This is a genomic window from Bacillus sp. AFS037270, assembly GCF_002585305.1.
Genome location: NZ_NUNF01000021.1, coordinates 1 through 57671 on the forward strand (window position 1 = coordinate 1; position 57671 = coordinate 57671).

Consider the following 57671-nt stretch of genomic DNA (forward strand, 5'->3'; position numbering starts at 1 on the left):
GGTCAACGTGGAGCTCAAGCAGCTAACGTGCGTAAAGCTTAATAATATGAACAAACAAAAGCAGACTCTTTTATAGAGTCTGTTTTTTTATTTGTTCCTTTTAAAAAAACAAGGAGCCCCACTCACGAATGAGTAGGGCACATGTAAACAAGTAAATCAAATGGTAAACAAATTGTATCACATAATCACAAATTCTCCTAATGACCTATGAATGATCTTCAATGCAAAAAGGGAAACACGATTTGCGAATCCGAAGATTTTATTTATTTGCTTCGTTTAGGGCACTAAGTGAATTATTAAGCGCAGATTTGCACTTGCTTGCATCGGGGGTTGATGATCGAACTGCTGATAAAACAATGTCAATTGTTCCATCGATTTTTGTCCAAGTTGTACCATCGATTTTCCTGAGTTTCGCTTCCGAAGTATCCCATTGATGTTCCACATTATCTGCTCCTTTTTTCGCAGAAGTAAAGTTATGGGAATTTACATCGTTTAGCAAGTTATTTTCAATTTTAATAAAATCTGTTAATTGTCCGCTTAATGTCGCTTGTGAAGAATTGGTTTGCGATGCGATTGTTTGACTCCGCCAAATATAACCGCCTACACCAGCAACTAAGAAAATACATAGTACCAGAATCGTTTGTGTCAAAACATACTTCTTATTTCCATTTGCTTGGTTTGTCTCTGTTCTTTCACTTTTGGCATTTAGATCAATTTTTGAAACAGCAAGGAAAACAATTATCGTTAAAATAGCGACAAGGAAAATGACGCTCGTGATGGTTGTCCCCAAACCCAATCCGCCATTCACTTTTGATTGAGATAAGTAATCCCCTAATGATGCTCCAAGTGGACGAGTCAAAATATACGCAATCCAAAACGCTAATACTCCATCCAATTTCACTTTCCATGCCAAGAATATACAAGCAATGATAATAATCACGGTTATTCCTGTTTTAAGATAGCCAAAACCAAGTTGTTCGGAGTATAAATCACCGACTGCCGTTCCAAGTGCAAAGGTGAATAGAATAGTGAGCCAATAGAAAACTTCTCTTTTGATTGTAAAAATCGAGTGGATCGAAAGTGTTTTTTCACTTAGATACCAAAACAGAAAAGTCAATCCTAACAGAACAGAGAAAACTGCTGTGCTAAGTTCCAAGGGGACTCCGATGCCATCTGTCAAGTTATCGGTTACCAATGTACCAAATACGCTAATAAGAACAACCGTTACCCAATAAATGCCTGGAACATATTTAGAAGCTTTGAATTGAAAAAACAATACAATGAAAAACGCAACTCCCATAATGATGGTCGTTTTAGTTAACCCAAATCCAAGATTGAAATTCAGGAAATCGGCAAACGTTTCCCCGACAGTTGTACATAAAATCTTGATGATCCAGAAGAATATAGTAACTTCTGGTACCTTGCTTAACATTTGCAGTTTTGAAGGTTGTACCATTTCAGTTTGTTCAGAAACTGATAAGTTTTTTTTCAAAGAACTCATCTCCTATTTTTTAGTCCATTGTTACTATGCAATTTCATCCCTTATTCCTTTGAGATGACGCTCGTTTCTACTATAGTAGAAATCGGAGAGTTATTTATTAAAACCCAATTAAAATTAACTTAAGTGTTTATTAAGTATAGGCAGTATTTCTAATAGAATAATTGAATAGCGAAAAGAAGAGTTAAAGAAGGGGGGAGCGCTGAGGCGACTTAGTAAGTAAGATTACTTCTACCTGTTTTGGATGATGTGATTTGTGGAAAACATACAAAAAGGAGAGGAGATGATCTCATGGAAGATTCAAAACACAGTTATTATATTAACATTCAATCTCACGAGATTTTTAGTGAACCTTATGGAGCAGAATGGGATTTTAAAATTGAAGCAACGGCAAGTCAAGCTGCTGTTCTGGAACGGTTGTTTGATAAAACCGATGAAACGGATTGGGAAAGTTATGTCCGAGCCCACATTCCCTATCTTGAATATCATCATCAACCCCAAAACAAAGAATATGATCTACGAATGATATTGATCTATAACCTACTATATTATTTGGGTGATGAAAAATCCCGTCACCATATTCGCGATATGGGGATATTAAATGAAGATTTAGTAAACGAACAAGCCATACTCGGGTACCGAGAATTTTGACCCAAAAAATAAATATTACTTAAAAGTAATGGGTGGCTGGCGCCCCTTACCGAAGGACCAGGAAATATTGAATAAATTATGGGCTGGGATCATATAGGTAGTAGATATAAAATCAGCAAAAAGAGACTCCAGTCGAGGCTCTTTTTGTATTTTTATTAAAAAACAAGATGATCTTATGAGAGGTCATCCTGTTTTGTTTGTTTTTATTTATTAAGTGATTTAGTTATATCTAAGTCATGATGTAATTTTTCAGACGGAATACTTGGATTAGGTACTTGTCCTTTTGCGTTTGGCTCTTCAATATATACAAAATCTCCAGAACCATCTGGTGCACTTCCTGTAGCCCAAAGACCTTCAGAAGATTCACTGCCTTCTGAAAGATTCCAAAATTCATAGCCCTGAGGTTGGGCTTCCTTTTCCGCTTCAGCAGGGAAAGAAGCAGGGACTACAACACCGTTTTTCTCTTCAAGCTCTGCAATTGCAGCCATCCATTGATTTTGATGGTATCGGTCACGAGCAAGCATTTTTCGAAATGTCGCACGTACACCTTCATCCGTTGTCATATGGTATAGACGAGCTACTTGAAGTCTACCCTGGCTTTCTGCGTGTAAATTAGAACGCATATCTGCTAATAAATTTCCGCTTGCTACAATGAAAGCGCCGTTCCAAGGTACTCCATTTGCATTAGTAGGCAACGCGCCAAGACCGCTTACGAGTAAATGCTGTGGATTGATCCCGCCCATTATGGCAGCAATAGCAGGGTCTTTTGCCGCTTCAGCCTGATCTTCTGGAGAAGCACCATCAAGCAATTGACTGATTAGTAAGCAAAGTATCTCCACATGCCCTATTTCCTCTGTACCTATATCCATTAACATGTCTTTATACTTTTCTTCACCACGACAATTAAAACCTTGAAATAAGTACTGCATCATAACAGTCATTTCTCCAAATTGACCCCCAAGTACCTCTTGGACTTGTCGGGCGAGCATAGGATCTGGTCGGTCTACTTTTACCTCAAACTGTAATTGCTATTGGTGACGAAACATAAAAGGCCTCCTTTATTAACTGAATTTCTATACTTAATTACCCATCGACCCTTTACATAAATCATTTTTTATTTCAAGAAACATATTTTTCCAAAAAGGAAACCCTCTAGCATAGGAGTGAATAGTCTACGAACGCATTTAACATGAAAAAAAGCCTCAGAAAAAACAGAGACTTTATGGAGTCTCTGTTTTCTTATCATCTTGTTGATCGTCTATATAACTATCTCTCTTTTTATATGGAATATCGCCAATTTTAGATTCAATTCCTTTACTATCTAGCAGTTCTTCGTACTCTTCCAACTTTCTGGAAGGTAGAACGTTCTTTTCCTCACCAGTGATGTCTGTGGCAGAATAAGTTTCGTAATCCTCCGGAAGGGAATCTTCGTTTCTTCCACGGTTATACAGCTCACTATAGTTATTATAATCTCCAACGAGGTCGGCAGGAGTTTCCGAGGTTCCAAACCTGGCGACCTCCCTAAAACTATCTTGCGTATCGACAATGCCATGTTCCGGTTCATGCATGAAGGAATTCACCTCGGACCGTACTAAGATGTGTTCCTTAACTGGACTATATTCTCCGCTAGATGTTTCTGGAGAGTGATTTACACAATGTAAGGTGGAAGGAAGAACTTCCAGCCGCTCGAAAGGTATTTCGTCTCCGCAAACCTGGCACTTTCCATAGGTTCCTTTATCAATGGCCTTTAGTGCAGTATTTATTTTTTTTAGCTCTTTATCCTGGTGGCCCTCTATTGCAAAGTCTCGTTCACGCTCAAATAATTCTGTACCCAGGTCAGCAGGATGATTGTCATAAGCAGATAATTCACCGACTGTTTCCCGTATGCTCGAATCCATATTACTGTTAACATTTATATGGATTTTAATTGCCTGTTTATCCTCCTCGAGACTCTTTTTTAAGCTTTTAAGCTGGTTTGTAGACAGCATTATGGTCACATCCTCTTTTAAATTTACTATTAATCTTGTAGTGTAAATACCCTTTTTGTTTTTATAAAAACCTGACGCAATGATGACGGCTGAGTATGTATTGATAGAGGAAGGGCGGTTGTCATTCGAATGGAGGAGGACTGGGTGGGATTTTTGATTTTATTGTTCCAATGTGTATACACTCATGATTAAGGGGCTGAATTCAGGGCAATGTTTCATTCCTCTTTAGGAAGGGTAGTTTTAATTAAGACTACGAAATCCAAAGGAGGAATTTCAATGTACGAACATGAAAAGCATTTGGTAGGAGTTTACGAGACTGAACATGAGGTTATTCAGGCAGTTGAAGATTTAAAACGGCAGGGCTATGCTTCCGAGGATATTTCAGTAATCGGGAAAAACAAAGATGACGTAAACGAAATTAATGATGCCACTGGAACGACGACGGAAAAAAGCGCTATGGCTGGAGCTGCAACAGGCGGTGCACTTGGTGGGATATTAGGACTGCTTGCAGGCGTAGGTGCCCTCGCAATACCAGGCATTGGACCTCTTGTAGCGGCTGGACCAATAGCTGCTACCCTGACTGGGGCTGCTGCCGGCGCAGGCGTAGGTGGATTGGCAGGAGTTTTAATTGGATTAGGAATTCCTGAAGAAGAGGCTGACCGTTATGAAGACCTTGTCAAAGAAGGTAAATTCCTTGTTGTTGTGGAACGCCGAGAAAACCGTATAGGAGAGGGACAACCAGTCGATACAAGTGGAACGATAGTATCAAATGATCCCTACAATACTCCGGTCACTTCCTTGAATCAAACTAATACGAACAAAGGTAACAACAGAGACTTTTAATAATCGAAAGTGATAAGGGTACCTTTCCCCAATTAGGGAAAGGTACCCTTTTTTACTAAACTGTCCTTATAATATAATCTAAAAGAAATGATGAAAAATAGACATAATCAACCTCCCTAAAAATTGAAAAAAACCTACAACTAACCTCCATAACAGACCCAATATTCCATCAATAATAAATTCGATGATTTCCTCAAAAAGATAATGACGTATTTTTTTCTTGTGTTTTTCCTTTTCTTTAAATGGTTTCATCTGTGGTAACCTCTATTGAACTCTAGGTATTTTCAAAATATATCCGTTTTCTCTTTTTATAGTGTTAATGTTAACTGAAAAATATTCGTAGAAGGTTTTTAACTAATTCTCGGGTTTGGATGTAGGTCGGGAAACTCCTTATATGCTTCGAACGGAGCCATTAGTTCAAATACAAAATTGGCTTAGCTTTTTTGAACATTTTTGGGAGGATAAACTCTCTGCTCTTAAAAAATTTTTAGAGGAAGATGGCCATTAGTTATAAGAGAACCGAGATAGTGTTATCTAAGACACTATGGTTCTCTTATTTTGCTTTTCGTAATTTTGGTGTTAATTAGGCCTTGTTAATGAAGGTAAATTCCTTGTTGTTATGAAACCGCTGAGAAAACAAAATTAACTATTGCTTGAATAATGAAGAACTATTCTTTACCGTCAATGATTAAGTGGAAAGATGATCCATGATGAGTGATACCAATAGACCCAAGGCAGCAATCAATCCAGTTACAGTTCCGCTTTCTTCGTATGCTTCCGGCATCATGGTTGAGGTGATCATAGCAATGATTCCTCCCCCTGCAAAAGCGGCTATTCCTGCCATAAGATAGTCAGGAGCGTTGGATAGGAAGAAGAATCCTCCCCAGGCACTAAAAGAAGAAATGACCAAAACTGATAACCACAACATAAATATTTTCCTCTTCTGGTAACCACTGTTTTTTAAACCCACGGTACTTGAGAGTCCTTCAGGAATGTTACTAAGGAATATCGCCGCAACTAACAACCAACTGACAGACTGTTTTTCCAACAGACTGGCTCCTACCATGATGGATTCAGGAATCGCATCCATCACTGTTCCAATAAAAATGGCAAGCCCCGCACCTTTGGCATTCTGGGTTGAACGTTTTCTTTGATCTGCGCCTTTTTTAGAAACGAAATAGTTTAGGATCGTAAATATAAGGGCACCTAAAGAAAATCCTATAGCAGTCGCTTTTAATCCTCCATTGTGCACTGAATCCTCGAGCAATTCATAGGAAGCCGCACCAATCAAGATCCCTGTTCCAAATGCCATTATGTCACCTATGATTCTTTTCTTAACGTGAAAAAATAAAGCGGCAAGGGCACCTAGGAAAACCGCAGAACCTGAAATGGCTCCCCACATGGCAGCATACCACATAGTATTTCCTCCTTCCAAAAAGTTACAATACTAGTTAAAATGAATAACTATCTCTTAAACATAAATAGGACATCATTCAGAGGAGGATTTCCCGAAGCTCGTATCAAGATGACTGTTAACATATATTTGGACTTTAATGGACTATTTATCCCTCCTCAATCCTCCTTTATGATGGCTATTAATCTCTTAAGAGATTACCCTTTTTGTGTATGATAAAAACCCAACACTGTAAGGTAGGCGGGGGATGTATGGTTAGAAGAAGTGTTGGAGGAGTTATTTTGATTGACCCGCATTTCCGTTTTCCAAACAATCCGGTTGATGAGTGGTAGATCGTTTATAGTTACTTTGAAAAACAAGTTTTAACCGCAGATGATTACGATATCCAAAACGGGGTACCTTACTAGAAAGATAAATTGACATAGAATGAAGCACTATTCGGATATCTTCATGGGTGAGAAATCCTTTTACCGGAACAGTTTCCTCATTGTCACTTTGCCAAAAACAATTTTGAGCACTTGGCCTAGGAACCTATTACATTCTCGAATGGGAGAAAAAAACAGGCAGGGAGCCTTCCTGCTCTTCAGCACATAAGGAGGAGTCATTATGTTCAATTTTATGATTGGATTCATCCGAGGAATCACTTTCATGTCCCCGTTTTGGTTTATGATTTTTTTAGGTGTATGGGGCAAAAGAGAAAGGCAAGCAGAATGAAGCTTCCGTTGAAGTATTTCATTCATTACCTGTAAATTTATATGATTCATATAATGTTTTTTGGGTATATAAATGATAGTAATGAATACCTACTGTTAATCAGGTTCAGCAATTAGTAGGAGTGAAATGGAAAATTTGATAGGAAAGAGGGGAGTTTAGTTGGAGTTTTTAGATTTAGGTACTTGGTTTCAATATTTCTTGTTGATCATTAGCGGATGTCTAGTTTTGTTACTTTTATTGTTGTTATATTCCAATAGGTATACACGTGAGAAAATAAATCAAATCGAGCAAAATGATGAAAGTGTTGAGTCTTATAGGGATTTTCACTAACTGTGCAAGAGTTGAACATCCAGCTGCCTTTTGGCGGTTTTTTTTTCTAAGCTTACGGGGAAGTTTTGCTTACTAGCTATAGTGAAATCCCTTCATTATTAACAAAGGTACCACTGTTTGTTTTATAAAAGCAATAACAATAAATGTTTCATCATCTTCAAATATAAAGTACATCTTCTACAGGAGGTATATTATGACAGCTAAACAATGTATCGCGATGCTTTTAGCTGGGGGAAGAGGCAGCCGTTTAAAAGAGTTAACTCAATATATTGCTAAACCAGCCGTCCCATTTGGAGGAAAATATAGAATCATTGACTTTACCCTAAGCAATTGCCGCAATTCCGGGATCGATACAGTCGGTGTCTTAACACAATATCAACCTCATACCCTTCAAAATTATATTGGCGATGGTAAGCACTGGGACTTAAATAGAAAAAATGGGGGGGTAACCATTCTTCCTCCATATCAATGTGAGCAGGGGGAAAGATGGTATGAAGGGACGGCCCACGCGGTTTATCAAAACCTCCGTTATATCGAAAGTTACAATCCTGAATATGTACTAATTATTTCAGGTGACCACATTTACAAAATGGATTACAGTAAAATGCTCGAGCAGCATATTCAAACGAAAGCGGATGCAACGATTTCTGTCATCCATGTACCATGGAAGGAAGCCAATCGGTTTGGCATTATGAGTGTAGATTCTGAGTCCAATAGAATAGCGGAATTTGAAGAAAAACCGAAACAACCAAAATCAAATTTAGCTTCTATGGGAATCTACATTTTTAATTGGAAGTTGTTAAAAAAATATTTGGAAACACAAGAAAAGAACCCATATTCATCAAAGGATTTTGGCAAGGACATCATCCCCGCGATGATTGAAAATAACCAGCAATTGTATGCCTATCAGTTCAAAGGGTATTGGAAGGATGTCGGAACCATTCAAAGCCTTTGGGAAGCAAATATGGATTTGCTCTCATATCAAACCAATCCTCTTTTACAGAATGAAGAGTGGGAGATCTATACCTATGAAACATCTTGGACACCGTTGTATTTGGATGGGAAAGCTAGCATTCACCAATCTCTAGTGAGTGACGGATGTAAAGTGTTTGGGACCGTTCAGAATTCAGTTCTTTTTCACGGAGTTACAGTAGGGAAAGGTGCCGTTATTAGGGACTCGGTTATTTTACCAAATACGGTAATAGGTCAAAATGCAATCATTAATCGAACGGTCGTTGGTAGTGGTACGGTGATTGAATCGAATGTTCAAATGGGGGAAGCTAACCCATTTAGCGAGATTACTTTAATAGGGGATAACCATTTAATAATAGGGGATAAATCTAAAAAGATCAAAAACCACATAGTGTAGAAAATAACAGGCTAGAAATTTTTTTGTGAATCTTTACAAGATTTGTGAGAAGTACCAAAACATATCTTTATACCCTAGAATCCCGAGGAAATAATGCGGACATTGATACAAAGGAACGTATATAGAAATCTTACCATGATTAATTGCTGTTAGTTCCCGCAAACGGTAGAAATCTCCTAACCATCTTTGGGTGGTGCAGGCACATTCATAATGTCTAATAAATCTTTTCTTTTTTTCAGAGCTGTTTGTAGGTTTTCTCCATACTTTTTGTATAAAATAGGAATAGAAAATCTAACAGAAAAGGTGAGAACATGAAACAGTTAACAGAGTTTTTATCCAATCAACATGATCAAAATGTTGAAGAATTAAAAGAATTGCTCCGTATTCCTAGCATAAGTTCCTTATCCGAGAATAAAGAGGACATCCAACAAGCAGCTTCATGGATTGCCAATAAATTAGAAAGCATTGGAATGGAACATGTTGAAATCGTCCAGACAGAAGGTCATCCGATTATCTATGCGGACTGGCTTTATCAGGAAAATGCCCCAACAGTCTTAGTATACGGCCATTATGACGTACAGCCTGTTGACCCTGTTCATTTATGGGAAACTCCTCCGTTTGAACCAACGATCCGTGATGAAAAGATCTTTGCCAGAGGGGCAACCGACGACAAAGGGCAGACGTTCTTACATATTAAAGCAGTAGAAACACTATTGAAATTAGAAGGTGAATTACCAGTAAACGTTAAATTTTGCATTGAAGGAGAAGAAGAAATCGGAAGTCCTAATCTTCCGGCATTTTTATCCGATAATAAAGAAAAATTAGCATGTGATGTGGTTGTTATATCTGATTCTGATATGTGGGACAGAGGCGTCCCAGCCATCACCTATTCTTTAAGAGGTCTATGTGCACTGGAATTTTCCCTTAAAACTGCTAATTCTGATTTGCACTCGGGCATGTTTGGCGGAGGAGTCCAGAACGCCAACCATCTCTTGGTTCAGCTTCTTTCTACCCTTCATGATGCAAACGGAAAAGTTAATGTGGACCATTTTTATGATGATGTCGTGCTACTGACGGAATTTGAAAAGGAACAGATCAAAGCATTAGGGTTCGATGAAGAAAAGCTAAAAAAATCATTAGGGTTGACGGAATTAATGGGAGGGGAAAACAATTTTCCTTACCCTGAGAGAATCAGTTCCCGGCCAACATTAGAAATCAACGGCCTATGGGGCGGATTTCAGGGGGAAGGAACCAAAACCGTGATTCCGAACGAGGCACATGCCAAAATCACATGCCGTTTAGTTCATAATCAAAACCCTGAAAAGATTCAACAATTAATCAAAAAACATTTAGAAGAGCAAGCACCAAAAGGATGCACGGTAAAAGTATCTTTACAAGATACGGGTAATCCATTTTTAACGCCAATCGACAGTCCGATGATCCAAAAAGCCGCCGAAGCCTATGAAAACGTCTATGGAAAAGCACCAGTTTATAAAAGAGAAGGCGGTTCGATTCCGATTGTATCTGACTTTAACCAATCCCTAAATGCGCCTGTTGTCTTAATGGGATTCGGTTTGCCAGATGAAAATCTTCATGCACCAAACGAACACTTTAACTTGGAAAATTTTGATAAGGGCATCCTAACCATTTGTTCCTTTTTCGAACTTCTTAATCAGTAAAATGGTGCCTGTCACCACCTACGGGTGGTGACAGGCATTTTATTAGGTTCTCGTGTTTGAATTTCAAGCTGAGTGTGTAGTATCGTATACACGAGGAGTGATTGTATGAACGAAACGATTGATTTATTAAGAAATCATCGCTCAGTTAGGGAATTCAAAACTGAAAAAGATGTGAGCGAAGCCCAGATCCAAACGATTATTGAGGCAGCTCTGGCTGGTCCGAATTGGATTAATGGCCAGCAAGTGAGCGTGATCGAAGTAAGAGAGTCTGAAAGGAAAGCCGCATTGGCGAAAGCTGCCGGCAACCAAAGATGGATTGAGGAGGCTCCCGTTTTTCTTGTGTTTTGCATCGATTTTTATCGGGCGAAGCTAGCAGCTGAAAAAAATGGGACAGATTTTAAAATCGTCGAGGATTTAGAAGCGATTATGATCGGTTCAACAGATGTTGGAATCGCACTAGGAAGCTCGGTCGTAGCAGCTGAGTCGATGGGTCTTGGGATCGTTCCAATCGGAGGATTAAGGAGAAATCCCCAAACCTTTGTTGATCTTTTGAAGCTTCCGGAATATGTTTTTCCCATTTCAGGTCTTGTCGTTGGACATCCACGAACGGTTCCAGGTCAAAAACCAAGGCTGCCGCTTCAGGCAACCCACCAGAAAGAACAGTATGATGCTAAAATTCAAATGGAAATTATTGAACAATATGATCAAACGATATCTTCCTATATGTCTGAACGGACGAATGGAAAAGATACCAGTGACTGGTCGAGTAAAGTCGCTCAATTTTATGATAACGGATTTGAACAATACGCAAAAAACTCCAGCCCAACGGTGAAAAAACAAAGATTTCAATACAAGTAGAAAAAGTGAGACTTAACCTATAAAGTTGAGGCGGGATTATGTTTGTTTTAACAACAGATAGCTTTATTTAAGTTGAAAACCAACAATCTAACTCCGTTCGTCCATCCTACAAATGATTTTTATGTTAATGTTGTCCACACCTTATTAAAAAACCAATCATATTTTATCTAAAAGAGCATGAAGGGAAGAAGAGTGTGATTGGTGGAAGATGAAAATAGATCAAAAAAGGAACCTAATGGAGAATTGGATCGGTTTTCGAGTTTCATGTTTGGAGCCAATAAGCGTAAAGAAGGAAAAAAAAACAACGAAAGTATTTCACAAGAAATTCCGGAACAAAAAGAGGCACCACATTCCAATCGCAAGACCCATCAGTTTAATAACTGGTTTCTTGGCTCTAGGAGAGAAGAAGCGGAGTCCAGTGCCCCAACTCCACAAAATCAAATAGAACAACAAGTAGGCAATCTTCTTAACAAAGTGGATGTGGTATTGCTTATGGAAACGATTGATATGCTGGTCGAAACCACTAAACAATATAAACCATTGCTGAAAGAAATCTCTCCAATGTTTAAACAATTGAAAAAGAAATTCAAATCCAAATAGACTATCGAATAGGTACATTGTTAAAAAGAAAAATATTAAAAATTCTTACTAATAAAAAATGACAGGTATGAATCTAAGTAGTTCAGTTTTGGAGTACAAAATGTAAAATAACACTCCAAAACGAACTACTTTTTTATATGCTTTCCGCAATATGAATCGTATGCTAATTCGTATAATTTTGAAGAGTAGATTGGAACAAAAATTACGGAGGACTTTAACAAACAACAGGCATTTTAACGGGTTACCTTTTGAGGTGCAAACATTGCTAATCACATCATATTTTTTGTCACTAATATCAATGCAATTCTCAATGGAATTCTCTAAGTGAATAACATCAATAAACGCAAAGAAGGGATAGCTTAATGACTATCCCTTAAATTCTCTATCCACTCCCGTTAAATAAATTTGTTGTCTGTTTTTATTGAGTGTCTTCGTCGCTTTTGTACTCCAAAATATCACCTGGCTGACAATCCAAAGTCTTACATATCGCTTCTAATGTTGAAAAACGAACCGCTTTTGCTTTCCCATTCTTCAGAATAGAAAGATTCGCCATCGTAATTCCAACCCTCTCTGAAAGCTCCGTTACGCTCATTTTTCGTTTTGCTAACATCACATCAATATTAATAATAATTGCCATATCCTCCACCTCAGACCGTCAAATCATTTTCTGATTTTATGTTAATCGCTTCTTGTAGAAGCCGTTGGAGGATAGCAGCAAAAACGGCGATAACCAACGAAGCAAAAATGATGATGAGTCCCATTAATCCAATAGGAGGGTCAACGTTCTTCGCTATAAAATGAAAGAGTGGCAAACCTAATACATACAAACCACTGATTGTAATCGCACAGCACTTTATGTTCTTTAACGCCTTTACAGATAATTCCGAGAACGCTGTGTTCTCGTCAATGTACCGTAAAAGGTTGATAGCCTGATAGAGAGCAAAGTAAAAAGGCACAGCCGCTCCATACATCACGATGAAAATGAGATATTTCATTGGGGCAATATTTGGATACAATTTTGCTGCAAAATTTGCCATATGAGGCACTAAAAATATACATAAAGCAAGCACTGCAATTCCAGCCAGAAAAATAATTACCTTTAAGAAAGTGGTTGAACCTCGTTTACCATTCATTTAAAACACCTCACTTATTTAATGACAACACGATTTTAGCACAGGTTTTATCGTTTTACAATAAATTAATATTGTTTTTTATTATATTATTATTGTTAACGGAATATCCTTTTTATTTAAAGTAAATAATATCGTTTAAATCAAATTCTTTACTTGATTAATGAAATGATGTGCATCGCTTAACTGAATTTCCCTCGTAAATACACGGTAGAAGGCATTCCTTATTGATTTATCATCATCGCTAATCATTCTCCATTCTCTTGCGTTTATTAGCGCTTTATCAACCAATAATATGCATTCGTATATCCCGCATTAACGTTAATCCATCTAAATATTGGCTACGCTTGCTGATTTTATCTAGCTGGTATTGATAATGACCTAAATCTTCAGTGTCTTCGTCAGTCGGTTCCTGGGGATAATAAGACCATTCTAACCTGTCATTCTTTCGGCAAAAGGTATTAAGGTGGTCATCCTTATACACCTTCGTATCACTTTCTAATTGTTTAAGGGTGACATCCCAATCAAACGCAATATCTGAACGAAATACATATCGTGATAATGCTTCCGCAGTCACAACGAGATAAGTTTGCAACTGCCTACTATCTATACCATCGAAATTCTTAGAACTTTGCCCTTTTTTTCTAACATTGTTTAGGTAATAGTGCATCTGGTCGGTATTCAGCCATATTTCACCGAATTTCATTGATTTATATGCTTTTGTTTCATATCGTTCCAGAAACTCCAAGCATCGCCTGTAAACCCATTCTAGCTTATGATAGTAACGTTCCAACGCTTATTTGTAAAATTTCGCAGGTGCGCTAACACTTACTTTTCCTACTAGCATTCGTATAAAAATAGGGAGGATGTCATTTTTCTTTTGGTGATAGGTTGTGGAGCTTTCTCTAGTAGGTAAAACATTGGTAAACTTCTTACAAGTTTTACATTGATACCTTTGGGAGTTAGCTTTGCTTTATAAATCATCTTGCTATTATCATTTGAGGTGCCACTTAGTTTATAACGGCTGGGCTTTCCTTTCACTTTATCGAAGCGAGTTTGCTCCTTTCCAAAGTTATGACAAAAAGGATTAATGCAAGAATTATATTGGATTGAAGGACTTAAACCGCTAAATGTGAATGTGGTTGGCAAAAACAGCATATGGTTGTAACTAAAGGCAAATTTCCTTGGGTTTAATGACTTGTAATCCTTTTGTCTGCTTTCAATTTCTTCATTTTAAATAGGTATATTTACATCCACAATTAAGTCATCTTTTGTAGCCAATCTTTTTTGCTTCGCCACTATTTATCCCTCAATTCGAATTTATCTTGACTTTACCTTCCAGCCCCATCTTTTGAACTATCCCTTTGTTATTCCGCTTAGTCCCATTCCACTCAAGAAACTTTTTGTCAGTAAGAATGTTAGTTAAAAATAAATCAACAGTTTCGCTTTCTGTTCTTTCGGCTTACTCCGAATATTGCTTAACAATTTCCCTTGTTTGCTCTGAAATTTCCCAGTTAACCTTTTTGGCGTTTTGACCTTTTGGCTCCAAATTTCGCATCACAATCACCAAACTTCCGTTCTTATATTCACCCTTATTTTTGCACTAAAAATCGTAAGACTCCAATGGAAATTTCAGTTTTACGAAATGGCATACGAATTAATATACGAATTACAGATGAAAATTAGTTAAAGTATTGATATATCAACAAAAAAAGACATTCGAAATCATTTACGATTTCATATGTCTTTTCAAGTGATTTATTATTGTTTGTACTCCAAAAGTGAAACACTTTGTATGAATCATACCTGCCATTTTTTTATCAAAAAAGTCATATTAAAAAGCTCTAAATCGCATATGATTCATATGATTTAAGAAGATAACGTTCTATAAACTCCGCTAATCCATCATTTTCGTGGTGCCCTGTAACAAAATCAGCAGCAGCTTTAACCTCTTCGCTAGCGTTCCCCATTGCCACACCAGTACCGACAGACCTAAGCATCTCTATATCATTGGGTCCGTCTCCAATGGCTACGACTTCATTTGGACTAAATCGAAATTCGGTAAGCAAGCTTTTTATAGCAGACCATTTGGAAACATTAGGAGCAACCAACTCAAACCCGTCATTCCAATCAATGACTTCTGCTTCTTTTTTGAACAAAGCGGATATTTCAGGACTTGGTGCACCTGTGCGTACACTATATTTCAGAACATCTTGATAACTGGCTTGTCTTAAATCTCCAATATACCGTGGCGGCATTTGCCCAACTTTTGTCCAATAATCGATTTCATCATTTGTCTCGTTACAATAAAGACCATTTGCTGTATGGATAATAACATTAAAAGGATTTTCAGCGGTTAGATGGTGGAATCGTTCTTCGTTCAATCGGACGGTTTTCATTTGTTTAGCTCTTCCTGTCTCTGCATCGTGAATAGCGGCACCATTCAAACAGATCATCGGAGTTCTTAATCCAATTTCTTTATGGTAGGGAGCGGTTACTTCGTAGTGTCGACCAGTGGCAAGAAAAACTTTGACTCCCTGATTAATGAGCCCATAAATGGCTTCCATATTTCGACGGGAAATGTAGTTTGAGGCTTTTAGTAGTGTACCATCCATATCTATAAATATTGCACGCACATTCATTTAAACTGCCTCCTCATTCGTTGGTAAACCAATCATATCATCCGAATATTAAAGCCTTGTAAACATAGTGTACAGATTACATAAAGTTTATTGGAAAGCATATAGTATCGAGGGAGGGCTTTCATTTATAAAAGGCTGTTCACTTTATTCAAGTTGATTATGAAGTAATTCTGGAATTTCGAGGTCGAGTTTATTGAATATGATGGAGATTTTCTTCCCCGGGACATTGGATCTGTACGATGTACACCATGTCCCAGGGAGTAGATTAATCAAAGCGTACTTGTTCTTCCCCTTCAATGATCAGCTCAAGTTCTGTATAAAAATTGAGTTCAAGCGGTGCAGGTAATCGTTCAATTAATTCTTTAATTTCGATAAGATTTTCTGCTTCTTCGATTGTAGATGGAGGTTGGTCTAAATGCTGATACCAATTCTTTAACTCGTCAATAAACTCATAAAAATGCCTCTCAAACCTTTCTGCACATTCTTCGGCTTCGTCCTCAGAGGCTTTCTTCATTAATTCCCAGTCTTCTAGGGCAGTTTCCAATCTTTCTTTAACACGATTTATCATAAAATCACCCCTCGACTATTAGTATAATATGGTTCTGCACAATCTTTAAACAAAAAATCTTAGGAACTTATAGCTATGTGGATTAGATACAGATAAATTTACATTGTTTTCAAAAATTTTATATGATATGTTATCTTTAACTTATTAAAGAACTTTAATAAGTAATTTAATAAGTACTTTTAGGTGGTGAATTTAGTGAATGAATTATTAGCTACTCCAAAATCGATGAAGAAGATTATCCTTCGTGGCATTCGTACAACTCTTTTAGAGCTGGGAAGTGCAACGAAACTTGATCTCAGCCATACATTAGAAATTAGTCTCCCAACAATTAGTAAGTTCCTAGCACAGATGGAGAAGGATGGGGAAATTATTTTAGTCGGTCTAGATGATTCTAGTGGTGGAAGAAGAGCAAAAAGATATACATATAATCCTGAGTATGTGTTAGGTCTGGCCATATTTTTAGAGAAAACAGAGACGAATTATACAATTTTTAATTGTGTAGGAGAAGTAAAGGAACAGGGGAAAGCTCCAAGTGTATTAATTGATGATGGTTTAAATTTATTAACAGAGTGCATTGAAAGCCTAATGACTAAATATCCCAAAATCGGTTCTATGGCAATTGGCGTTCCTGGTTCGGTTGATAATGGACGAATATTTTATATACCAGGATACGAGCAGTTTCAAAATTTTGATTTAAAAGGATACTACGAGGAACATTTTTCTTTACCTGTTGTAGTCGAGAACGATATGAATGCGGCTGTCCTTGGATATCACAATACGAGAGGAATTAAGGACAAGCAATCGCTTATCTATTTGTATTCTGGTCAAAATGGCCCGGGGGCAGGAATTATGATAAATGGAGATGTAGTGCGTGGAAGTACTTTTTTCTCAGGAGAGGTTTCATTCGTCCCGCAGTATAATGACCGAAATTTTCGGCAGGCTTTAGAAAATGGCAGTGGACCGAAAAAAATAAGGATCAGTGAGGATTATGAGATTGATGCATTTAGCAGATTAGTTGCCTCGTTTGTAGCGATCATTAACCCTCATACCATCATTTTTTGTAAAGATGATATTGAAAAAGTGGTATTAGACAAAATTGCCATTTGCAGCTCAAAATATATCCCTTCAGAACATCTTCCAGAGCTTACAATAAGTGATTGGGAACAAGATTATTTATATGGATTACAGAGTCTTGGACTTGATCTTATGATGAATGGAGCAAGCAAGTAACATAAATCAAAAAGGACAACTAAATAATTAAAGGTGAGGTTTAACTATGACAACATTCCTTTTAGTCATCATCTATTTGGCTTTTATCAGCTTAGGTTTACCTGATTCATTGTTGGGGGCCGCGTGGCCTGTCATGCAATCGGACTTTGGGGCCCCACTTGAGACTGCCGGATTCCTTTTTATGACGATTGCAGGTGGTACAATTATCTCCAGTTTAGCCAGCGGAAAGGTACTAAATAAGTTCGGGACTAGCAAAGTCACAACTGTCAGTGTCTTAATGACTGCTGGTGCTTTGCTAGGATTTCATTTTGCTCCATCGGTTGTTTGGTTATTTGTATGTGCCATACCACTTGGATTAGGTGCGGGAGCTGTCGATGCTGGATTAAATGATTATGTTGCTACACATTATAAGGCACACCATATGAGTTGGTTACATTGTTTTTGGGGAGTCGGAGCCACTCTTGGTCCGATCATTATGGCTCAGTTTATTTCGGAACAAAATTCTTGGAGAAACGGATATTTTGCTATTTCTGGAATTCAGTTCGCGTTAGTTATCATCCTTTTCATCACACTGCCCCTCTGGAATAGAGTGACAAGTAACAGCAATATTATTTTAAAAGAAGATCCGGAAGATTCAAAAGGTGAATTCTATGATGAAGATGCTAAAGATATAAAACCGTTACAAATGAAAGGAGTTAAACTGTCTCTTGCAACCTTCTTGTTTTATTGTGGGGTTGAATCAACAGTGGGGCTTTGGGGAAGCAGCTATTTGGTAAATGTTAAGGAGTTACAAGTTGCACTTGCAGCACAATGGGTTTCCTTTTATTACGCAGGAATAACAATTGGTAGATTTATAACAGGCTTTATTACTTTTAAGATTAGTAATCTTACTCTCATCCGGATGGGGCAAATAATAGCATTAGTCGGTGCTGCCCTTCTATTTCTCCCATTGCCGTCTACTTTCTCGCTTGTAGGTTTTATTATGATTGGATTGGGATTAGCACCAATATTTCCATGTATGTTGCACGAGACACCAACACGTTTTGGGAAGAAGCATTCCAAGACGATTATGGGCTATCAAATGGCTGTTGCCTATACAGGTAGTACATTTATGCCGCCACTTCTTGGTTTCATTGCATCACATTCCACAATAGGAATCTTCCCATTTTGTATCTGTGTTTTAGTCGCAGCCATGCTCCTAAGTTCTGAAACATTGAATAACACACTAAAAAAGAAAAGTTTATTAAAGAGAAAAGATACCATCTCAAAAGTACTTTAATAATGTGAGTGGTCGTTTCAAATAGTTTGTTGGAGCATTATTATTCTAACCCCCGAGGTTTTGGTTTAAGACATAATTATGAAAGGACCACAATATTTGTGGCCCTTTTTTGCGTTCAAGATCAAAGATGGTGTCTAAAGATTGCCTTATCCAAGAAAGAGGCAAATAAGATCCCCACCGTATAGCGAATAAGATCCACGGTTAGATAGCCTTTGCCTAACACCAGTGCACCGAGCCATGTACTGCGAATCTGATTGATCCAGTCTGCCTGGTACAATTGAGAGATTTCAATGCCGAAGCTAAATAATAAACTGAACAAGATGCTTAGAGATATCTGCTTCCTTGGAAGTAGGAAACGAAATCCAAAATAGACCATCATGGACCACAGCGCATCGCCGGCATTGTCCGCTAGAAATAAAGGTAAATCGTTACTGTATTTTCGAGAAGCAAGGCCTAAAAAAATCACAGTCACAGCAGAAATAAGATAGTTTTTCCTCAAGCTACGGGTAAATTCGTTAGTAGATGAAAATTTAGTAGCCAACTGAATCACTCTTTAAAATTTATTTTGTCTACTATTATATCAGCAAATTTGTTTAATACTTCATAAATGGACCAAAAGAGCAGATGCAAGCGGGCAAAATGTTCTTCATAACCGGAATGTAGTCCAAAAGACCAGATGCAAGTGGCCCCCATAATACATATGAAGGAAATAAATCGAATTAATCGAATGAGTCTCCGATTACAAAAGGAACTTGCAATATATTGGGAAAATTTTAGAAATTTAAACAAGATTAACATTAGGCTAACATTGGTGTGGTATTTTATGGAGGAATACACAAAAAAGGAGTGATCGTTATTAAACGTCGGAGCTTTTCCATTTTATCATTTGTGCTTCTGCTTTTGTCTTCATCACTGTTTTATATTACACCATTCGCTTCAGCCGAAAATGCACTTGATCCAGCGCCACAACTTCAGCCAGTGGGAACTGCGAATGGAAAGAAAATTTTATTTGATAATACACACGGCCAAACAGCCGGTGCTGCAGACTGGGTATTGGACGGGGGATTCTCCGATTTTGCCAATGCTTTAGCATCCAAAGGCTACTATGCAAAAGAGCTGCGAAAATCTACTCCGATCACTTATGAAGATTTACAAGGCTATAATGTGTTCATCATAGGTGAGGCAAATATCCCTTACAAGGCGTCTGAGCAGGCAGCGATGATCCAATATGTACAAAATGGTGGGAGTATCTTTTTTATAGGGGATCATTATAATGCAGATCGCAACAAAAATCGCTGGGATGCATCAGAAGTATTCAATGGCTATCGTCGCGGTGCCTATTCAAATCCAAGCAAAGGGATGACGACAGAGGAGGCTTCGTCTGCAGCCATGCAGGGGGTAACAGGGTCGGACTGGCTGGCCTCAAACTTCGGAATCCGTTTCCGATATAATGCCATTGGCGACGTAACAGCGAACGATATCGTCACGCCAAGTCAAGCCTTCGGTATTACGTCGGGTGTCTCGACCGTTGCCATGCATGCAGGTTCAACGTTAGCCATTACGGACCCTAACAAGGCAAAAGGGATTGTCTATCTTCCGAAAACAACGGCAGCCTGGGGAAGTGCAGTCGATCAAGGAGTCTATAATGGCGGCGGAAGAGCGGAGGGACCTTATGCGGCGGTTTCCAAGTTAGGATTAGGTAAAGCAGCGTTTATCGGTGATTCTTCTCCGGTTGAAGATGCTACTCCAAAATATTTACGTGAGGAAACAGGTTCAATTAAGACAACCTACGATGGTTTTAAAGAACAAACTGATAGTACTTTACTAGTGAATATCGTCGATTGGTTAGCAAAGCAGGAAAGTTATACAGCTTTATCTCAGGTTAGCGGATTGCTACTCGATCAGCCAACAACTTTATTATCGATGGAAAACCCGCAGACATCCACTGAACCGGTTGCTGAACCATGGGCAGCCCCAGCTACTGGCTATAAATGGTATGATCCTTCTACTTTTAAGTCCGGATCATATGGCTATGGTTCCAGCGGAGGAACAGGTCGGACAACTACCAGCTTAACTGAAAAGTTTGAGTCCGGTACGAAAACCGCCTACACATCAGGTAATGTTACGCTTGCGAGTGGATCTTGGTATTTTGATAATGCTCTCATTGGGAATTTATCTAGTGATAAGAAAACAGGCTTGCAGTCTGCACGTGTTCGAGCAGCCGGAGCACTTACCATGAATTTTAATGTGAGCGGAGCCAAAAGCATCCAAATATCCCATGCTAATTTCGGCAGTGACAGCGGGGCGAATTGGCAGCTACAGATGTCGACCAATAGTGGCTCAACATGGACAAATGTTGGTAGTACAAATACTAGCTCCTCCACATTAAGTGTTAAAACCTTTACCATTTCCCAAACGGCCCCTGTCCGATTCAGGATTGTCGTTTCAGGTACAACGGGCAGTCGACTCAATTTCGATGATATTGTGATAGGTAATTAATTAACATTTTAGCTATGCTAATCCCGAATGGTTGGACAAAACTAACTATTCGGGGTTTTTATAGAAAAATCTTAGTATTGTTATGGAATTAGATATCCACTTATAGAAAAAGACAGCCTATATTAATTTACTAGGCTGTCTTTTTTTTTTTTTATTTACCAATAAATTCCTGTACCCAATAATTACCTTGAGCGACATAACCAACGCCAATATAGTTGTAGTTCGGGCTGAGAATGTTTTTGCGGTGACCCTCACTATTCATCCATGCATTGACAACTTCCTGAGGTGTTTGCTGTCCCTGGGCGATATTCTCACCAGCATAATTATATGTAATGCCAAATTTTTTCATCATATCAAAAGGAGATCCGTAAGTCGGACTAGTGTGGCTAAAATAATTGTTTGCCGACATATCACGCGCTTTTTCGTGTGCCATTTTGCTCAAGTTAATATCCACTTTAAGCGCTGGTAAGCCATTTTTTGCTCGTTCTTGATTCGTTAAATCAACAACTTTTTGTTCAAAAGCACTTAATGTGCTGGTTGTTGATGTCGTATTGGTTGTTCCTGCTGTTGACTGTTGTACTGGCTTCGTGCTTACGGTTTGGGCTTGCTGAGTACCAGCTTGTGTTGGCTGTTGGGCTGTTGGAGCAGGCGGGGTCTGAGCCGGTTGCTTTTCGGAAACGGAAGTTTGAGAGTTCCATCCCATTTTACTTAAATAGGCTTCTACCATTCTATTAATCTCTTCGGAATTTACATTTGTTCCTTGGGTTGAATACATTTTCTCCTGTACAGGGGCAGTAGATGAATGATCTTGATTTAGTGTAGGATTAGCCCCAAATAAGGCACCTGAGGCGGCTATAGTAAGAATTGTTTTACTCAATAACATGTTAAGATCCTCCTGTCATGAATGATTACTAGTGAACACATGTATATACTAGCATATGATTTTTGTCATATTTCTGGCATGATTTTACAATCAGTAAAATACTAGGGAATCTTATTTTAATAAAACCACTTAAGAAACCTTGTATATGATGACTTTTGGCCATTTTCTAAAAAGGATTAATCAACCCTAATATTTTGATAAAATGGAAAAAATTAAATTGGAATAAAAGGTTGACAGCCTTTCGCATTTCAGAGTTTTTTTACACATATTTCAGCTGCGTATCAAAGCTTACAGAGAAGTCTACAAGAAGAATGAGATGGGTTTAACATAGGAAAAATCTAAAATAGTTGCCAGCTTATATGTATTTAAAAAGCCACTTGTGAAATTGAATACATCACAAATGGCTCCCATTTTATAACAAACCAACTTCTCTAGCTGCTTCAAAACTGTTTCTAGCAAACGTAAACGGATCTCCAACATTCTCCCAGTGCATATACATTAGTCTTGGGTTTTCAAAAAGCCAATGGTTATGAACAGCCGTAACTGTAATTCCTCTTCGGCGTAATGCAGTTAGGAAAGGATTAATTTCTCTTTGGAGTATAACTGTTTCTCCTAAATTCAGCGTTCTTCCGCCAATGTTGTTTTCGAAGGATAATGCGAATGGAAGCGCAAGAGGGGATTGGGTACGACGACCTAAAATAGTAGCATTAATATTACGAAGACGTTGCACAACACAGACAGGGGCTGAAGTAATAACCTCTCCTCCAATAATATCTGCAAGTTGCTGGCAAGTTGAAGTATTCCTTCTAGCCATATTCCTTTGATTATTTGCAGTTCTTCTTCTTGAATTGTCATCCATATTCGGGTCAAAATCAAAATCGAACTCATCATTAACATTAAAATTTGTATCAAAAATTCTTGAGAAATTTTGATTTTCTGAGTTATCAAACTCTCTTGGCTGGCAAAAAACCTATTTTGAATAATAGTTGTAAGATTTTTTACGAAAAGCAGTAAATTACAACGTAACCTTACTAAGATAAGTGTTTGCTATTGTATATCTAATAATGAAAGAACATGCCTTATTTTTAAGTGAGGGGTTTAGTCGAAAGGATACCGAATTAATTTAACAAACAGATAGATTTCATTATTATTTTGAACAACAGGAAAAAGGTGTATCAAGTTCAAAACAGTGTGGGCTTAGGAAGAAAATTGAACGAAGAAAGTATTGAGTTGGTACATGGTTTTCGTAATTTTAAAAGAAATCTTTTAATCCTTATCATAAATTGGAAAATAAGTGGATTTAATTTTCCGTTATTAGTGGACCATATTGCAAAGGAAGCGAAGTATTTTATAAGGAAACCAACAAAGTTTAATTAGGGAGTATATTAGCTCCAATACAGGATGCCAATTTTTCTGGGATGAAGACGGAAAATACCATTTTCTTAAGTCGAAGTCTATGCTGGAAAAGTAAACAATCTCCGAGGCTCAATTTCCTATTGATTTTCAGAGATTGTTTGAAAATAACCGGTAATATTCACTTAGCCATAAGGATGAGTGTTTACTTTCTTTTGCCGAGTGGGCAAACTTTTTTATTCTTCTTCTAAATGGAGTTACTTGTCTTTCTTAAATAACACGCTAGTTGCAGTTTAAGAATGTCTTCTGTATCCGTCAGAGAAATGTTCAGGATTTCTTCAATTTTTTTAAGTCTTTTATATAAAGTATTAACATGAATATGAAGCAATTGTGCAGTTTTTCCCGGTGTTCGGTCATTTTCCATATATACAAGCAGTGTTTGTTCTAGCATTAAGCTTTGATCATTTTCTGTTTGAAGCGGAAGGAAGACTTCATTAATAAATGCATTTAATTCTTCATTCGGATGATTAATAAACAGGCGGTTAATGCCAATTTCTTCAAAGTTCATGATACCCGTTAATCTTTTCGATACAAGATAGGTGATGGCCTTGTCAGCTTCCGTATAGCTTTTTTGGATTGAATTAAGCTCTTGATAGGATGAACCTACCCCGATTTTTATGTCCCCCTCATATAAGTACTTCCAGCTCGTTTGAATGTTTTTAAGATTACTTAACAGATAGTTTTTCTGGCTATGAGTTGAAAATTGACAAAGCATCGTAATTTTATTCCGATATCCAAAAATGATTGGAGTATAATCATGAAAACGCTCTTTGATGAGTGAGATAAGTTTATGGACTTGTATATGTGTAAACTGGATATCCATGTGTGATGGAATATGAATTAAAATGACTAGATTATTAGATGCTAGATCAAGACCAAGTTCAACTGCTTTTTGTGTTAATAAATAATTTTCTTTACATTGCAGAAAATCATGAAATAAATCATGGGTTTTTTGATAATAGGACTCAGTCAGTGTGTGTTTTCGGATCATTTCCAATGCAATGATTGAACTAGCTTGTTCTAAAATCATTTTATCTAAAGGCAATAGATCTCCTTCATTCACTTCTACAATGATCAAACCAAAAGGTACATCAATAGCTATTATGGGATGAATATATAAAAGCTTTTCCTGTCCTGAAACTTGTAAAAAATGAAAAGAAGGGTCTTGGCAGTGGGTAATGATTCTCTTTAACTCGTTCGGAAACTCTGACAACCATTCACCAGGACTTGAAAACAGTTGATCCTCAGAAAAATCAAAGATGATCAACGGCTTATGGATCAGTTTAAATAATTCATTAACGATGAATTTCAACCCTTTACTTTGGAGGGATATTTTAATAAAGGTGTCATGGATTCTATCACGTTGGACGAGCAGCTGATTATGTTTCTTAAGATCATGGAACAATTTTGAATTTTTAAGAGCAATCGAAACTTGGTCAGAGAAACTTTCTAGCAATTGCTGATCCTCTTTTGTCAAAAGGGAAGTGAGACCATTCTGATAAATAATCAACACACATAAAGTTTGTTCTTCCACCTTTATTGGTACTGAAATAATCGATTGCACTGTCTCAAATTGATAGGAATTAAGCAGGTGTTGAAGATTTTCAGATGACATCGTTGCTGATTCTCTGAGAATATCATCCATCGTTGTCAATCTAATCGATTGATTTGTTTGAAACGTTTTTCCAATGATGCCTTCCCCAATGTTCATCTTCATATTTTTTATTTCTTCGCTCGGCCCTCCAGCCCATGCCTTAGGAATTAGTTTGCCTAAATCACCGTCATACATCCACAATACCCCCATATCCGCAATGGGAATAACAGATAAAGCATTTTCAAGGATTTTTGTTAACAGGAAGTCTAAATCTTCTAAAATAGATATATCACGGATACTTTCTATAAGTTTGTTCCGAATATGTTTCTCTCTTTCTAGCATTAATTGTAAGTAATATAGGTCCACAAGTAATGTAAGGTGTTCCACGTCACTGCTTTCCAACGTTTTAGCTCCTGCCGTTCTCAGAACTATGGTGGAGTGACCAGGGTAGTGGAAATAAGTCTCGTTATATTCCGAATTAGCTATAATTGTATTATTACCTTGGATCGTTGGGGAAGGAGTCTTATCATTGAATTGATAAGAAAAAACGCGAGAAAAATCTAATCCATTAATACTATGCCATAACTGATAACTAGAAAGACGACATTGTTTTATCAAATACCGTTGAATCGTCATCAATGAGTCCATATGAATCCTCCTATTACGAGTGGATAAATCTACACTGATTTTACATCAACTATGTAGATTTGAACATTGTATAAATAGTCAGAATTTTTTATATTTAATATAACATCACATAAATTTGATAGGGGGTATTGTATGGTAACGAAGGTACAGCAAAATTGGAAGTATGTCATTATTACCATGCTTTTTCTTGGATGGTCACTAGGAAATTTTGATCGCTTTATTATGAATTATGCTATTTTAGGTATTTCTAAAGATTTACATTTAGGTGCAACCGAGACTGGGATTGTTTTAAGTAGTTTCTTTGCCGGGTATGCCATCATGCAGATTCCCGGTGGATGGCTGGCCGATCGATTCGGTTTCCGGAAAATTATTATTACCGCTTTGCTGGCATGGTCCATTTTTACCGTCTTAACAGGCTTTGCATGGTCATTATTATCGATGATTCTAATACGCTTTCTCTTTGGTATTGGGGAAGGAAGCTTCTTTCCATCCGCATCAAAAGGTATCGCAGGTTGGTTTCCGATTAATGAGCGCAGTCGCGCGATGTCAATCATGCTCTCATCGGGAACGATCATGGGAGTTTTGACTCCGATTGTCGGAACACATCTAATCCAAGGCATTGGGTGGAGAATGATTTTTCACGCGGTTGGTGTATTAGGAATTGTGATTACCTTATTGTTTGTTTTCTTTCTTAAGGAACAATCCAGGTCTAGTGTGAGTCGAGAGAAGACCACTAGTGAAAAGAAACAGCCTTTAAAAGCTGTATTGAAGACACCAATGATCTGGAATTTGTTTATCGCCTATTTCAGTATCTATGCCGTGAACTGGGGTTTAACCTCATGGATGCCTACCTACTTAGTCCAAGTAAAAGGGCTTGATTTGACATCGGTTGGTTATTTATCAGCTATTCCTCCTCTTGTCGGTGTTCTAGCAATGTTTTTAAGCGGATATGTCTTAGATAAATTACCTGAAGGAAAGGACAAGCTGTTGGCAGCCATTTTTGCTTTAATTTCAGCAGTTTCGCTCCTCCTTATGGCTTTTGCGCCTAACATTACAATGTTTGTAATCTATCAAAGTATAATTACGGTTTTATTTTCTTTCAATATTATTCTGATTACCTCTGTCCCTCTGAAAATTCTCCCTGAAGAAGTGGTGGGGACGGCAAATGGCTTTATAAATACAGGTGCGCAGTTTGCTGGTGTCCTAACACCGATGTTCATTGGGTTTTTAGTAGATGCCTTTGCTGGTTCATACAATGCAGCATTTATTATGTTGGTCATATTCGCCCTTTTATGTGCAGGTTCTTTATTTACGATTCGTCAGAAAAAAACAATTGAACTATCTAGTCAACATGTAGGTTAGGAGATGGAAGAATTGAGTTTAACGGAGAAAATTTCACAAATCATTGAGAGTAAACGATCCCTATTTACAAATGTCAGTGATCAAATCTGGGAATTTGCAGAAACACGGTTTGAAGAATTCCATTCGGCTGATTTACTATGTCAAACCCTAATCAATGAAGGGTTTTCTGTCACCAGGGGAGTGGCAGGGTTGGAAACTGGCTTTATTGGTTCATTTGGCAAGGGGTCTCCAATCATTGCGATCCTTGGTGAATTCGATGCTTTAGCTGGGCTAAGTCAGCAAGCAGGCAGCAAAGGTTTTAACCCGGTATCAGTGAATGGAAACGGACATGGGTGTGGGCATAATCTTTTAGGGGTTGGTGCACTCTCGGCAGCTATTGCTGTTAAAGAATATTTGGAAGAGAACCAATTAACAGGAACCGTAAGATATTATGGATGTCCGGCAGAAGAAAGCGGGTATGGCAAAACTTTTATGGCAAGGGATGGGCTTTTTAAGGATGTAGATGTGGCTTTCTCATGGCATCCAGCAACAGTGAACGCTGTCATGCATTCCACCTCAAATGCCGTCATTCATGCAGATTTTAAGTTTTTCGGAAGAAGTGCTCATGCTGGTGCGGCGCCACACCTTGGCAGAAGTGCCCTTGATGCTGTTGAACTGATGAACGTGGGTGTCAATTATATGAGAGAGCATATGGTGGACGAGGCCCGCATCCATTATGCGGTAACAAATACAGGTGGATTAGCACCAAATGTGGTTCAATCGGAGGCCGAGGTGACCTATTTAATTCGAGCACCGAAGCCTGATCAGGTAAGAGATTTATTTGAAAGAGTGGTCGATTGCGGACGAGGTGCCGCCCTGATGACACAAACGAAAATGGAGTTTAACATCCAAGGATCCTGTCATAATTTGATTCCGAACCTGACACTTGAAAAAGTCATGCAGCAACATATGCAAGAATTAGGGTTTCCAAGTCTAACAGATTCGAGTATCGATTTTGCACAAGCCATGTATGCTACACTCACAGAGGAAGAGAAACAAAGCGCAGCAGTGGCTGTTGGGAAAGACATGGCCAGAAGGTTAGCTGAAAGACCAATCGCCGATTTTATTGTTCCTTTTTCCGAACAAGTAAGTTTTATGAGTGGATCGACGGATGTAGCTGATGTAAGCTGGAATGTTCCCACTGCACAATGTGTGACGTCGACTTGGGCTTTTGGTACCCCGTTCCATACGTGGCAGGTCGTCGCTCAAGGGAAAGAAGAGTATGCGCACGATGCGATGTTACTTGCGGGAAAAGCAATTGCTTGTACAGCGATTTCGGCACTCGAGAATCCCGAACTGATTGAAAGCGCCAAAAAAGAATTAACAGAAACGCTCGATGGAGAAACTTATGAATCACTCATTCCTTTGGAATTGGTGCCACCGAAAATGATGCTAGCAAGCAAATGATCATTTTGTATGAATTTTGAATTCCAATCACTTTTGCCCTTCTACTATAAAGGTAGAAGGGCAAAATATTGATAGGTGTAAATATTAGTGACCACGAGGAAAGGAGTGCACTATATGTCCTTTACTTCTTTACGAGAATTAATTGAACTGGCAGAAAAAGAAAATACCACTATCGCTGAGATCATGTTAAAAACAGAAGAAGAACAAAATGGGATCCCTAAGCATCAATTATTGGGAAAAATGGCTGAGCAATTGGGCGTAATGGAGGAAGCCGTCCGAAAAGGGACGGAAAGTCCTGTGATGTCTCGGACCGGTTTGACAGGTGGAGATGGCTATCGTATGAATCTTTATGCTCAAAAAGGGATCTCCTTTGTCCATCCCAAAACATTAGATACCCTTTCCTACGCGCTGAGTGTGTCTGAAGTAAATGCCGCCATGGGGAGGATTGTTGCCACACCAACGGCAGGTTCGGCAGGCATATTGCCGGGAGTTCTGATTCATGCCCTTGAAAGTGGAAGATTTAAACGAGAAGAGATTGTCCTTTCGATGTTTACGGCCTCTGCACTGGGATTAGTCATTGCTAATAAGGCATCCATATCTGGAGCGGCAGGCGGATGTCAGGCAGAGGTTGGTTCTGCAACCGCGATGGCAGCAGGTACACTGGTTGAATTAGCAGGGGGAACACCGTCACAGGTCGGAAACGCCGTAGGGATTGCATTGAAAAATTCTTTAGGGCTGGTTTGCGATCCTGTCGCAGGACTGGTAGAAATCCCTTGCATTATCAGAAATGGACTACATGCCATAACCGCCCAAGCGGCAGCTGATATGGCGTTAGCTGGTGTAAATAGCTTGATCCCGCCTGATGAAGTCATTTATGTGATGCATGAAGTAGGACAACAAATGCCCGAATCATTAAGGGAAACAGGAATAGGAGGGCTTGCAGGAACTCCAACTGGCAAGAAACTCATGGGACAGGTGTTTAATAAGAAAACAGGAAGTCAGCCGGCAAAATATCAAAGTGCATATGATATCATTGGCCCAATTATGGTCGGTCCCTCAAGTTCTCATACAGCGGGTGCCGTTCGAATCGGCAGTATTGCCAATCAGGTATTAAACGAAAAACCTGTCCATGTGAAGTTTTCCTTAATGGGCTCTTTTGCGGAAACGTATGAAGGACATGGTACCGATGTAGCTTTATTAGCTGGGGTACTCGGGTTATCAACGAGTGATGAAAATGTCCCTCATGCAAAAAAGTTAGCTGAGCAGAATGGGTTGTCATACGAATTTACAAAAAGAATCCTGGGAAGTTACCATCCAAATACGGTTCTAATTGAATTGGAAGGGGAAACGAGGAGTATAAAGATATTGGCGAGTTCACTGGGCGGTGGAAAGGTGGAGGTTCAAGAATTGGATGATTATCCGTTAAAATTCTCGGGTGAGCGGCCAACACTTGTAATCCGTCACATCGACAAACAAGGATTTCTTGCGGAATTATCTAATATCCTTGATAAACATGGGTTTAACATCGCGCGACTGGGTCTTGAACGGTCTAAAAAAGGTGGACCAGCAATTACCATTTGCGAGGTGGATGAAAGGTCCGTTACCGATATCATTCCAATTTTGAAAAATGAACTAGAAATTTTAGAAGATATTCTTTTAGTTCATTTACCTTAAGTCAGTGTGCCTGAAATGACAAAAACCAAATAATGCTAGTTACTAGATTTACTTATGGAGGAGGGCATTACCTCCTCCGTAAGTAAATCTTTTTTTTGTAAAGGCAGTTTACGAATCGTTGTAGGGCATGTAACAGTTATTGGTTGAAAAAACTTGAAACCCTAACCTCTGTAAACACTATCACATGTTCCAGGTTTTGGTTCATAATAACAATGATTTTTAAATTGACCAGATTGTGGTTGACCGTACCATGTAGGAGGGCATGGAGCATGTGGATTAAAATACCAAAGGGCATATTTTCCAGGGTGTTGTCTCCAATAATCCAAATTCTGTTTTGCTAATCTTCTTTCAGCAGTTCTCGCTCTTTGATAAAATACATTTCCTTTTTGAACAGCTTCAAAGGAAAAATTTCCTCCTTGTACTTGATAAATAACTTGGTTAATTGTTCTTAACCCTTTAAAGTCTAAACAATTTGCTACAAGACGATTAACAATTACGTTTCCAACATATAACATTCCCAGTTTTCCTTCACCTTCGGCTTCTGCCCTCATCATCCTTGCCATTAAGTTAACGTCCGAAGTTCGATAATTTGCTCTTGGCATTTTTTCACCTCCAAAAATATAGTATAAAAAAAAGCCTACATGTAGACTTTTTCAAATAAAATCACCTTTCATGCTAGTCCAAAAGACCAGAAGCCTGCGGAACAAATGTCCTTCATAAACGAGATGAAGACCCCAAGAAGAAAGTGTCCTTCATAAGTAGATGATGACCAAATGAACCGATATTACGGCCACTCTTATCGGTCAGAACCAAGGCGAATAAACTCCTTCAGGGGATCAGACTATCGTTTTTTTTCATTACCCTTAAGCCCAACCTTTTAGAAATCACTCGCCAGAAAGGAAAAAGCCAATAAAAATATGTTTAACGATATAATAAATTCTAATTATCCCTTATAATAGTATTAGAGAAATTTGTAAAAAGGAGAATACATAGTCAACTTTGAAAGGGGATACATAATTTTGAATGCAAAATATCTAGATTTACTCGCCCAAAAATATGATAGTGCTGAAAAAGTAGCAACAGAAATTATTAATCTCGAATCCATCTTAAATCTACCAAAGGGGACTGAACATTTTGTTAGCGATTTACATGGTGAATATCAAGCCTTTCAACATGTGTTAAGAAATGGTTCAGGGAAGGTTAAAGAGAAAATTAATGACTTGTTTCAATATATCTTAACGGAAAACCAAAGGAATGAATTTGCAACATTAATTTATTATCCAGAAGAAAAACTTCAGTTAATAAAAAATCATTTTTATAATGAACTAGAATTAAATCAATGGTATGCAGAAATGATTGAGCGGATGATTATGCTCATCTCTTTTGCCTCCTCTAAATATACACGCTCTAAGTTACGGAAAGCTTTGCCGAATCAGTTTGTCTATATCATTGAAGAGCTGCTTTACAAAAAAAATGATTCCACTAATAAGGATGATTACTATTCAAAAATTGTCCAACAGATTATCTCTTTAGGACAGGCCGATAAGCTAATCATAGGTCTTGCCTATACGACACAGAGGTTAGTTGTCGACCATCTTCATGTAGTGGGGGATATTTACGACCGTGGACCCGAGCCAGATAAAATTATGGAAACATTGATCGGTTACCATTCAGTAGATATTCAGTGGGGAAACCACGATGTCCTATGGCTGGGTGCCTTTGCTGGATCAAAGGTATGTCTGGCAAATATTATTCGTATTTGTGCGAGATACGACAATTTGGATATTATTGAAGACGTATATGGAATCAATCTTAGACCATTACTTAATCTAGCAGAAAAGTACTATGGGGACAATCCAGTATTTAGACCTAAGGTCCATTCCGATAAAAGTCCATCTGATCATGAACAACTGCAAATTACAAAAATTCATCAAGCAATCGCCATGATTCAATTTAAACTGGAAATCCCGATCATCAAGAGGCGCCCGTATTTTAATATGTCAGAAAGACTTTTACTTGAGAAAATTGATTATGAAAAGAACGAAATAACGATACACGGGAAAACCTACCCTCTAGTAAATAGTTGCTTTGCAACTGTTAATCCAGAGCAGCCTGATCAATTACTAGATGAGGAAGAACAAGTGATAGAAAAATTGTTATTTTCCGTGCAGCATTCCGAAAAGCTAGCTAGGCATATGAAATTTCTAATGAAAAAAGGCAGCCTTTATTTGAAATATAACGGTAACTTGTTAATTCATGGCTGCATTCCTTTAGATGAAGAAGGAAATATGGAAAAAATGACGATTGAGAATAAAACGTATGCAGGCCGTGAATTACTTGATACGTTTGAATATAATTTACGTTATTCCTTTGATCACCCGGAAATGACTGATGACCTTGCAACAGATATGGTTTGGTATTTATGGACCGGAGAATATTCATCCCTCTTTGGAAAAAGAGAGATGACCACTTTTGAAAGGTACTTTATTAAGGAGAAGGAAACGCATAAGGAGAAAAAGAACCCTTATTATTACTTACGTGAAAATGAAGAAATTTGTAAAAAATTACTTGCTGAATTTGATCTCGACCCTGAGCAGGGGCATATTATCAACGGCCATACGCCAGTAAAAGAAATTGAGGGAGAAAATCCCATCAAAGCGAGTGGAAGAATGATAGTCATCGATGGTGGTTTCTCAAAACCCTATCAATCTGTAACAGGTATAGCAGGGTATACACTACTTTATAATTCCTACGGTATGCAATTGGTTGCTCATAAACAGTTCCATTCCAAAGAAGATGTCTTATGTGACGGTACGGATGTATTATCTGTAAAAAGAGTAGTAGATAAAGAGTTGGTGAGAAAAAAGGTAAGAGAAACGAATATTGGTAAAGAACTATTACAGGAAATTGAAATTTTAAATAGCTTGAGGGAATATCGTTATATGAATTAACAAAAAGGTAATAAAAATAAAGCACATAAAAAATCCATCCTTGTGAGTTAGAAGGATGGATTTAACCATATTTAAAATGAGGCAATGGACTTCAAGAAAAAGCAGGTAGTGGGCGGGTAAAAGCTCAAGTACCTGTTTTTTTTTATTGGGAAAAAGCATGAACCTACGAGACCATGACAAGGAGGCATCAAGGATGTCTCTCGTTTTTACTTTTTACATATTTTGTTACATACACTTGAAGAACATCTGTTAAAAAATAGTAACGTTTTCAAAGTAAATAACGAATGAATTGAGAAAAATATTAAATAATGTTCGCCTTTTGTGTGAAAATATCACTTGAACGATTTGTAGATATGGGTTAATATAAGCAAAAAACAAACAATAAGGGGTTGTGTGAAATGTTTGGTATCCAGACAAAGAAAGTGTTGTTACTCGGTTCTGGTGAGCTTGGTAAAGAGACGATCATCGAGGCACAGCGGTTAGGACTTGAGACCATAGCTGTAGATAGATATGAAAACGCTCCGGCAATGCAGGTGGCCCATCGTTCCTATGTGGTGGGCATGCTCGATGGAGAAGAACTTCGCAGAGTGATAGAACAAGAGAAGCCGGATTTGGTAGTTCCTGAAATTGAGGCAATCGCAACAGAAACCTTAATCGACCTTGAAAACGAAGGATTCCGTATTGTACCGACTGCTAAAGCAGTGAACTTGACCATGGATAGGGAAGGAATCCGACGCTTGGCAAGCGAAGAACTAGGGATTCCTACAGCAAAATATGCTTTTGCGAACACATTAGAGGAATTAAGGGATGCTGTAGAGGAAATCGGGATTCCATGCGTGATTAAACCAATCATGAGTTCATCTGGTAAAGGGCAAACCGTTTGCCGTTCGATAGAGGATGTAGAATGGTCTTGGAACGAGGCTATTTTAGGTGGAAGAGGCAAAAAAACTCGGGTGATTGTCGAGGAATTTATCCATTTTGAATCGGAAATTACACTACTAACAGTCCGTTCCATTTCAGGAACAACCTACTGTGCTCCAATCGGACATGTCCAAAAAGATGGTGACTATATTGAATCCTGGCAGCCGCATGACATGTCAACTGAACAAATCGCAAAAGCACAGGATATCGCCAAAAAAATCACCGATGCTCTTGGCGGGTACGGAATTTTTGGAGTTGAATTATTTCTTTCTCCACAAGGTGTTTATTTTAGTGAAGTATCACCACGGCCTCATGATACGGGGATGGTTACAATGGTAACACAGGACCTATCGGAATTTGCCTTACATGTAAGAGCAATTTTAGGCTACCCGATTCCATCTGTTCAGCTATTGAAACCAGGTGCAAGTCATACGATTAAAGCAACGAAGGAAAGTAATACCTACCGAATAGCTGGAATTTCTGAAAGCTTATCCATCCCAGATACACAGATAAGGGTCTTTGGAAAGCCGGTAACAAAAGTGGGACGACGTATGGCAGTAGTGTTAAGCAGCGGAGAATCAGTCGAAGAAGCAAGGCAGCGAGCCGCAGTAGCAGCTAGCAAAATGATGGTTACTCACGACTAAGTACGATTTGAAATCAACTCACAGCTTGGAAATACAACATGAAAAAGGGGACGGAAGGATGCAAACAAAAAATCGGTGGTTGATCGCTCTTTCAGCCGTTGGAATTCATATTTCAATTGGTTCAGTTTATGCCTGGAGTGTTTTTACAAAACCGCTACAAGAACAGATGGGATGGGGATTGAAGCAAATTTCGTTTACGTTTAGCTTGGCGATTCTATTTTTAGGGTTATCAGCCGCTTTTTTAGGGCACTTTGTCGAGAAGTTTGGACCGAGAGCGGCTGGTATACTTAGCGCTCTATTTTTTGGAGTTGGAATTGCTGGGGCAGGTTTAGCCATTCATTTAGAATCATTGCTATTACTCTATTTATTTTATGGTATGATTGCAGGAATTGGCTTGGGGGTTGGTTACATCACACCTGTTTCCACGCTGGTAAAGTGGTTCCCTGACAGGAGAGGTCTCGCAACTGGACTAGCCATCATGGGATTTGGTTTTGCTTCATTGGTAAGTAGTCCGATTATGAATCATTTAATCGAAACATATGGCATTTCAAACACTTTCTATATTCTTGGTTCTGCCTACTTCATTATCATCTTTTGTTCTGCACAGTATCTTGCGCCGCCAAAAGAGGGATGGCTCCCTAAGGGCCTAGAAGCTGCAGCCCAAAAGTCCGGTACGATGAAAATGAAAGAAGACCTCCGTCAGTTGACCGCCAATGAGGCAGTCAGAACAAGACAGTTTTGGGCCTTGTGGTTGATGCTTTTTATCAATATTACCTGTGGAATCGCGATTCTTTCGGTTGCCTCTCCAATGGCTCAAGAGTTAGCAGGGATGTCGGCTGCCGGAGCAGCGGCAATGGTTGGAATCATGGGGTTATTTAACGGTTCAGGAAGGATTGCTTGGGCGACCATTTCCGATTACATCGGAAGGCCAAATGTTTACACGCTATTTTTTGCTTTTCAAATCGTTGCCTTTTTTAGTCTGCCAAATATAACAGTTGGAATTCTGTTTTCTATTATTGTTTATATGATAATGACTTGTTATGGAGGAGGATTTGCCTCTATACCTGCCTTTATCGGCGATTTATTCGGAACAAAGCAGCTTGGGGCCATTCATGGCTACATTTTGACTGCCTGGGCTGCAGCTGGTCTAGTGGGTCCAATCTTTGTATCCTGGGTCAGGGAGACCACTGGAAGCTATCAGGGGACTTTAGTCATTTTTTCAGGGATATTTGTAATAGCGCTAGCCGTTTCACTCCTCATTCGTCTAGATATTAGAAAATTAAGGACGAAGAGCGAAAATCAAATCATTAAAAAAGCGGGTAATTTTTAACGTTCAAATCGGTTTTCCATGTTAATCACATAAAAAAATGCACATTAAACCAGGGATCACACCAAAATGGTGTGGTCCCTTCTTTTTCATTTGCAACACATCTATTTCATCCAAGTTTCACAATCGATAATGATGCAGCATTTATACTTCTGTTCTGTAAAATAGGTAATAAGGTGTCTGTAGCAGCTCCTATATTTTTAAGCTCAATGGTGGCCTTTTTGGGTATATGGATAATTGCTTGTCCTACAAGCATTAGCGTAGCATTATTCACTTGCCTTGTTATCCCAAAGTTGGTTAGATGATCAGGAACCAAAGAATGATTTAAGAAAATACCATATATCGAAGTTGAAGCAGGACCATCGATTAGCAAAGTATATTCAATCTTATAGTCTCCCGATTTTAAAACAGTTAAAGTACCATCATGCCGGGAAAATCTTATATTTTTTAAAGAGCCATGTTCGTTAAAGTGGATATTCTCATTTGGTTTTACGAGTATAGGCTCCGTTCCTACCAGAGTAACATAACCATAGGCCGCTGAGGATTTCTCCCAATTTTGATCCGACACTTTCAAATCACCACCTTTTCCAAATACTAATATATGATATTGGAGAATGTAAGAAATGATTGTACGTTAATGAAACTTGAGATTTCTTTATTACATTTGTGTGTTGGCCTCTATGTCCTTTATGAACGTATTAAGTGAAAGTGAATAGGATGTTTCAATCTTTCAGCCTTTTTAAATTCCCCACTGCTTATGTCACTATTTAATCTTCTATGATTAATCTCTTTCTCAATAGAAATAATGATAATAATGAAGAAAAATTGTTGGGCGGTACAAAATGCATTTATTTCATGCCTTGTTATTTTTACTTGCAGCTATTAGATGGGGAGATTGGAAAAATTGGAGGAGGTATTACCCTACCATCTTATTTTTTATTAGTGGCGACCTTTTAAAGAACACTTTATCCCATAACTTGCTGAAATAAGGGGAGTTTATGAATATAACCATCATCTCATCCATCACTTTATTAATTCTCATTTCTTTTTGTGTTACACCAAAAAAACTGCATATTTTTGAAATAATATTTATTTGGCTTGTCGTGTGGCTGCTCATGCACCCGTTATCTTGGATCATATACGTGAATTTAACTTGGATAAAAGTATCGACGAAAATAGGGGATTTTTGGACTTATGCCTTTGATAGATTAATTCTTTTTCCGCTTTTGATTGTTCTTTTTTTTGAGGCTTCGTTGAGATTCAATCGAAAAGCAGCAAAATGTATCATTCTTTTCGTGGCAATATTAATTTTAATGCTTAATGAATATGTTTTGCTCAAAATGGAAGTTCTTCATGAGGTAAAGTGGAATATTGTCTCTTCTTTTATTGAAAAGTCCTTTATTCTACTCGTTTCTTATTTTTTATGGATGAAATTTAGGGAAAAATTTAGTTAAGAGGAGTTTTGGTACCCATGTTTTTATACTTACCGAAACACTTTGATCAAAATGAATGGTTCATTAGCATTGTTCTGGTTGTGAGTATTTTTTTGGTGAGGCTGCCTAAAAAAATGCCTACCGAAGTTTCATACTTAATTGTCCTATTAAGTATGGCCATTCCGAACATCATCGACCATAGCATTGCTGCCATATCTCCTTATGATGTATATCGAATCAATGATTCGGAGAAGTATGAAGTGTTTGATATTGTATTAAGCGGCATCTATGCTCCGTTTGGGTATCTTTGTGTGTATTTTTATGAATGGTTTAGACCGAAGAGAATGAAGATTGTCTTGTATATTTTAAGTTGGTCCCTCTTTGCGATTTGTTTTGAATTTGTCATAGTAAGATTACATATCTTTACTTATCACGGTTGGAAATTGGTGTATTCTTTCCCCACCTATTTGATAGTTATTTCTTTAGTCTTATCCTATTATGAGTTCCTTCTTTTCCACCACAAGAAAAAGGTTGGAAATCGAACTTCATTATAAAACACTTAAGTTCTATTTGTAGGGTTTTCTTTAGAAAATTCTTTTTCTCTTTAAGAAAACCGTCAGTATTAAGAGAATTTTTATATACCATTTTTGTGGGCAAAATGGCTAGAATGAAGTTGCAGAGGAGATAAACGTTGTTTACTTTTCACGTGATGTATTAATCATAGAAAGAGCTGCCAATGGGCCTGCTCTTTCCCAATGACTCTTTTATAAATGGTACTTTGTTTTCTTTTGAATCTATTGAGATTTTTTTATCAACGTTTTTTTGCATTTTTTGTTATTGAGAAATAAAAAGGAATTTCAATACGTTGATTGAATAGAAAAGACAGGAGGTGATTACTAATACAAGGCAATCACCTTTTCTTATTGAACTAAACCAGCTAATTGTTTATTAACATTTTTCATTAAAAAATCAAAATAACTCATAAGATAGTGCAATTTTCTTAAGAGCTTTCATTGCCATTTCTTTTGAAGTAATTTATGAATAATCGCACTTGTAAAAGAGCCTAATACAGCACTTCCTGCAATGTCAGAAGGATAATGATGTCCTACCCAAATTCGTGACAATCCCGTTAAAAAAGAAAACCCCAACATAATAGATCCAAGGATGCGTTGATTAAAGAGGACTATTGTTGAAACGGCGAAAGTTAGTAGAGTGTGTTTACTTGGAAAGGACGAATCGAATTTAGAAGGGGTAAGTATACCTACTCTCCCTTCTATAAATGGACGGGGCTTAAAATAAAATAACTTAATTATAAAATGCAAGAATAACGAAATCATGATAGACACGACTGCTTCAATAGTTACATTCTTTTTTTTAAAAAACAAAATCACTAAAATAATAAAGAAAACAAATTTCATCTTTTTGGAAATAAGTATCATTAATTTATCTATTATTAAATGACGTCCGGAAAGCAAATTTATTAAATGAAATAGTTTAACATCCAAGCTTATTCACCTCTGTTTACTGGATGGTTTTGGATAAATTGATAAATAACTTGATTCAATTTACTTGCTGCTTTTGTTGGGACCTGATGTTTAATGCCTTCAACAAAGGTTATTTCATTTTGAGGTAGTTTCGTATGTAGTTGTTGTGCATAACGATAAAATGTTTTATCTTTTCCACCATAAATGAGGGAAATTGGCATAGTAATGTTCTCTAGTTGATCGGAAATGTTATAGTTCAAACTGTAATCATAGTATTGCAAGATGTTTCTAGCATCACCTTTTTTTGCTTCTAGTAACATCTTGTCGAATAACTCTTTTGTATTTGAATTGCTATTGGATACTGACCGAGCTAAAGCAGGCAATGCCCCAATCTTTACAAGGTTTTTAGCAAGGCGTATTCTGTTTTTTAGACGCCAGTCACTTACCTCAGACATTCCACTAATAATGATTCCACCTAAAGCACGCTCTTTTGATGTTGATAACAAAAATTCCAATAGGATAGATGCTCCTGTTGAATATCCGCATAAAAAGGCTTGCTTAATATCCAAATGGTCCATTAGTTTTTTTATATCCTCAACGATTAGTGGATAGGTAACAGGTTTTCTTGAAAAAGGACTCCTTCCATGTCCTCGTATATCAAAGGTGATAACCTGAAAATAACGAGATAGTCCTTCTAACTGGTATATGAAATTTATAGAAGTTAGAACGGGTGGATGTATACATATGATTGGAATCCCTTTACCTTTAACCGTGTAGTAAAGGGTACTCTCATCAACTTCGAGGATAGGCATTTTATCACCTCAATAAATAAAACCGTGCTTTCATTTATTATTTGGCATTTTTGTTGAATCATACAAAAAAAGCTTGGTATCCCAAACTTTTACAACTGATTAAAAAACAAAATCAGAAAGTTTTATAAGGACTTTGAAGAAGAAAGTTCGGTTTTTCCCAACTGATTTTGTAGAGTATTTTGAATTTCATCTTCGACTTAGACACCCAACATTTCGCTTAGCGTAAATCCAGTATCCAATATAATTTGACCATTATAGCCGCTTAAGTAAAACTCTGTTGCACTTGTATTAAACCCTTGGTAACTGCTGCTCGTTTGAACGACAGGAATAGACACATATCTAGCATTGGTGATCGGACCATTTACTACTGAAGCACTGAAAACAAGTATAGAACCCTCATTTATTCCTATGGCTGCAGCTTGTGGATTTCCGTTTATTGACGGAACGGTTTGCTGCGATCCATCCCGCTCGTTATGACTAGAGGTGCACCAGATATAGTCCATACATTAGACTGATTACCAGGTACTTCACACACTGTTATGGTATCACCTGTCCATGTGATGACAAGCCCGAAAGGCGAAACGTACTTATTCCCTGGCAGTAAATTCGACGTACCTGAGGGTGCTCCGTTTAATCCAGACGTAAATGGAATTGCACCTGTAGGATCGCAAGATGATGGCAATGTAGGTGGTACTTCGTTAATGCAATGTAAAGCTTCTGCAAGGTAATGTAATGTGTCAGCTAGATTTTCCTTTGCTTTGTCTAAGTTTCCGTTTCGTGTGTCGTGGCGTGCATTTTTCAACTTGTCGATTGCACGACCTATCTTGCGGATACAATTTTCTGTATTGGGACTTTCCGAGCAATTACAACCCATATTATCAAATCCTTTCGTAGATACGTATATGATAGAATATGCGTTTTACGAACGATTTTAGAGGGACAAGTTTCTTATTTGCTAACCTCTGTAGAGAGTTAGGCTTTTTTTAAAACAAATCGATTGAACGGAAATTAATATGACGAAATGACCAACTAATTTAAAATAATAAGCAGCTATTTTCTAAAGAACAAATTTTTTTTGTATTAGGTACATATCAGTACCACGTGCGATACGATTAATTCTATCTTATGTAATAGAATTAATGTAAAATCTAACAAAATGGTGCCTGACACCAATGGAAAGGAGACCGACAATGACCTCTTTTGTTAATAGCCCAAATGGTATTTTCCCTTCGGTTTGTTCACTAGACTGCCCGGATCAATGCGGGTTGCTCCTTCATAAAAAGAACGGAAAAATTATCAAGGTAGAGGGTGACCCCAATCATCCAGTCACTAAGGGTTTTATTTGCAACAAGGTTCGTAATATGACGGAACGAATCTATGATGAAAAACGGCTAAAATATCCAATGAAGCGCATTGGTGCGAAAGGAGAAGGGAAGTTTGTTCGAATAAGCTGGGAGGAGGCTATTGAAACGATTACCACCCGCTGGAAGGAACTGCTACAAAGCGAGGGTGCCGAAAGTATTCTGCCCTACAGCTTTTATGGAAATATGGGAAACCTTAGTGCTGAAGGGATGGACCGCCGCTTCTTCAATCGTTTGGGATCCTCTCAGCTGGACAGGAGTATATGTAACTCAGCCGGTGCAGTTGGTTATAAATATACAATGGGCGCAAGTTTCGGAACCGATCCAGAGGATACAAACCACACCAAGCTGTTTATTTTTTGGGGGATTAATGCTGTAAGTACCAACATGCACCAAGTAGCTCTTGCCCAACAAGCCCGGAAACAAAATGGCGCTAAAATCATTGTTATTGATGTCCATAAAAATCAAACTGCTAGATTAGCAGACTGGTTTATTCCTATTTTACCAGGGACTGATACCGCTCTAGCTTTAGGACTGATGCATATTTTATTTTCCGAGAACATGGTGGATTCCGCATTTCTGGAGCAATATACAGTCGGTCATGAGCAGCTGCGTGAACATGTTGTGCAGTATGACCCTGCTACCGTATCAGGCATTACCGGCATACCGGAAGAGGATATTGTTCAACTGGCAAGGATGTATGGAAAAACATCGCCTGCCTTTATTCGGATTGGAAATGGCCCGCAGCACCACGACAATGGCGGTATGTTTGTAAGAACGATTTCTTGCCTACCTGCTTTAACAGGACAGTGGTTAGTAAAAGGAGGAGGGGCTATCAAAGGAAATTCCGCTTACCTGGCCCACCATACTGCTAATTTGCAGCGACCTGATTTGTTAAAAAATAAAAAAACACGGGTGATTAATATGAACCTGCTGGGAGAAGCCCTGCTCACTTTAGATCCCCCAGTAAAATCGCTCTATGTATATGGGAGTAATCCAGCCATTGTTGCTCCGGCTGGAAATAAGGTTCGAAGAGGATTGAAACGTGAAGACTTATTTACTGTTGTCCATGATTTATTTTTAACAGAAACGGCAAGCTACGCAGACATTGTTCTACCAGCCACATCTTCCTTTGAAAACACCGATTTTTATACATCGTATTGGCATCATTATATTCAGCTTCAACAGCCTGTAATCGAACCATTCGAGGACGCAAAGTCAAACGTGGAGGTGTTCCGATTACTGGCTAAAGGAATGGGCTTCACTGAATCGGCTTTTGATGAGACAGAAGCAGAATTGATTGGGCAATCACTAGCGAATCCCATGAATCCTTATATGAAAGAAATAACTTACGAATCTTTAAGGGAACATCATTATCTTAAGGCAAAAGCGAAATTTCCTGACAGGCTCCCAACACCCAGCGGAAAAATCGAACTATATTCAGAAAAGATGAAACAGGACGGCTATCCTCCATTACCAACCTATGTACCTCTAAAAAATGACTCTGATCACCCCTTTCAATTTATAGCGGGGCCGAACCATAATTTTTTAAATTCAACATTTGCGAACCAGTCAACGCATGTTGGGCTCGAAAAAGAGCCTCAAGTGGTTTTAAACCGTTACGATGCTGAAAAATTGGGAGTGCAAAATGGAGAACAGGTCCGAGTTTGGAACGAACAAGGAGAATGTATCCTTATAGCGAGGGTTGGTGACAGCGTCCTTCCAGGCGTGGCAGTGACTCAAGGCCTTTGGGGGGCAGAAAAAGGAACAAAACAACTGGTCAACTCGCTTACCCCCGATCGGATTGCAGACATGGGCGGGGGTGCAACCTTTTTTTCAGGGAGAGTTACCGTTGAAAAATTAACTGGTGCCTGACACCAAAAATCACCCATAGATGTTACTAATTATATTTCCTGTATTATTCATCGGGTTTATTTTGCTCTTCCATTTTTATGAATTGAATATCGTCACTTATTTTCTTTTCATGTTGGTTCTTCAATGTGAGTACTGCCGCCTTCCCGTCACTGGGCGATCCATCTGAAAAATACATTGGAAATAGTGAGAAAAACAGCATATAAAAGGAGAAATAGATAAACTGATACCAAAAAACTGATTTTTCTAGAATTCCTTGAGAAATGAGGGCGTGTACCAGAAAAATACCTGCCAGGTTGAATAAAGCACCGCCAAGGTAAATGAAGGTGTTCGTGACACGGTTATCATGCCTTAATGATTTAAACTCGCAGGCCCCATTCCAGAAATAGTATCTTCTTATCTCAATATTCCAAAAGGAATATACCTTTGTCCCCGATCCGATTACGATTTTCTTCTCTGAAGCTCCAAAAAGCGTAACGAAAAAAATATGCCCGCTTAGATGGATAATTGTAACGATAGGCAGGATTACGAAAAAAGAGATTAGAAATTTTATAATGTCAGCGAATCCAAACATGATTATCCCCCTAAAATATTCAATTAAGAATGTCAATTCGTTTGAGTTCGTTGAGAACGTTATTTATGTACCCTGCGAAAAAAAACGTTAACTAGAAAATATTTGCAGTAAAAGTAGAATGATGGATACATTATTATTTTTTAGATTTAATTTAAAAGAACTTTCCAAATAAGGATAAGCCTTTGTCTGGATTTTATGGTAATTGGATATGTGTAACGACAAATCCGATGGGCATTAAGAATAAATGTTTCATTCCTCCCCAGGGCGGGTAGCTATAATAAGGACTACCAATCAAAGGAGGAATTTCAATGTATGAACATGAAAAACATTTGGTGGGAGTTTACGATACTGAGCAAGAGGTAATTCAGGCGGTGGAAGATTTAAAACGACAGGGTTATGCTTCCGAAGATATTTCAGTTATCGGGAAAAACAAAGACGCTGTAAAAGACATTAATGATACTACTGGTACGACAACTGAAAAAAGCGCTCTTACTGGAGCTGCAACAGGCGGTGCACTTGGTGGGATATTAGGACTCCTTGCTGGCGTAGGTGCTCTCGCTATACCAGGTATCGGACCTATTGTAGCGGCTGGACCAATAGCTGCTACCTTGACTGGGGCTGCTGCCGGAGCTGGAGTAGGTGGTTTGGCAGGAGTTTTAATTGGATTAGGAATTCCTGAAGAAGAGGCTGACCGTTACGAAGGCTATGTAAAAGAGGGTAAATTCCTTGTTGTGGCGGAACGCCGACAAAACCGTTTAGAAGAAGGACAACGAGTTGAAACCAGTGTAAACCAAAACGATACAGACGTAACCATTAGATCAAATGAGCCATACAATACTCCGGTCACTTCTTTGAATCAAACTGCGAACTTACACAACAACAGAGGATTTTAATAATTGAAAGTGAAAAGGGTACTGTCTTCAAGTGGAGACGGTACCCTTTTTCGTCTTTTATTTTTTTCTATAAAGACGCTAAAATGATAATAGTTTACATGAAAAGGAGCTTTTAAAATGGATTTGCAATTGAATGGGAAAAATGTACTGATAACTGGCGGCTCAAAGGGAATTGGCAAAGCCATCGTCAAAGCGTTTGTGGCGGAGGGAGCGAATATTTCGATAACAGCCCGAAAGCTGGAAGCTTTAGAAATGGTAAAACAAGAGCTAGGGGGAAGCGTTTCTATTTTCCAAGCGGATATCACCAATGCGGACGAACGTGGAAGAATGTTTCAATCGGTTATAGAACAATACGGTACGATTGACATCCTAATTAATAATGCCGGCGGGAGCAATGGCGGGAAAGCATCCGAAACGGAAATGGATTTGTTTTATCAGGCAATGGAGCTAAATTATTTTTCAGCAGTCCATTTAAGCAAGTTGGCTGTGGAGCATATGAAAAAGCAGCGATCGGGTTCAATTATCAATATTACGTCTATTTATGGAAGGGAAAGCGGAGGGAAAGTTACTTATAATAATGCCAAGTCTGCACTAATCAGTTTTACGAAGTCGTTGGCAGATGAGGTAATCCCATATGGAATTAGGGTAAACAGTATCGCGCCCGGAAGCATCTTGCATGAAACTGCCAACTGGCAAAAACGCATCGAAGCAGATCCGGAAGGCATTAAAGAATTCGTGAAAAAGGAAATTCCAGCTGGCCGATTCGGCACACCGGAGGAAATCGCCAATGTGGCGCTGTTTCTAGCCTCCGTAAAAGCATCATGGATTGTAGGTGCGAGTATCAATGTGGATGGTGGACAGTCGAAAATGAATTTTTAAGATGAATGGATGAGACTGACTCAAAAGGTCGATAAATGACGACGCTTTTGAGTCAGTTCTTTCGAGAAGCTGCCCTAAAAAAATACCAGCCACGGAATAGATAAGATAGGCCTACCTCAAGTTACCGGTAATTTCATTATTTGACTAAAAACTTACCAGCCAATTGAATCACTCATTAAAGAAATTATTTTGTCTACTATTATATTAGAACGTTTAGGTAAAGAATGGTTGCATACTAACGTTGTATATTAATAGGAGTAAATGTATAATTATGTAAAAATAATATGGAGTGGTGTTAATTGGAACTGATAGTGGAATCAGCAGACTTAAAAGATTATTTAAAAGAATTAGATGAAGTCGATTTTTCACATCCTTTAATTCAAGAAGTAGTTGCTGAAATTTTTAATGATGAACAGACAGAAATTGAAAAAGTGAAGACTGCCTTCGAATTTGTAAGGGATAAAATATCTCATTCATGGGACATTCAAAGTACAATAGTTACCTGTAAAGCTTCAGAGGTACTTAAATATAAAGAAGGTATATGTTATGCAAAATCAAATTTATTGGCTGCTTTATTAAGGTCGCAGGGTATACCGACGGGTTTTTGTTATCAACGACTTATGATATTCGATACACCAGATAAAGGTTATTCACTACATACGCTAAATGGAGTTTTCCTTAGTTCACTTAACCGCTGGATTCGCTTAGATGCCCGTGGAAACAAACCTGGAGTTCAAGCCGAATTTTCATTAGATGAAGAAATCTTAGCATTTTCAATTCAAGAAAAGTTCGATGAAATAGATTATCCGACTATTTTTTTTGAACCAAATCCTAAAACAATCGCTACTTTACAAAGAAATATAAATGCATTAGAAATGTACAAGCATCATCTACCCGATATTTTGTCATGAGTGAGGTCTTTCGCGACCATAGAAACCTGCAAAGAATTTTACGTCCAATAAAAATGCTGGAATTGAACAATAGGAGGGAAGTCGGATGAACAACATTTATGTCTTTGTGTATGGAACATTAAGAAAAAATGAAAGTAATCACTATTTATTGAAGGAGGCTACACTAATCGCCCGGAAGGCGTGGACGAGTGGACGTCTTTTTGATACAGGCCTCGGTTACCCAGCATTGAAGGAATCAATGAACGATAGAGTCTATGGTGAATTATACCTTGTATCTGATGAACAGCTTCATAGGCTAGATGAATTGGAAGATTACCGTCCAAATGATAGAAATAACTTATACAACCGCAAGAAGCAAGTTGTTTTTTATGATACTGGTAAAATAGAAGCCTATCTTTATTTTATTGCCGAACATCAGGAATCACTGTTGAAAAATCATATCGAATCAGGTGATTGGAAGCTTTACAGGTCCTAAGTAAGAGTATGAAGAAAGCCGCCAAATTGGCGGCTTAACGATTAATGCTGGACTTGTTTTTGATGCTCCATTACCTTCTTGTGTGAAGGAAGGAAGAGAGTTGCGATGAGGTTTGCGACCCCAATAAAAAACACAAGAATAAACACAAGGTGCATCCCATGGGCGAGCCCCTCATGGATCATAGTAAGGACACTTGCAGGCAGCTTATTAATGGTTTCTGAACTTAAAACGTCACTAATATTGCTTCCACCGCTCCATCCTCCGGCTGCATGTTCTTTTCCAAAAGTAATTAGTGAGTTGTTGAAAATCGTTCCAAAGACAGCAACTCCAACCGTTTGGCCAATAGACCTAGTAAAGGTGTTGGAAGCCGTTGCCGCTCCACGCATTTGCCAGCCAACCGCCGATTGAACAAGGACGGTTGTTGGGGTTGTCGCGTAACCCATCCCAAGACCAATGACAATCATAATCCCTACAAAATACCAATACGGTGAGTCAAGTTCTACAGCCAGCAGCCATGTTCCTCCGAGGGCAATCAAAACAGCTCCAAGAATGGCCGTTAACTTAGAGCCAATTTTATACATATACCGACCGGCAAAAGTAGCACCCAAAGGCCATGCAATCGACATTGGCATGAGCGTAAGTCCTGAGCTCGTCGCACTGTGTCCAAGAATCGTTTGAATCCACATAGGCAAATAAACATTCACCCCAATGAGGACAGAACTTGCTAGAAAACCGATGAAATTAGAAACAAGGATTACTGGAATCTTGAATAACGATGGAGGTAGCATCGGTTCCTTCACTTTGTTTTCAATATAACCAAAGAGCACAATAAAGATCACCGAAACAGCAAACAGTATATAAATGGCTGTCGAATTCCATGCATATTTCTGTCCCGGACCAGCATTTAGAAGAGCGTATAATAGCGTTGAAATTCCAATGGTAAAAGTAATCGCCCCAAGATAATCAATTTTACGGTCCTTTTTCAATTCAACTGTTTCGTGGAAGAAGACAGTGATTAATACTAGCGACACTAAACCGACCGGCAAATTAATATAGAAAATCCAACGCCAGCTGATTTGGTCCACAAAGAATCCGCCTACTAATGGACCAAGAAGACCGGCAATTCCCCAGACTGCACTAAATACTCCCTGCATTTTGGCACGCTGTTCTCCAGGGTAGAGGTCACCAATAATCGTAAAGGTTAACGGCATGACCGCACCAGCCCCAATTCCTTGAAAGGCTCGGAACCAAATTAATTGAGTCATCGTATGAGCAGCACCTGACAACATCGAGCCTGCCACAAATAAAATAACCCCAGTGATAAAAATTTTTTTTCGGCCGAATAAATCAGCCAATTTACCGTAAATCGGTGTCGTGACAGAAGTGGTAAGCGTATAGATGGCAAAAACCCAGCTGATTAACTTTAACCCGCTGAGGTCACTGACAATCCTCGGCATGGCGGTACTGACAACCGTGACATCAATGGCGACTAATAGAATAGCAACCAGCATCGCAACTGTTACCATTTTACGATTTGTTGTTGTTTTTGGCATGTTTTGTCTCCTTCATTTATAAAATAGTAGAATAAAAATATGGAAGAATCCTTAGTCAAGTTGTTGACTAAATTAGTTTAAGTTATCATGATAATTTAGTCAATAACTTGACTAAATTTATCTATTTCATTAAGATAGTCAATAATCTATGGATGCGGAGGTTTGTATGGAAGAAGTAAAAACAAACATTACGTTAGATATCTTTAGGAGCTCCAATCTCTTAAGCAGATATGGAGCAAAGATGGTTGCAGATGTTGGACTTAATAGCATTCAGCAATGGGTGATTCTTAGAACCATTATAAATAGAGGAGAAATATCCATTGGTGAATTAAAAGAAGAAATGCTTGTAACGAAACAAAATATGACCGGGATGATCAATCGACTGCAGCAATCAAATTTAGTTACCCTATTTCAAGACCCAGAGGATAAAAGACGAACTCGAGTGAAGATAACAGAGGAAGGAATTCGTGTTTATGAGCAATTAAAATCGTTACGAAATGATTTTAATGCCCAGACTTATCATATTTATACTGATCAAGAAATAGTGGTTTTAAGCGATTTCCTTAGCCGTCTCGTTGAGCATTTGAAAGAGGAGTAATGTTATCAAGGTAAACCCATTTTTATTTTTTCTCTTTATTTAGTTAGTTATTCGTTTCTTTTCATCAAACATGCAGTGCAATGAAAAAACAGTGTTCTAACTGGGAAGCCACGCAGTAACATATACGATATCCGCTTATTCTTATTCATTCCAAGCCCCTTTCCATGGGGCTTTTATTTTTTTACATGCCACCCCAAATATTTAAGAGAACGGTCCGCAAGCTATGTTTAATCAAAAAACTCTTTGTCTAAAATAGTTTATTGAATGTTCTATTATATTTCCTTCTTAGAATCATTTCTTATCAAAACTCGAGGGTGGCAATAAAAGAATGATTCAAATCACCAAAATTCAATTATTTATGCTCATTATGTTATTTGAAGTAGGAAGCACAACCCTTTTTGCGCTTGGAATCGATGCTAAACAGGATGCTTGGCTGGTTGTTTTACTAGCTTTCTTTATCGGAACAGGTCTGATATGGGTATTTACACAAATCCCAAGAATTTGTCCTGATCAAAATTTTTCCGAAATTCTAAATGCGGCAGTAGGAAGAAAATTAGCCATTCCTTTGTTGATTATTTACGGAGCCTATTTTTTAGACGGTGCCAGTTACAATTTTTATGAATTTGGAGCACTGATTAAAATGACAGCGCTGCCGCAGACACCTCTTCTCGTTATCCTTTATTTTTTTATGCTGGTATCGATCTACATCCTATCGTTAGGCTTTGAAGTATTAGCAAGAACCGGTGAAATTTTATTGCCAGTCTTTATTATTTTTCTAATTACCATCTATATTTTCACCATGTTTTCGGGTCAATTTGATATAACTGGATTACTTCCTATTTTAGGAAATGGAATTAAACCGCTTTTAGGGAAAACCTTATTCGACGTTGTGTTTTTCCCTTTTGGTGAGCTCGTCGTTTTTATCATGTTTTGGCATTTTGTCAATAAGCAGGAAGGCATACGGAAAATTACCTTTCTAGCTGTGACGTTTTCAACATTCTTAATCATCTTTTCACTCATTATCGTGCTTGCTACTTTGGGGCCAGATCTTACAGGGAATACTGAAATTCCATTATTGCAAACAATCCTATCTATTAACATCGCTGACTTCTTCACTAATTTAGACTTATTAGCCGTTTTAATCATGTTTATCGGCGGCTTTTACAAAATGAGTTTGCATTTTTACGGCGGTGTCCTTGCTATTATCTGGATATTTAAAATCAAAAATATAAGATGGGTGATTCTTGTTTTAGGACTAATCTTCCCAATTTACAGTAATATGCGATTTGAAAATATGGCCTATCACCGGTGGCTCGGTTTTACGGTCCACACGAAAGTAATGGCCATGATCAACCTTATGAGCTTATTATTATTAATTGTTATTTATCTAAAGAAAAAAGTGATGATCTCAAAAAAGAGGAGAAAGAGTGATGGTAATCCTTCAATTAATCAGGAAAGCTGATCTATTAAGTAACTTCATATTAATCGGAAGTTCCATGTTTATTATGATCTTTCTCCTGTTGATTGCTTTCCATCTGTTTACGTTAATGTTCAGGCGTTAATTTTTGGCTTGGAATGGTCCCCGCATTAACCCGGAAGAATTGATTTTAAAATGAACATTTACTGTATAGGGGACTTCAGCAAACCGCTCATTCCAATCATTTTTTACTTGATTCCATACCTTTGGTTCTTCTTTGTTTAAAGCTCTTCCAAAACCAAAAATATCAGAATGGAATTCTTTTTGCGACTTTTCTATTGCTAATTTGATATATTTTTCAATTTGCTTGTTCATTTTTTCTTCTGTCTTCTTCATATGTTCAAGTTTTCTTGTATTGTCTTCAAGTGGTGTCATAACTTCCTGTTCGGCGATAATCCCTTCACCTTCAACGTTAATGGTAAAAGTGATGTCATTTCCTTTTACTGTTGGTTTTATGGTTGTATCGGCCTTTTTCACTTCAACCGATTCATAGCGGTCTTCATTTACAGGGGAGGGGATGGATACCGCTCCCGATTCTACTTCACTTTTGCACCATCGATAGCCGATTGTTTCACGTTCATTTAAATAGCCAATTAATTTATCCTTATTAAAAACAGCTCCGCCGGACAATTTTACATGTTTTTTTGAAAATTTGTCTTTTTCAAATTCTAACACCCCAACTACGGGTTCAATTCCGCTTCCGATCGACTCTTTATAAAAATTAAGCAGATTGATTTTAGTTGCTTTTAACTGAAATTTCGTATCTTCAATCATATCTTTTAATCGTAATGCAGGGATGGGTTCGATTCCCCCTGTATCTGATTCCAAAATTTCTCTTGCTTGTGCATTCTTTGCTATACATACGAACACATAGCCCCGGATTTCTTTCCCTCGCTGAAAAAAGTCAAGAACTGGCAACAGACCTTCTTTTGCCAAGTCTTCACCGATTAGAATGACTTTATTGTGAGCATAAAATCCTTTACGGTCGAATTCCAAATTGGATTTCCTTATGGCTTCAAAGATGGTCTTTCCCGTTGTAACTACTTTTTCAACGGGCTTTTCGGTACTGGGCGATTGTGTACTTAGTGCCTCCGGTCTTAACATTTGAGTGGAAACAATAAATTCCCCGGATTCCGGATCTTTATCAACGGCAATACCCATTACGATTCCCAGTTTCTTTAATTCAGTCCGGTCCCAGCAACCTGTCAATAGCAATAAGCAAGTACAACAGATAACCGCCTTTTTCACGTCTGACCCTCTCTTTCATCCTTATTGGGAATACTAGGTTTGTTGCCAAATCCTGATCTTTTAGAATTATCCCGAGTGATGGATTGCGGCCGAGAATTAAAAAGCCAAAGGGGTAGGCGAATAATCGAATCCTTCCATTCACTCCAAATAATAGGCGCCTGTGGTGTTAAATAGGGGGTGCCAAAAGACCTGAGAGAACATAAATGGCCCAGGATTATCATAAAACCCATTAATATTCCAAATAAGCCCAACGCACCCGCTAAAATCAGCAAAAGAATTCTCGATAAAATAATCGCATCATTAAATGCAGATACCACAAACCCGGCAATCCCTGTAATGGCAATACCGATCACCATGGCCGAGCTGACCAAACCTGCTTGAACGGCTCCTTCTCCAATGACTAAGGCACCAACAATGCTGATCGCAGAACCTACTGGCCTGGGCATCCTTACTCCTGCCTCTCTCAGAAGTTGAAAGACGATTTCCATTAACAATGTTTCAATAAAGATAGGGAAGGGGACACGTTCTTCCCCAGCAGCCATTGTTGCCAGCAAGAGTGACGGAACCATCTCTTGATGATAGGTGGTAAGGGCGATATAAAAGGGCGTGGCCGCAACAGCAATGAATAGAGCTAATAATCTTAGTAATCGAATTAAGGAGGATAAATAAGGCCGGGAGTAGTAATCCTCTCCGACTTGTAATCCCTCTACAAATAGAAAGGGAACGGTCAAGACAAATGGTGTACCATCACAGAGTATTGCCACTCTTCCTTCCAGCAATTTTGACGCAACTTTATCAGGTTTCTCGCTATTTCCAACAGTTGGAAAAATCGACAAAGGGCTGTCTTCGATAAATTGTTCCACATATCCTGATTCCAATATGGAATCCACATTGATATGCTGCAGCCGAGTACGTACCTCTTCCACAACCTTTTCATTGGCAATCCCTTCGATGTAGCCCATTCGAATATTCGTTTTGGTTTGTTTGCCAAGCTTTATATTTTCAAACTTTAAACGGGGGTTGTTAATTTTTCTGCGAATTAACGCAGTATTGACCTTTAACACCTCATTAAAACCTTCGCGAGATCCTCGTACACTTGATTCAGTATCAGGCTCGGTTACATTCCTTGTTTCAAAACCTTGAGTACTCATGGCGAGTGCCGAATCAAATCCATCTATAAAAAGAACGGTTTTTCCGGTTAAAACACTGTCAACAACTTGATCTATCTTTTTTAGCTCTTGGATATCTGCCGTGTGAAGAATCCTATTTCTTGTAATGGTAAGTAAACTGCTTTGATCAAAGTGTTGAGTTGAAAAATTGGGTTCCATTAACGGCTTTAAAATATGTAAATTTATATAATCATCATTCACTAATCCATCTAAATAACAAATGAAAACCTTATACGTCTTTTGGTTCAAAAACTCAAACTCTCTATATAGGATATCATCCGTTTTTCTAAAAATATTTTTTAATAAAGAAAGGTTTTCTGCCAAGTTTTTATCAATATATTCGTCAGTAGTAACAACCTGCTTATTGGGTTTAGAGGATAGATTTTGAGGAAGGATTTTCTTTAACGATTGAAATAAACTTCGCATTTAGTTTCCTCTTTCAGTTTTTAATGAATTCGATTCTGTTATTATTTGTAAACGGATAGAAATCATTCCTTCTGCCAACACTTGAACCGTTTGAGAAATTACCTATAACGAAGCAAAATAAATTAGCGTTGCAATTTATCAATCACATTAGACAGATAGATTTGATAGTTAGAGAAAATTATAAGGAGGACGATATGAAAAAAATTAATATGAAAACATTTCATCCATCTATACGGAAACTTCTTTCCTTTGCCACCTCAGATTTAGCGGAGCACTTGGTGGGATAGTAGGACTCCTTGGTGCCATAGGTGCCCTCGATATACCAGGTATCGGACCGGCTGGACCAATAGCTGCTACCCTGGCTTGGGCAGCTGCCGGAGCAAGAGTAGGTGGTTTGGCAGGAGTTTTAAATGGATTAGGAATTCCTGAAGAAAAGGCTGAACGTTACGAAGGCTATGTAAAAGAAGGTAAATTCATTGTTGTGGTGGAACGCAGACAAAAGCGTCTAGGAGAAGGGCAACGAGTGGATAACAGTGTAAACCAAAACGATACTGACGGAAGCATTAGATCAAATGTTCCATACAATACTCCGGTCACTTCTTTGAATCAAACGACGAATTAAGACAACAAAAGAGAATTTTAATGATTGAAAGTGAAAAGGGTACTGTCTTCAAGTGGAGACGGAACCCTTTTTCATTTGATCTAGCGCAGGATACTAACTTGGTTTTCTTGATTTATTTTGTAGTATACTATACGAAACACTGTGATTTAATGACCGTTTATGAGGAAAAAAGGATGGTGTATGATGGAAAAGCAGCTTCCACCCGGCCAATTTGAAACAGAAAAATGGCCAATACTGCACAAAGGGGATATCCCCGTGTTTAATAAAACCTATTGGAATTTCAGACTTTTTGGAGAGTTAAAAGAAGAAAAGATCTTATCGTATAAAGAAATCATGGCGCTTCCGAAGACCATCTCAACCGTTAACATGCATTGTGTAACTACCTGGTCTAAATTTGATACCACTTTTGAAGGCATTGCCCTTAGAGAGTTATTAAAATTTGTGGAAATCGATGAACAGGTTAAATACATTAAAATTTACGGTTACTATAATGGAGATAGATTTGGTTATTCTGCCAACTTGCCGCTCGAGCCTTTACTAGGGGACGATTCTTTGTTTGTCTACCGTTGGAAGGATCAACATCATGATTGGCAGGATATCGATCCAAAACATGGTTATCCATTAAGGTTTATTCCGCCAGAAACATTTTATCTTTGGAAAGGCTCCAAATGGGTGTCAGGGATTGAGTTTATGAAGGAAGATGAGGCAGGCTTTTGGGAAGAGTTTGGCTATTCGATGACAGCCAATCCATTTAAAGAAGAACGGTACCGTTAGCAATAAATCACCTAAAAATATTCCTAATCCCAGTAGTAAAATTTAGGTTAGTAATAGATACGTTAATCCTTCCTGGATTAACGCACTAGTTCTTGAAAGTTAGTTAGCCGTTACTCTTCTATAAAACTCTGAAATATGTAGTCAGAGTTTTAATTCCTAGCCGTCTAAAGTAACTAGATAACATCTTCTCTATAGGGACTTCACGAAAAAAGCAGGTAATGGCTGATAATAGTTCATTTACCTGCTTTCTTTTATGGAAAAAATGGAACCTACAAGACGCTAAGTCATGGAAAACGAACCTTGGAATGCTCCTGTGGATTCGTACATAAATCTATATGGAGACTAATATGACAGGTGGGTTGCAGATGGACACCAATGATTTTAATAAAGAGCTCCATCACTATTACACAAAAATACGTGAGACTAATCATCCCTATTATTGGTACTGTTTGGCTAAAACTCAGGCAAGAGTTGGATTAACAAATGAAGCACTGCAAACAATTGATCTGGCTTTGTCTTTTCCCAATCCTTATCCTTCAAAGCACAAACTTTTTGAAATACGGGCGGGACTGCAATCATCAGATTCAAGACAGTTAAATACAAATAGTCCATCCATCGTAACAGTAAAGAGGGGCGATATTGACGGAGACGGGATAAAGGATAATGTTTATCTCTCGGCAGTTAAAACTCCTGATAGTCCATTTTGGAAAGATATCACTTTGGTTGTCCAAAATGGGAGAACACATCATTATGATCACATCCGTTTTAAAAATAACGCTGGATACAACCCTACACTTTTTCTTGGTGATTTTACAGGCAAAAAGGGCGAGGATATTTTAGTAGTCATTGATACCGGAGGAAGCGCCGGCACTATTTATGCGTATATCTTTTCTTATATGAACGGTCAAATAAGGCAAATATTTGATTCAGATGCATTCAATGATTCCTATAAATATGATGTGACGTATGAAAATCAATACAAAGCAAAGGTAACCAGTTATCATCTTAGAGAAAAGTATATTCTTGACCTTACTAATAAGGGGAAAGAATATTTATCGGAAATATATAACCCCCAAGGTATTTTAAAGGCTCCCATTAATGGTTGGGTGAATCCCTTGTCAGGTTTATACCCGATTGATTTTAACAGGGATAATAGATATGAACTCGAAGCGTATCAAAGGATAGCTGGCAGGTATAATGCGGACAGTCTGGGATCTGTACAAACTGTATTGAAATGGAATGGTCAGGAGTTTGGTCCTGACAGACAGTCGGTGGCCATCTTTGGTGGGGAGATGTAACACGTAACATAAGAGGCCTAATGCATAGGGAATGGGAATAAAGAAGTTGTTGTAGGTATTCAGCAATCAAAAGCTATGCTGATCCCCCAAAATAATATAAAGGAATTAAAAAAGCACTTGATATATTCTATTTGTTAGACTAGTATAATTATTATCTCTTAAAATTACATATGAATTTGTTAACAATTAGTTAAGATGCCTTAGGGCTTAATAGGGAATCTGGTGCAATACCAGAACTGTCCCCGCAACTGTGAGTGTGGACGAAATAGACAAACCACTGAGACGTATTTATGGACGATACGGGAAGGGTCTAGAGTAGGAAGATACACAAGTCAGGAGACCTGTCTTAGCTTTTAAAGTTTCGATTTCTTCGGGGGTTGAGAAGATGGAACGTTTGGACAAAAAGGATTATTGATTAATTTTCTTTTTGTGCTGACGTTTTATCCGTTCAACTAATGTTGAACGGATTTTTTCATTTGGATGATTCTAAACCATTTTTAATTCTCATAGGTTAGCTTTAGAAGAAACAAGCCTTTTTAACAATTGAATAGATTAGGATAGGTGCGCATTTAAAATATGTGCTTAATAGGGAAGTACGGTTAAAATCCGTCACGGTACCCGCCACTGTATGGGGAGTTCGTTGCAGATGTCACTGAAGGAATTCGGGAAGACGCAATGGAATGATGAACCTAAGTCAGGAGACCTGCCTTTACCTAAGAGCTTCATCAACCTACGGGAACATAGGTAGAAGTGCGGAACATACATCGCTATTTTTTTATGTGTATATATTCTGCACCCCTATGTCCATAGGGGTGCTTTTTTTGTGTAAAAAATGAAAAGGAGAGTGTGACATGACTACTTGGAATTTACAAGGGACGAAACACCATGTCCTCATTTGCAACGGCAGCAGCTGTATGAGAAAGGGTGGAGAGGAAGCGACACAAGCAATACGGAATGAAATCACCAATTTAAACTTAGATTCACTCATACATACCACAAGAACGAGATGCAATGGGAGATGTAAGGATGCACCCGTTGCCATCGTCTATCCGTCAGGGACTTGGTATAAAAACGTAACCCCAGAAGTGGGGACTACGATTGTAAAGCGTCATCTAGCGGAAGGTCAGTGCCTTCAGGAGCATGCGATCTATCAATATTCCGAAGCAGGATTCATACAGCAAGAAGGGTCGGAATGCATCGAAGGAGTACAAAAAGCGGTTAAAGAAAAGATGTAACAGCAGATAGTAGCTGGATTTTAGTTTGAAATTTTGGAAGGTGGCGTAATAGTGTGAAAGGCAAATTATTGGTTATTGGTTTTGGCCCTGGTGATGAAAAACATATTACCGGACGGGCAAAAGAAGCCATCCAAGAAAGTGATATCATCATCGGCTACAAAACCTATGTTGATTTAATCAAGGGATTAATAACTGGAAAGCAAATCATCAGCACAGGAATGACAGAAGAAGTGAGCCGTGCCCAGGAGGCTGTGAAACAGGCTGAGCTCGGTTACACGGTAGCGGTCATTTCGAGCGGTGATGCCGGTGTATATGGAATGGCAGGACTGGTTTACGAAGTGCTAATCGAAAAAGGCTGGAAAAAAAACTCAGGGGTAGAAGTGGAAGTGGTCCCTGGCATTTCCGCCATCAACTCCTGTGCT

50 protein-coding genes, 3 pseudogenes and 2 riboswitches (1 of these 55 running past the window's edge) are annotated in these 57671 nt (G+C 38.3%); of the genes and pseudogenes, 30 read left to right on the forward strand and 23 right to left on the reverse strand.

Annotated features, from left to right (window positions below; genetic code table 11):
* Window positions 1–259: 259 nt before the first annotated feature.
* Window positions 260–1492, reverse strand: a complete 1233-nt coding sequence (locus tag COD92_RS11340) for a COG4705 family protein (RefSeq protein WP_255286538.1) — start codon at window positions 1490–1492, stop codon at window positions 260–262.
* Window positions 1493–1789: 297 nt separating this feature from the next.
* On the opposite strand from COD92_RS11340, the gene COD92_RS11345 reads away from it, so the two are divergent.
* Window positions 1790–2149 (forward strand): hydrolase, encoded by a 360-nt coding sequence (locus COD92_RS11345; protein WP_098527886.1) that lies wholly within the window; start codon window positions 1790–1792, stop codon window positions 2147–2149.
* Window positions 2150–2352: 203 nt separating this feature from the next.
* Here the strand turns inward: COD92_RS11345 and COD92_RS11350 are convergent.
* Window positions 2353–3195, reverse strand: a pseudogene (locus COD92_RS11350) (manganese catalase).
* Between the two features lie 174 nt (window positions 3196–3369).
* Window positions 3370–4137 carry a TraR/DksA C4-type zinc finger protein gene (locus COD92_RS11355; RefSeq protein ID WP_098527887.1) on the reverse strand — a complete coding sequence of 256 codons (768 nt, stop codon included), beginning with the start codon at window positions 4135–4137 and terminating at the stop codon, window positions 3370–3372.
* A 276-nt stretch (window positions 4138–4413) separates the two neighbouring features.
* Here COD92_RS11355 and COD92_RS11360 point away from each other — a divergent pair, with 276 nt between their 5' ends.
* A complete protein-coding gene (locus COD92_RS11360) occupies window positions 4414–4980 on the forward strand; it encodes a general stress protein (protein ID WP_098527888.1) in 567 nt (188 codons plus the stop codon).
* Between the two features lie 688 nt (window positions 4981–5668).
* On the opposite strand, the gene COD92_RS11365 is transcribed toward COD92_RS11360, so the two are convergent.
* The gene (locus COD92_RS11365; protein WP_098527889.1) at window positions 5669–6397 is read right to left on the reverse strand and encodes a ZIP family metal transporter; all 729 of its coding nucleotides are present in this window, start codon (window positions 6395–6397) and stop codon (window positions 5669–5671) included.
* 1234 nt (window positions 6398–7631) lie between these two features.
* Between COD92_RS11365 and COD92_RS11370 the strand changes: the two genes are divergently transcribed.
* From COD92_RS11370 to COD92_RS11385, 4 genes are all read left to right on the forward strand, one after another.
* On the forward strand, window positions 7632–8807 hold the full coding sequence (locus tag COD92_RS11370; protein WP_098527890.1) for a glucose-1-phosphate adenylyltransferase: 1176 nt from the start codon (window positions 7632–7634) through the stop codon (window positions 8805–8807).
* A 311-nt stretch (window positions 8808–9118) separates the two neighbouring features.
* On the forward strand, window positions 9119–10486 hold the full coding sequence (locus COD92_RS11375; protein ID WP_098527891.1) for a dipeptidase: 1368 nt from the start codon (window positions 9119–9121) through the stop codon (window positions 10484–10486).
* Between the two features lie 105 nt (window positions 10487–10591).
* Entirely contained in the window at window positions 10592–11344 is a 753-nt protein-coding gene (locus COD92_RS11380) for an NADPH-dependent oxidoreductase (protein ID WP_098527892.1), read from the forward strand.
* 201 nt (window positions 11345–11545) lie between these two features.
* A complete protein-coding gene (locus COD92_RS11385; protein WP_098527893.1) occupies window positions 11546–11944 on the forward strand; it encodes a hypothetical protein in 399 nt (132 codons plus the stop codon).
* Window positions 11945–12362: 418 nt separating this feature from the next.
* Here the strand turns inward: COD92_RS11385 and COD92_RS11390 are convergent, their stop codons facing one another.
* The 5 genes from COD92_RS11390 to COD92_RS11415 all read right to left on the reverse strand — a co-directional run bounded on the left by COD92_RS11390 (window position 12363) and on the right by COD92_RS11415 (window position 16284).
* On the reverse strand, window positions 12363–12581 hold the full coding sequence (locus COD92_RS11390; RefSeq protein WP_004434885.1) for a helix-turn-helix domain-containing protein: 219 nt from the start codon (window positions 12579–12581) through the stop codon (window positions 12363–12365).
* A gap of 10 nt (window positions 12582–12591) precedes the next feature.
* Window positions 12592–13077 carry a DUF2975 domain-containing protein gene (locus COD92_RS11395; RefSeq protein WP_098527894.1) on the reverse strand — a complete coding sequence of 162 codons (486 nt, stop codon included), beginning with the start codon at window positions 13075–13077 and terminating at the stop codon, window positions 12592–12594.
* A gap of 280 nt (window positions 13078–13357) precedes the next feature.
* Window positions 13358–13822 carry a hypothetical protein gene (locus COD92_RS11400; RefSeq protein ID WP_098527895.1) on the reverse strand — a complete coding sequence of 155 codons (465 nt, stop codon included), beginning with the start codon at window positions 13820–13822 and terminating at the stop codon, window positions 13358–13360.
* 1096 nt (window positions 13823–14918) lie between these two features.
* Complete coding sequence (locus tag COD92_RS11410) at window positions 14919–15716, reverse strand: HAD family hydrolase (RefSeq protein ID WP_098527896.1); 798 nt, start codon at window positions 15714–15716, stop codon at window positions 14919–14921.
* Between the two features lie 265 nt (window positions 15717–15981).
* Window positions 15982–16284 carry a hypothetical protein gene (locus tag COD92_RS11415; RefSeq protein ID WP_098527897.1) on the reverse strand — a complete coding sequence of 101 codons (303 nt, stop codon included), beginning with the start codon at window positions 16282–16284 and terminating at the stop codon, window positions 15982–15984.
* A 195-nt stretch (window positions 16285–16479) separates the two neighbouring features.
* Here COD92_RS11415 and COD92_RS11420 point away from each other — a divergent pair, with 195 nt between their 5' ends.
* Window positions 16480–17514, forward strand: coding sequence for an ROK family transcriptional regulator (locus COD92_RS11420; protein WP_176541064.1), 1035 nt, complete (start codon window positions 16480–16482; stop codon window positions 17512–17514).
* A gap of 46 nt (window positions 17515–17560) precedes the next feature.
* Entirely contained in the window at window positions 17561–18793 is a 1233-nt protein-coding gene (locus COD92_RS11425; RefSeq protein WP_098527898.1) for an MFS transporter, read from the forward strand.
* A 121-nt stretch (window positions 18794–18914) separates the two neighbouring features.
* Here COD92_RS11425 and COD92_RS11430 read toward each other — a convergent pair whose 3' ends face one another.
* Window positions 18915–19292 (reverse strand): ribosomal maturation YjgA family protein, encoded by a 378-nt coding sequence (locus tag COD92_RS11430; RefSeq protein WP_098527974.1) that lies wholly within the window; start codon window positions 19290–19292, stop codon window positions 18915–18917.
* Between the two features lie 389 nt (window positions 19293–19681).
* Here COD92_RS11430 and COD92_RS11435 point away from each other — a divergent pair.
* Window positions 19682–20836, forward strand: a pseudogene (locus COD92_RS11435) (Ig domain protein group 2 domain protein); the annotation flags it as partial.
* Window positions 20837–21443: 607 nt separating this feature from the next.
* Here COD92_RS11435 and COD92_RS11440 read toward each other — a convergent pair.
* Both COD92_RS11440 and COD92_RS11445 read right to left on the reverse strand, forming a co-directional pair.
* Window positions 21444–22175 (reverse strand): CAP domain-containing protein, encoded by a 732-nt coding sequence (locus tag COD92_RS11440; RefSeq protein ID WP_098527899.1) that lies wholly within the window; start codon window positions 22173–22175, stop codon window positions 21444–21446.
* 412 nt (window positions 22176–22587) lie between these two features.
* On the reverse strand, window positions 22588–22989 hold the full coding sequence (locus COD92_RS11445) for a DUF1259 domain-containing protein (protein WP_098527976.1): 402 nt from the start codon (window positions 22987–22989) through the stop codon (window positions 22588–22590).
* Between the two features lie 386 nt (window positions 22990–23375).
* Here COD92_RS11445 and COD92_RS33585 point away from each other — a divergent pair.
* Window positions 23376–23549, forward strand: a pseudogene (locus COD92_RS33585) (DUF2935 domain-containing protein); the annotation flags it as partial.
* Window positions 23550–23775: 226 nt separating this feature from the next.
* Here the strand turns inward: COD92_RS33585 and COD92_RS11455 are convergent.
* On the reverse strand, window positions 23776–25830 hold the full coding sequence (locus COD92_RS11455) for a helix-turn-helix domain-containing protein (RefSeq protein WP_098527900.1): 2055 nt from the start codon (window positions 25828–25830) through the stop codon (window positions 23776–23778).
* Window positions 25831–25962: 132 nt separating this feature from the next.
* Between COD92_RS11455 and COD92_RS11460 the strand changes: the two genes are divergently transcribed.
* The 3 genes from COD92_RS11460 (at window position 25963) to sdaAA (ending at window position 30312) form a co-directional block, all read left to right on the forward strand.
* The gene (locus COD92_RS11460; RefSeq protein ID WP_098527901.1) at window positions 25963–27192 is read left to right on the forward strand and encodes an MFS transporter; all 1230 of its coding nucleotides are present in this window, start codon (window positions 25963–25965) and stop codon (window positions 27190–27192) included.
* Between the two features lie 12 nt (window positions 27193–27204).
* Window positions 27205–28638 (forward strand): M20 family metallopeptidase, encoded by a 1434-nt coding sequence (locus tag COD92_RS11465; RefSeq protein ID WP_098527902.1) that lies wholly within the window; start codon window positions 27205–27207, stop codon window positions 28636–28638.
* A gap of 114 nt (window positions 28639–28752) precedes the next feature.
* Window positions 28753–30312 carry an L-serine ammonia-lyase, iron-sulfur-dependent, subunit alpha gene (sdaAA, locus tag COD92_RS33320; RefSeq protein WP_098527903.1) on the forward strand — a complete coding sequence of 520 codons (1560 nt, stop codon included), beginning with the start codon at window positions 28753–28755 and terminating at the stop codon, window positions 30310–30312.
* A 161-nt stretch (window positions 30313–30473) separates the two neighbouring features.
* Here the strand turns inward: sdaAA and COD92_RS11475 are convergent, their stop codons facing one another.
* The gene (locus COD92_RS11475; RefSeq protein ID WP_098527904.1) at window positions 30474–30914 is read right to left on the reverse strand and encodes a cell wall hydrolase; all 441 of its coding nucleotides are present in this window, start codon (window positions 30912–30914) and stop codon (window positions 30474–30476) included.
* A 417-nt stretch (window positions 30915–31331) separates the two neighbouring features.
* Here COD92_RS11475 and COD92_RS11480 point away from each other — a divergent pair, with 417 nt between their 5' ends.
* The 3 genes from COD92_RS11480 (at window position 31332) to COD92_RS11490 (ending at window position 36158) form a co-directional block, all read left to right on the forward strand.
* Window positions 31332–33263, forward strand: a complete 1932-nt coding sequence (locus tag COD92_RS11480) for a fructose-1,6-bisphosphatase (RefSeq protein WP_098527905.1) — start codon at window positions 31332–31334, stop codon at window positions 33261–33263.
* A 398-nt stretch (window positions 33264–33661) separates the two neighbouring features.
* Complete coding sequence (gene purT, locus COD92_RS11485) at window positions 33662–34828, forward strand: phosphoribosylglycinamide formyltransferase 2 (RefSeq protein ID WP_098527906.1); 1167 nt, start codon at window positions 33662–33664, stop codon at window positions 34826–34828.
* Between the two features lie 58 nt (window positions 34829–34886).
* On the forward strand, window positions 34887–36158 hold the full coding sequence (locus COD92_RS11490) for an L-lactate MFS transporter (protein ID WP_098527907.1): 1272 nt from the start codon (window positions 34887–34889) through the stop codon (window positions 36156–36158).
* 106 nt (window positions 36159–36264) lie between these two features.
* Here the strand turns inward: COD92_RS11490 and COD92_RS11495 are convergent, their stop codons facing one another.
* Window positions 36265–36723 carry a hypothetical protein gene (locus COD92_RS11495; protein WP_098527908.1) on the reverse strand — a complete coding sequence of 153 codons (459 nt, stop codon included), beginning with the start codon at window positions 36721–36723 and terminating at the stop codon, window positions 36265–36267.
* 903 nt (window positions 36724–37626) lie between these two features.
* On the opposite strand from COD92_RS11495, the gene COD92_RS11505 reads away from it, so the two are divergent.
* The gene (locus COD92_RS11505) at window positions 37627–38142 is read left to right on the forward strand and encodes a hypothetical protein (RefSeq protein WP_098527910.1); all 516 of its coding nucleotides are present in this window, start codon (window positions 37627–37629) and stop codon (window positions 38140–38142) included.
* Between the two features lie 456 nt (window positions 38143–38598).
* On the opposite strand, the gene COD92_RS11510 is transcribed toward COD92_RS11505, so the two are convergent.
* From COD92_RS11510 to COD92_RS11520, 4 genes are all read right to left on the reverse strand, one after another.
* Entirely contained in the window at window positions 38599–39093 is a 495-nt protein-coding gene (locus COD92_RS11510) for an undecaprenyl-diphosphatase (RefSeq protein ID WP_098527911.1), read from the reverse strand.
* A gap of 2 nt (window positions 39094–39095) precedes the next feature.
* Window positions 39096–39884 carry an alpha/beta fold hydrolase gene (locus COD92_RS11515; RefSeq protein ID WP_098527912.1) on the reverse strand — a complete coding sequence of 263 codons (789 nt, stop codon included), beginning with the start codon at window positions 39882–39884 and terminating at the stop codon, window positions 39096–39098.
* Window positions 39885–40081: 197 nt separating this feature from the next.
* Entirely contained in the window at window positions 40082–40387 is a 306-nt protein-coding gene (locus COD92_RS31565; RefSeq protein ID WP_141561098.1) for a hypothetical protein, read from the reverse strand.
* Entirely contained in the window at window positions 40318–40758 is a 441-nt protein-coding gene (locus tag COD92_RS11520; RefSeq protein ID WP_098527913.1) for a hypothetical protein, read from the reverse strand. The genes COD92_RS31565 and COD92_RS11520 overlap by 70 nt, the downstream gene beginning before the upstream one ends.
* 316 nt (window positions 40759–41074) lie before the next feature.
* On the opposite strand from COD92_RS11520, the gene COD92_RS11525 reads away from it, so the two are divergent.
* Window positions 41075–43120 carry a molybdopterin-containing oxidoreductase family protein gene (locus COD92_RS11525; RefSeq protein ID WP_098527914.1) on the forward strand — a complete coding sequence of 682 codons (2046 nt, stop codon included), beginning with the start codon at window positions 41075–41077 and terminating at the stop codon, window positions 43118–43120.
* 43 nt (window positions 43121–43163) lie between these two features.
* Here COD92_RS11525 and COD92_RS11530 read toward each other — a convergent pair whose 3' ends face one another.
* On the reverse strand, window positions 43164–43691 hold the full coding sequence (locus COD92_RS11530; protein ID WP_098527915.1) for a hypothetical protein: 528 nt from the start codon (window positions 43689–43691) through the stop codon (window positions 43164–43166).
* Between the two features lie 308 nt (window positions 43692–43999).
* Between COD92_RS11530 and COD92_RS11535 the strand changes: the two genes are divergently transcribed.
* The 4 genes from COD92_RS11535 (at window position 44000) to COD92_RS11550 (ending at window position 46849) form a co-directional block, all read left to right on the forward strand.
* Window positions 44000–44584: a general stress protein gene (locus tag COD92_RS11535; protein WP_098527916.1), complete on the forward strand. Its 585-nt coding sequence runs from the start codon at window positions 44000–44002 to the stop codon at window positions 44582–44584.
* A gap of 117 nt (window positions 44585–44701) precedes the next feature.
* The gene (locus tag COD92_RS11540; protein ID WP_098527917.1) at window positions 44702–45463 is read left to right on the forward strand and encodes an SDR family NAD(P)-dependent oxidoreductase; all 762 of its coding nucleotides are present in this window, start codon (window positions 44702–44704) and stop codon (window positions 45461–45463) included.
* 299 nt (window positions 45464–45762) lie between these two features.
* On the forward strand, window positions 45763–46374 hold the full coding sequence (locus tag COD92_RS11545) for a transglutaminase-like domain-containing protein (protein ID WP_098527918.1): 612 nt from the start codon (window positions 45763–45765) through the stop codon (window positions 46372–46374).
* An 85-nt stretch (window positions 46375–46459) separates the two neighbouring features.
* A complete protein-coding gene (locus COD92_RS11550) occupies window positions 46460–46849 on the forward strand; it encodes a gamma-glutamylcyclotransferase family protein (protein WP_098527919.1) in 390 nt (129 codons plus the stop codon).
* 41 nt (window positions 46850–46890) lie between these two features.
* Here COD92_RS11550 and COD92_RS11555 read toward each other — a convergent pair whose 3' ends face one another.
* Window positions 46891–48402 (reverse strand): MDR family MFS transporter, encoded by a 1512-nt coding sequence (locus tag COD92_RS11555; RefSeq protein ID WP_255286539.1) that lies wholly within the window; start codon window positions 48400–48402, stop codon window positions 46891–46893.
* 166 nt (window positions 48403–48568) lie between these two features.
* Between COD92_RS11555 and COD92_RS11560 the strand changes: the two genes are divergently transcribed.
* Window positions 48569–49000: a MarR family winged helix-turn-helix transcriptional regulator gene (locus COD92_RS11560; RefSeq protein WP_176541066.1), complete on the forward strand. Its 432-nt coding sequence runs from the start codon at window positions 48569–48571 to the stop codon at window positions 48998–49000.
* Window positions 49001–49328: 328 nt separating this feature from the next.
* Window positions 49329–50462, forward strand: a complete 1134-nt coding sequence (locus COD92_RS11565; RefSeq protein WP_098527921.1) for a GerAB/ArcD/ProY family transporter — start codon at window positions 49329–49331, stop codon at window positions 50460–50462.
* Window positions 50463–50558: 96 nt separating this feature from the next.
* Here the strand turns inward: COD92_RS11565 and COD92_RS11570 are convergent, their stop codons facing one another.
* Window positions 50559–51725, reverse strand: a complete 1167-nt coding sequence (locus tag COD92_RS11570) for a Ger(x)C family spore germination protein (protein ID WP_098527922.1) — start codon at window positions 51723–51725, stop codon at window positions 50559–50561.
* Window positions 51722–53320 (reverse strand): spore germination protein, encoded by a 1599-nt coding sequence (locus COD92_RS11575; RefSeq protein ID WP_098527923.1) that lies wholly within the window; start codon window positions 53318–53320, stop codon window positions 51722–51724. The genes COD92_RS11570 and COD92_RS11575 overlap by 4 nt, the downstream gene beginning before the upstream one ends.
* Before the next feature lie 394 nt (window positions 53321–53714).
* Here COD92_RS11575 and COD92_RS11580 point away from each other — a divergent pair, with 394 nt between their 5' ends.
* The 6 genes from COD92_RS11580 to cobJ all read left to right on the forward strand — a co-directional run.
* Window positions 53715–53942: a hypothetical protein gene (locus COD92_RS11580; RefSeq protein WP_098527924.1), complete on the forward strand. Its 228-nt coding sequence runs from the start codon at window positions 53715–53717 to the stop codon at window positions 53940–53942.
* A gap of 20 nt (window positions 53943–53962) precedes the next feature.
* The gene (locus tag COD92_RS11585) at window positions 53963–54157 is read left to right on the forward strand and encodes a hypothetical protein (protein ID WP_098527925.1); all 195 of its coding nucleotides are present in this window, start codon (window positions 53963–53965) and stop codon (window positions 54155–54157) included.
* The gene (locus tag COD92_RS11590; RefSeq protein ID WP_098527926.1) at window positions 54126–54716 is read left to right on the forward strand and encodes a molybdopterin-dependent oxidoreductase; all 591 of its coding nucleotides are present in this window, start codon (window positions 54126–54128) and stop codon (window positions 54714–54716) included. The genes COD92_RS11585 and COD92_RS11590 overlap by 32 nt, the downstream gene beginning before the upstream one ends.
* 365 nt (window positions 54717–55081) lie before the next feature.
* Window positions 55082–56014 carry a VCBS repeat-containing protein gene (locus COD92_RS11595; protein ID WP_255286540.1) on the forward strand — a complete coding sequence of 311 codons (933 nt, stop codon included), beginning with the start codon at window positions 55082–55084 and terminating at the stop codon, window positions 56012–56014.
* A 176-nt stretch (window positions 56015–56190) separates the two neighbouring features.
* A riboswitch (cobalamin riboswitch) is annotated at window positions 56191–56377 on the forward strand.
* A gap of 179 nt (window positions 56378–56556) precedes the next feature.
* Window positions 56557–56739: riboswitch (cobalamin riboswitch) on the forward strand.
* Window positions 56740–56865: 126 nt separating this feature from the next.
* Window positions 56866–57249, forward strand: coding sequence for a (2Fe-2S) ferredoxin domain-containing protein (locus COD92_RS11600; RefSeq protein WP_098527927.1), 384 nt, complete (start codon window positions 56866–56868; stop codon window positions 57247–57249).
* A gap of 53 nt (window positions 57250–57302) precedes the next feature.
* Window positions 57303–57671 carry the beginning of a precorrin-3B C(17)-methyltransferase gene (gene cobJ, locus COD92_RS11605; protein WP_098527928.1) on the forward strand. It continues 1257 nt past the right edge of the window, so the window shows 369 of its 1626 coding nt (coding positions 1–369); its start codon is at window positions 57303–57305; its stop codon lies beyond the right edge, outside the window.

Bases quoted from the DNA above. Each gene is read 5' to 3' on its own strand.
- COD92_RS11600 (WP_098527927.1), top strand. From the start codon at position 56,866: ATGACTACTTGGAATTTACAAGGGACGAAACACCATGTCCTCATTTGC.
- COD92_RS11345 (WP_098527886.1), top strand. From the start codon at position 1,790: ATGGAAGATTCAAAACACAGTTATTATATTAACATTCAATCTCACGAG.
- COD92_RS11390 (WP_004434885.1), bottom strand. From the start codon at position 12,581: ATGGCAATTATTATTAATATTGATGTGATGTTAGCAAAACGAAAAATG.
- COD92_RS11365 (WP_098527889.1), bottom strand. From the start codon at position 6,397: ATGTGGTATGCTGCCATGTGGGGAGCCATTTCAGGTTCTGCGGTTTTC.
- COD92_RS11375 (WP_098527891.1), top strand. From the start codon at position 9,119: ATGAAACAGTTAACAGAGTTTTTATCCAATCAACATGATCAAAATGTT.
- COD92_RS11575 (WP_098527923.1), bottom strand. From the start codon at position 53,320: ATGCGAAGTTTATTTCAATCGTTAAAGAAAATCCTTCCTCAAAATCTA.
- COD92_RS11525 (WP_098527914.1), top strand. From the start codon at position 41,075: ATGACCTCTTTTGTTAATAGCCCAAATGGTATTTTCCCTTCGGTTTGT.
- COD92_RS11595 (WP_255286540.1), top strand. From the start codon at position 55,082: ATGGACACCAATGATTTTAATAAAGAGCTCCATCACTATTACACAAAA.
- COD92_RS11555 (WP_255286539.1), bottom strand. From the start codon at position 48,402: ATGCCAAAAACAACAACAAATCGTAAAATGGTAACAGTTGCGATGCTG.
- COD92_RS11370 (WP_098527890.1), top strand. From the start codon at position 7,632: ATGACAGCTAAACAATGTATCGCGATGCTTTTAGCTGGGGGAAGAGGC.
- COD92_RS11410 (WP_098527896.1), bottom strand. From the start codon at position 15,716: ATGAATGTGCGTGCAATATTTATAGATATGGATGGTACACTACTAAAA.
- COD92_RS11520 (WP_098527913.1), bottom strand. From the start codon at position 40,758: ATGGGTTGTAATTGCTCGGAAAGTCCCAATACAGAAAATTGTATCCGC.
- COD92_RS11560 (WP_176541066.1), top strand. From the start codon at position 48,569: ATGGAAGAAGTAAAAACAAACATTACGTTAGATATCTTTAGGAGCTCC.
- COD92_RS11505 (WP_098527910.1), top strand. From the start codon at position 37,627: ATGTTTTTATACTTACCGAAACACTTTGATCAAAATGAATGGTTCATT.
- COD92_RS11585 (WP_098527925.1), top strand. From the start codon at position 53,963: ATGATTGAAAGTGAAAAGGGTACTGTCTTCAAGTGGAGACGGAACCCT.
- COD92_RS11425 (WP_098527898.1), top strand. From the start codon at position 17,561: ATGACAACATTCCTTTTAGTCATCATCTATTTGGCTTTTATCAGCTTA.
- COD92_RS11475 (WP_098527904.1), bottom strand. From the start codon at position 30,914: ATGCCAAGAGCAAATTATCGAACTTCGGACGTTAACTTAATGGCAAGG.
- COD92_RS11550 (WP_098527919.1), top strand. From the start codon at position 46,460: ATGAACAACATTTATGTCTTTGTGTATGGAACATTAAGAAAAAATGAA.
- COD92_RS31565 (WP_141561098.1), bottom strand. From the start codon at position 40,387: ATGGACTATATCTGGTGCACCTCTAGTCATAACGAGCGGGATGGATCG.
- COD92_RS11565 (WP_098527921.1), top strand. From the start codon at position 49,329: ATGATTCAAATCACCAAAATTCAATTATTTATGCTCATTATGTTATTT.
- COD92_RS11460 (WP_098527901.1), top strand. From the start codon at position 25,963: ATGGTAACGAAGGTACAGCAAAATTGGAAGTATGTCATTATTACCATG.
- COD92_RS11440 (WP_098527899.1), bottom strand. From the start codon at position 22,175: ATGTTATTGAGTAAAACAATTCTTACTATAGCCGCCTCAGGTGCCTTA.
- COD92_RS11540 (WP_098527917.1), top strand. From the start codon at position 44,702: ATGGATTTGCAATTGAATGGGAAAAATGTACTGATAACTGGCGGCTCA.
- COD92_RS11455 (WP_098527900.1), bottom strand. From the start codon at position 25,830: ATGGACTCATTGATGACGATTCAACGGTATTTGATAAAACAATGTCGT.
- COD92_RS11530 (WP_098527915.1), bottom strand. From the start codon at position 43,691: ATGTTTGGATTCGCTGACATTATAAAATTTCTAATCTCTTTTTTCGTA.
- COD92_RS11395 (WP_098527894.1), bottom strand. From the start codon at position 13,077: ATGAATGGTAAACGAGGTTCAACCACTTTCTTAAAGGTAATTATTTTT.
- COD92_RS11535 (WP_098527916.1), top strand. From the start codon at position 44,000: ATGTATGAACATGAAAAACATTTGGTGGGAGTTTACGATACTGAGCAA.
- COD92_RS11380 (WP_098527892.1), top strand. From the start codon at position 10,592: ATGAACGAAACGATTGATTTATTAAGAAATCATCGCTCAGTTAGGGAA.
- COD92_RS11490 (WP_098527907.1), top strand. From the start codon at position 34,887: ATGCAAACAAAAAATCGGTGGTTGATCGCTCTTTCAGCCGTTGGAATT.
- COD92_RS11590 (WP_098527926.1), top strand. From the start codon at position 54,126: ATGGAAAAGCAGCTTCCACCCGGCCAATTTGAAACAGAAAAATGGCCA.
- COD92_RS11445 (WP_098527976.1), bottom strand. From the start codon at position 22,989: ATGGCTAGAAGGAATACTTCAACTTGCCAGCAACTTGCAGATATTATT.
- COD92_RS11415 (WP_098527897.1), bottom strand. From the start codon at position 16,284: ATGATAAATCGTGTTAAAGAAAGATTGGAAACTGCCCTAGAAGACTGG.
- COD92_RS11355 (WP_098527887.1), bottom strand. From the start codon at position 4,137: ATGCTGTCTACAAACCAGCTTAAAAGCTTAAAAAAGAGTCTCGAGGAG.
- purT (WP_098527906.1), top strand. From the start codon at position 33,662: ATGTTTGGTATCCAGACAAAGAAAGTGTTGTTACTCGGTTCTGGTGAG.
- sdaAA (WP_098527903.1), top strand. From the start codon at position 28,753: ATGTCCTTTACTTCTTTACGAGAATTAATTGAACTGGCAGAAAAAGAA.
- COD92_RS11515 (WP_098527912.1), bottom strand. From the start codon at position 39,884: ATGCCTATCCTCGAAGTTGATGAGAGTACCCTTTACTACACGGTTAAA.
- COD92_RS11360 (WP_098527888.1), top strand. From the start codon at position 4,414: ATGTACGAACATGAAAAGCATTTGGTAGGAGTTTACGAGACTGAACAT.